The sequence below is a fragment of the Pontibacter coccineus genome, assembly GCF_030546575.1.
Classification (GTDB): Bacteria; Bacteroidota; Bacteroidia; order Cytophagales; family Hymenobacteraceae; genus Pontibacter; species Pontibacter coccineus.
Genome location: NZ_JAUOTN010000001.1, coordinates 575321 through 625554 on the forward strand (window position 1 = coordinate 575321; position 50234 = coordinate 625554).

At 52.5% G+C, this 50234-nt stretch carries 69 protein-coding genes (2 of these 69 running past the window's edge); 6 read left to right on the plus strand and 63 right to left on the minus strand.

From position 1 onward, the window contains the following. The 4 genes from Q4E40_RS02490 to Q4E40_RS02505 form a co-directional block, all read left to right on the plus strand. Positions 1-1460: the 3' portion of a PAS domain-containing hybrid sensor histidine kinase/response regulator gene (locus Q4E40_RS02490; protein WP_303409824.1), read on the plus strand. Its footprint begins 226 nt before the window's first position; 1460 of the gene's 1686 nt are visible here — the last part of the coding sequence; the start codon falls outside the window, past its left edge; the stop codon is at positions 1458-1460. A 76-nt stretch (positions 1461-1536) separates the two neighbouring features. After that, on the plus strand, positions 1537-1728 hold the full coding sequence (locus Q4E40_RS02495) for a CsbD family protein (protein ID WP_188500188.1): 192 nt from the start codon (positions 1537-1539) through the stop codon (positions 1726-1728). A gap of 179 nt (positions 1729-1907) precedes the next feature. After that, the gene (locus Q4E40_RS02500; RefSeq protein WP_303409825.1) at positions 1908-5132 is read left to right on the plus strand and encodes a SusC/RagA family TonB-linked outer membrane protein; all 3225 of its coding nucleotides are present in this window, start codon (positions 1908-1910) and stop codon (positions 5130-5132) included. An 11-nt stretch (positions 5133-5143) separates the two neighbouring features. Further along, on the plus strand, positions 5144-6541 hold the full coding sequence (locus Q4E40_RS02505; protein ID WP_303409826.1) for a SusD/RagB family nutrient-binding outer membrane lipoprotein: 1398 nt from the start codon (positions 5144-5146) through the stop codon (positions 6539-6541). A 62-nt stretch (positions 6542-6603) separates the two neighbouring features. On the opposite strand, the gene Q4E40_RS02510 is transcribed toward Q4E40_RS02505, so the two are convergent. From Q4E40_RS02510 to Q4E40_RS02565, 12 genes are all read right to left on the minus strand, one after another. After that, entirely contained in the window at positions 6604-7041 is a 438-nt protein-coding gene (locus Q4E40_RS02510) for a hypothetical protein (protein ID WP_303409827.1), read from the minus strand. A 523-nt stretch (positions 7042-7564) separates the two neighbouring features. Then, positions 7565-7774: a hypothetical protein gene (locus Q4E40_RS02515; protein WP_303409828.1), complete on the minus strand. Its 210-nt coding sequence runs from the start codon at positions 7772-7774 to the stop codon at positions 7565-7567. Then, positions 7774-7995 carry a hypothetical protein gene (locus Q4E40_RS02520; RefSeq protein ID WP_303409829.1) on the minus strand — a complete coding sequence of 74 codons (222 nt, stop codon included), beginning with the start codon at positions 7993-7995 and terminating at the stop codon, positions 7774-7776. The genes Q4E40_RS02515 and Q4E40_RS02520 overlap by 1 nt, the downstream gene beginning before the upstream one ends. Positions 7996-8485: 490 nt before the next feature. Then, positions 8486-8941: a hypothetical protein gene (locus tag Q4E40_RS02525; protein WP_303409830.1), complete on the minus strand. Its 456-nt coding sequence runs from the start codon at positions 8939-8941 to the stop codon at positions 8486-8488. 5 nt (positions 8942-8946) lie between these two features. Continuing rightward, positions 8947-9363, minus strand: a complete 417-nt coding sequence (locus tag Q4E40_RS02530; protein ID WP_303409831.1) for an N-acetylmuramoyl-L-alanine amidase — start codon at positions 9361-9363, stop codon at positions 8947-8949. A 10-nt stretch (positions 9364-9373) separates the two neighbouring features. Further along, a complete protein-coding gene (locus Q4E40_RS02535) occupies positions 9374-9589 on the minus strand; it encodes a hypothetical protein (protein ID WP_303409832.1) in 216 nt (71 codons plus the stop codon). Then, entirely contained in the window at positions 9586-9792 is a 207-nt protein-coding gene (locus Q4E40_RS02540; RefSeq protein ID WP_303409833.1) for a hypothetical protein, read from the minus strand. Before Q4E40_RS02540 ends, Q4E40_RS02535 begins: the two co-directional genes overlap by 4 nt. Positions 9793-9838: 46 nt before the next feature. After that, on the minus strand, positions 9839-9994 hold the full coding sequence (locus Q4E40_RS02545; RefSeq protein WP_303409834.1) for a hypothetical protein: 156 nt from the start codon (positions 9992-9994) through the stop codon (positions 9839-9841). A 77-nt stretch (positions 9995-10071) separates the two neighbouring features. Continuing rightward, on the minus strand, positions 10072-11079 hold the full coding sequence (locus Q4E40_RS02550) for an SGNH/GDSL hydrolase family protein (RefSeq protein ID WP_303409835.1): 1008 nt from the start codon (positions 11077-11079) through the stop codon (positions 10072-10074). 5 nt (positions 11080-11084) lie between these two features. Beyond that, a complete protein-coding gene (locus Q4E40_RS02555) occupies positions 11085-13604 on the minus strand; it encodes a hypothetical protein (RefSeq protein WP_303409836.1) in 2520 nt (839 codons plus the stop codon). Further along, positions 13604-14221, minus strand: coding sequence for a hypothetical protein (locus Q4E40_RS02560; RefSeq protein WP_303409837.1), 618 nt, complete (start codon positions 14219-14221; stop codon positions 13604-13606). The genes Q4E40_RS02555 and Q4E40_RS02560 overlap by 1 nt, the downstream gene beginning before the upstream one ends. 75 nt (positions 14222-14296) lie before the next feature. Then, positions 14297-16444, minus strand: coding sequence for a phage tail protein (locus Q4E40_RS02565; protein WP_303409838.1), 2148 nt, complete (start codon positions 16442-16444; stop codon positions 14297-14299). A gap of 59 nt (positions 16445-16503) precedes the next feature. Between Q4E40_RS02565 and Q4E40_RS02570 the strand changes: the two genes are divergently transcribed. Beyond that, a complete protein-coding gene (locus Q4E40_RS02570) occupies positions 16504-16911 on the plus strand; it encodes a hypothetical protein (RefSeq protein ID WP_303409839.1) in 408 nt (135 codons plus the stop codon). Positions 16912-16931: 20 nt separating this feature from the next. On the opposite strand, the gene Q4E40_RS02575 is transcribed toward Q4E40_RS02570, so the two are convergent. The 14 genes from Q4E40_RS02575 to Q4E40_RS02640 form a co-directional block, all read right to left on the minus strand. After that, entirely contained in the window at positions 16932-21026 is a 4095-nt protein-coding gene (locus Q4E40_RS02575) for a hypothetical protein (protein WP_303409840.1), read from the minus strand. Positions 21027-21029: 3 nt separating this feature from the next. After that, positions 21030-21170: a hypothetical protein gene (locus Q4E40_RS02580; protein WP_303409841.1), complete on the minus strand. Its 141-nt coding sequence runs from the start codon at positions 21168-21170 to the stop codon at positions 21030-21032. A 38-nt stretch (positions 21171-21208) separates the two neighbouring features. Continuing rightward, positions 21209-21733: a hypothetical protein gene (locus Q4E40_RS02585; RefSeq protein WP_303409842.1), complete on the minus strand. Its 525-nt coding sequence runs from the start codon at positions 21731-21733 to the stop codon at positions 21209-21211. 64 nt (positions 21734-21797) lie between these two features. Continuing rightward, positions 21798-22319: a hypothetical protein gene (locus Q4E40_RS02590; protein WP_303409843.1), complete on the minus strand. Its 522-nt coding sequence runs from the start codon at positions 22317-22319 to the stop codon at positions 21798-21800. Between the two features lie 28 nt (positions 22320-22347). After that, positions 22348-22644 carry a hypothetical protein gene (locus Q4E40_RS02595; RefSeq protein ID WP_303409844.1) on the minus strand — a complete coding sequence of 99 codons (297 nt, stop codon included), beginning with the start codon at positions 22642-22644 and terminating at the stop codon, positions 22348-22350. Between the two features lie 101 nt (positions 22645-22745). After that, positions 22746-23177: a hypothetical protein gene (locus Q4E40_RS02600; protein ID WP_303409845.1), complete on the minus strand. Its 432-nt coding sequence runs from the start codon at positions 23175-23177 to the stop codon at positions 22746-22748. Further along, complete coding sequence (locus Q4E40_RS02605) at positions 23168-23491, minus strand: hypothetical protein (protein ID WP_303409847.1); 324 nt, start codon at positions 23489-23491, stop codon at positions 23168-23170. The genes Q4E40_RS02600 and Q4E40_RS02605 overlap by 10 nt, the downstream gene beginning before the upstream one ends. Beyond that, positions 23488-23952, minus strand: coding sequence for an HNH endonuclease (locus Q4E40_RS02610; protein ID WP_303409849.1), 465 nt, complete (start codon positions 23950-23952; stop codon positions 23488-23490). Before Q4E40_RS02610 ends, Q4E40_RS02605 begins: the two co-directional genes overlap by 4 nt. 4 nt (positions 23953-23956) lie before the next feature. Further along, positions 23957-24286, minus strand: coding sequence for a DUF6706 family protein (locus tag Q4E40_RS02615; protein WP_303409850.1), 330 nt, complete (start codon positions 24284-24286; stop codon positions 23957-23959). Positions 24287-24291: 5 nt separating this feature from the next. Beyond that, the gene (locus tag Q4E40_RS02620; RefSeq protein WP_303409852.1) at positions 24292-25380 is read right to left on the minus strand and encodes a major capsid protein; all 1089 of its coding nucleotides are present in this window, start codon (positions 25378-25380) and stop codon (positions 24292-24294) included. 8 nt (positions 25381-25388) lie between these two features. Then, the gene (locus Q4E40_RS02625) at positions 25389-25745 is read right to left on the minus strand and encodes a hypothetical protein (protein ID WP_303409853.1); all 357 of its coding nucleotides are present in this window, start codon (positions 25743-25745) and stop codon (positions 25389-25391) included. Positions 25746-25764: 19 nt separating this feature from the next. Next, a complete protein-coding gene (locus Q4E40_RS02630) occupies positions 25765-26355 on the minus strand; it encodes a hypothetical protein (protein ID WP_303409854.1) in 591 nt (196 codons plus the stop codon). 177 nt (positions 26356-26532) lie between these two features. Continuing rightward, positions 26533-26868, minus strand: a complete 336-nt coding sequence (locus Q4E40_RS02635) for a GIY-YIG nuclease family protein (RefSeq protein ID WP_303409856.1) — start codon at positions 26866-26868, stop codon at positions 26533-26535. Positions 26869-26878: 10 nt separating this feature from the next. After that, entirely contained in the window at positions 26879-27091 is a 213-nt protein-coding gene (locus Q4E40_RS02640) for a helix-turn-helix domain-containing protein (protein WP_303409857.1), read from the minus strand. A 117-nt stretch (positions 27092-27208) separates the two neighbouring features. Here Q4E40_RS02640 and Q4E40_RS02645 point away from each other — a divergent pair, with 117 nt between their 5' ends. Further along, a complete protein-coding gene (locus Q4E40_RS02645) occupies positions 27209-28663 on the plus strand; it encodes a DUF4942 domain-containing protein (RefSeq protein ID WP_303409858.1) in 1455 nt (484 codons plus the stop codon). Positions 28664-28677: 14 nt separating this feature from the next. Here the strand turns inward: Q4E40_RS02645 and Q4E40_RS02650 are convergent, their stop codons facing one another. The 37 genes from Q4E40_RS02650 to Q4E40_RS02830 all read right to left on the minus strand — a co-directional run. Then, positions 28678-29736 carry a structural protein gene (locus Q4E40_RS02650; RefSeq protein ID WP_303409860.1) on the minus strand — a complete coding sequence of 353 codons (1059 nt, stop codon included), beginning with the start codon at positions 29734-29736 and terminating at the stop codon, positions 28678-28680. Continuing rightward, positions 29729-29926 carry a hypothetical protein gene (locus Q4E40_RS02655; RefSeq protein ID WP_303409861.1) on the minus strand — a complete coding sequence of 66 codons (198 nt, stop codon included), beginning with the start codon at positions 29924-29926 and terminating at the stop codon, positions 29729-29731. Before Q4E40_RS02655 ends, Q4E40_RS02650 begins: the two co-directional genes overlap by 8 nt. Before the next feature lie 15 nt (positions 29927-29941). After that, positions 29942-31384, minus strand: a complete 1443-nt coding sequence (locus Q4E40_RS02660) for a phage portal protein (protein ID WP_303409863.1) — start codon at positions 31382-31384, stop codon at positions 29942-29944. After that, on the minus strand, positions 31385-32920 hold the full coding sequence (locus tag Q4E40_RS02665) for a hypothetical protein (RefSeq protein WP_303409865.1): 1536 nt from the start codon (positions 32918-32920) through the stop codon (positions 31385-31387). Next, positions 32889-33287 (minus strand): hypothetical protein, encoded by a 399-nt coding sequence (locus Q4E40_RS02670; protein ID WP_303409866.1) that lies wholly within the window; start codon positions 33285-33287, stop codon positions 32889-32891. The genes Q4E40_RS02665 and Q4E40_RS02670 overlap by 32 nt, the downstream gene beginning before the upstream one ends. 9 nt (positions 33288-33296) lie before the next feature. Then, positions 33297-33752 (minus strand): PDDEXK family nuclease, encoded by a 456-nt coding sequence (locus Q4E40_RS02675; protein WP_303409867.1) that lies wholly within the window; start codon positions 33750-33752, stop codon positions 33297-33299. Between the two features lies 1 nt (position 33753). Beyond that, positions 33754-34311, minus strand: coding sequence for a ParB/RepB/Spo0J family partition protein (locus Q4E40_RS02680; RefSeq protein ID WP_303409868.1), 558 nt, complete (start codon positions 34309-34311; stop codon positions 33754-33756). Next, a complete protein-coding gene (locus tag Q4E40_RS02685; protein WP_303409870.1) occupies positions 34308-34514 on the minus strand; it encodes a hypothetical protein in 207 nt (68 codons plus the stop codon). The genes Q4E40_RS02680 and Q4E40_RS02685 overlap by 4 nt, the downstream gene beginning before the upstream one ends. After that, entirely contained in the window at positions 34504-34935 is a 432-nt protein-coding gene (locus Q4E40_RS02690; protein ID WP_303409871.1) for a hypothetical protein, read from the minus strand. The genes Q4E40_RS02685 and Q4E40_RS02690 overlap by 11 nt, the downstream gene beginning before the upstream one ends. A gap of 256 nt (positions 34936-35191) precedes the next feature. Further along, positions 35192-35635 carry a hypothetical protein gene (locus Q4E40_RS02695; protein ID WP_303409873.1) on the minus strand — a complete coding sequence of 148 codons (444 nt, stop codon included), beginning with the start codon at positions 35633-35635 and terminating at the stop codon, positions 35192-35194. 399 nt (positions 35636-36034) lie between these two features. After that, positions 36035-36244, minus strand: coding sequence for a hypothetical protein (locus tag Q4E40_RS02700; protein ID WP_303409874.1), 210 nt, complete (start codon positions 36242-36244; stop codon positions 36035-36037). A gap of 411 nt (positions 36245-36655) precedes the next feature. After that, positions 36656-36880: a hypothetical protein gene (locus Q4E40_RS02705; protein WP_303409876.1), complete on the minus strand. Its 225-nt coding sequence runs from the start codon at positions 36878-36880 to the stop codon at positions 36656-36658. Between the two features lie 115 nt (positions 36881-36995). Next, entirely contained in the window at positions 36996-37499 is a 504-nt protein-coding gene (locus Q4E40_RS02710; protein WP_303409878.1) for a hypothetical protein, read from the minus strand. A gap of 2 nt (positions 37500-37501) precedes the next feature. Next, positions 37502-37720: a hypothetical protein gene (locus tag Q4E40_RS02715; protein WP_303409879.1), complete on the minus strand. Its 219-nt coding sequence runs from the start codon at positions 37718-37720 to the stop codon at positions 37502-37504. Between the two features lie 43 nt (positions 37721-37763). Continuing rightward, positions 37764-37949 carry a hypothetical protein gene (locus Q4E40_RS02720; RefSeq protein ID WP_303409880.1) on the minus strand — a complete coding sequence of 62 codons (186 nt, stop codon included), beginning with the start codon at positions 37947-37949 and terminating at the stop codon, positions 37764-37766. Positions 37950-37959: 10 nt separating this feature from the next. Then, on the minus strand, positions 37960-39327 hold the full coding sequence (locus Q4E40_RS02725) for a hypothetical protein (RefSeq protein ID WP_303409881.1): 1368 nt from the start codon (positions 39325-39327) through the stop codon (positions 37960-37962). Positions 39328-39599: 272 nt separating this feature from the next. Continuing rightward, positions 39600-39851, minus strand: coding sequence for a hypothetical protein (locus Q4E40_RS02730; protein WP_303409882.1), 252 nt, complete (start codon positions 39849-39851; stop codon positions 39600-39602). 91 nt (positions 39852-39942) lie between these two features. Then, a complete protein-coding gene (locus tag Q4E40_RS02735) occupies positions 39943-40239 on the minus strand; it encodes a hypothetical protein (RefSeq protein ID WP_303409883.1) in 297 nt (98 codons plus the stop codon). A 214-nt stretch (positions 40240-40453) separates the two neighbouring features. After that, positions 40454-40663 (minus strand): hypothetical protein, encoded by a 210-nt coding sequence (locus Q4E40_RS02740; RefSeq protein WP_303409885.1) that lies wholly within the window; start codon positions 40661-40663, stop codon positions 40454-40456. Between the two features lie 73 nt (positions 40664-40736). Continuing rightward, the gene (locus tag Q4E40_RS02745; protein WP_303409886.1) at positions 40737-40961 is read right to left on the minus strand and encodes a hypothetical protein; all 225 of its coding nucleotides are present in this window, start codon (positions 40959-40961) and stop codon (positions 40737-40739) included. Positions 40962-41111: 150 nt separating this feature from the next. After that, positions 41112-41375, minus strand: a complete 264-nt coding sequence (locus tag Q4E40_RS02750) for a hypothetical protein (RefSeq protein ID WP_303409887.1) — start codon at positions 41373-41375, stop codon at positions 41112-41114. A gap of 4 nt (positions 41376-41379) precedes the next feature. Continuing rightward, positions 41380-41799 (minus strand): hypothetical protein, encoded by a 420-nt coding sequence (locus Q4E40_RS02755; RefSeq protein WP_303409888.1) that lies wholly within the window; start codon positions 41797-41799, stop codon positions 41380-41382. A gap of 99 nt (positions 41800-41898) precedes the next feature. Then, positions 41899-42273, minus strand: a complete 375-nt coding sequence (locus Q4E40_RS02760; protein ID WP_303409889.1) for a DUF3127 domain-containing protein — start codon at positions 42271-42273, stop codon at positions 41899-41901. Between the two features lie 3 nt (positions 42274-42276). Further along, positions 42277-42522: a hypothetical protein gene (locus Q4E40_RS02765; protein ID WP_303409890.1), complete on the minus strand. Its 246-nt coding sequence runs from the start codon at positions 42520-42522 to the stop codon at positions 42277-42279. An 81-nt stretch (positions 42523-42603) separates the two neighbouring features. Next, positions 42604-43137: a hypothetical protein gene (locus Q4E40_RS02770; RefSeq protein WP_303409891.1), complete on the minus strand. Its 534-nt coding sequence runs from the start codon at positions 43135-43137 to the stop codon at positions 42604-42606. Between the two features lie 98 nt (positions 43138-43235). Then, the gene (locus tag Q4E40_RS02775) at positions 43236-43466 is read right to left on the minus strand and encodes a hypothetical protein (RefSeq protein WP_303409892.1); all 231 of its coding nucleotides are present in this window, start codon (positions 43464-43466) and stop codon (positions 43236-43238) included. Between the two features lie 10 nt (positions 43467-43476). After that, on the minus strand, positions 43477-43716 hold the full coding sequence (locus tag Q4E40_RS02780) for a hypothetical protein (RefSeq protein ID WP_303409894.1): 240 nt from the start codon (positions 43714-43716) through the stop codon (positions 43477-43479). 71 nt (positions 43717-43787) lie between these two features. Continuing rightward, positions 43788-44045, minus strand: coding sequence for a hypothetical protein (locus Q4E40_RS02785; protein WP_303409896.1), 258 nt, complete (start codon positions 44043-44045; stop codon positions 43788-43790). Continuing rightward, positions 44042-44494 (minus strand): helix-turn-helix domain-containing protein, encoded by a 453-nt coding sequence (locus Q4E40_RS02790; RefSeq protein ID WP_303409897.1) that lies wholly within the window; start codon positions 44492-44494, stop codon positions 44042-44044. Before Q4E40_RS02790 ends, Q4E40_RS02785 begins: the two co-directional genes overlap by 4 nt. A gap of 27 nt (positions 44495-44521) precedes the next feature. Next, complete coding sequence (locus Q4E40_RS02795) at positions 44522-45118, minus strand: hypothetical protein (RefSeq protein WP_303409899.1); 597 nt, start codon at positions 45116-45118, stop codon at positions 44522-44524. Beyond that, the gene (locus Q4E40_RS02800) at positions 45093-46367 is read right to left on the minus strand and encodes a hypothetical protein (RefSeq protein ID WP_303409900.1); all 1275 of its coding nucleotides are present in this window, start codon (positions 46365-46367) and stop codon (positions 45093-45095) included. Before Q4E40_RS02800 ends, Q4E40_RS02795 begins: the two co-directional genes overlap by 26 nt. A gap of 18 nt (positions 46368-46385) precedes the next feature. Then, a complete protein-coding gene (locus Q4E40_RS02805; protein WP_303409902.1) occupies positions 46386-47075 on the minus strand; it encodes a hypothetical protein in 690 nt (229 codons plus the stop codon). Positions 47076-47429: 354 nt separating this feature from the next. Continuing rightward, positions 47430-47711: a hypothetical protein gene (locus Q4E40_RS02810; protein WP_303409903.1), complete on the minus strand. Its 282-nt coding sequence runs from the start codon at positions 47709-47711 to the stop codon at positions 47430-47432. Between the two features lie 30 nt (positions 47712-47741). Further along, positions 47742-48512, minus strand: a complete 771-nt coding sequence (locus Q4E40_RS02815; RefSeq protein ID WP_303409904.1) for an ERF family protein — start codon at positions 48510-48512, stop codon at positions 47742-47744. A gap of 104 nt (positions 48513-48616) precedes the next feature. Continuing rightward, positions 48617-49159, minus strand: coding sequence for a hypothetical protein (locus tag Q4E40_RS02820; RefSeq protein WP_303409905.1), 543 nt, complete (start codon positions 49157-49159; stop codon positions 48617-48619). Positions 49160-49283: 124 nt separating this feature from the next. Beyond that, the gene (locus tag Q4E40_RS02825) at positions 49284-49811 is read right to left on the minus strand and encodes a hypothetical protein (RefSeq protein ID WP_303409906.1); all 528 of its coding nucleotides are present in this window, start codon (positions 49809-49811) and stop codon (positions 49284-49286) included. A gap of 119 nt (positions 49812-49930) precedes the next feature. After that, positions 49931-50234 carry the 3' portion of a hypothetical protein gene (locus Q4E40_RS02830; RefSeq protein WP_303409907.1) on the minus strand. It continues 59 nt past the right edge of the window, so only the last 304 of its 363 coding nucleotides appear in the window; the start codon falls outside the window, past its right edge; the stop codon is at positions 49931-49933.

The window sequence follows — 50234 nt, forward strand, 5'->3', positions numbered from 1 at the left end:
CTGACTTTACGATCAGATCAGTCAACGAATCATTGGAGGAGGCGCTCGGCTATAAGGAGCATGAGCTGCAGGGCAAACACCTGTCTGTGCTACTCCCCAAAACCCATGTACCCACGCTGGTCTCGCTGATGGAGCAATGCCGCTCTCATAGCAAGTGCCTGAACAAGGAACTGCTCTTCAGGACGAAACAAAACCAGGAAATCCCCGTTTCCTGCTCGTTCTCACATCTCCGCAACAGCCACAAAGAAGTGGACGGTGTGCTGATCGTTGCCAAAGACATCACCGAGCTGAAGCAAAACGAAAAAGCGCTGCGCAAGGCCAAACGCAAAGCCGAAGAGGCGAACGAAGCCAAAAGCAATTTCCTATCCAGCATGAGCCACGAGATCCGGACGCCGCTCAACGGCATCATGGGATTCACGGACCTGCTGCAAGGCACCGGGCTGAACGACACCCAGAAACAATACATCAACCTGATCAAATCGTCGGGTACCACGCTCACCAAACTGCTCAACGACATACTGGACCTGCACCGGGTGGAGCAGAACAAGATATACCTGGAGGCGATTCCGTTTGAGTTGCGTGAAAGCCTGGAAGCCAGTTTGAGCCCCTACCGGCACCTGGCCGAAGGCAAAGGACTTACGTTTTCCTGCTCGTTTGATGCCTCTGTGCCGCAATGGGCAATCGGTGACCCCACCCGCATCAGCCAGGTGGTAGTCAATCTGGTGAGCAATGCCATCAAGTTTACAGAAGAGGGCAGTATTGAGGTGCTGTTCAAAGCCGATCAGTTGGCTGATGGCGAGTTGCTGCTTTACTGCTCCGTCAGCGACACAGGTATAGGTATACCTGCCGAGAAGCAGCAGATGGTGTTTGAATCCTTTACGCAATCCGATCAGTCCACTTCACGCAAATACGGCGGCTCAGGACTTGGGCTGGCCATCAGCAAGAAGCTGGCCAGGCTACTGCAGGGCGACCTGCAGGTCATCAGTCCACTGCCCGGGCAGCAGAAAGGCTCTCTGTTCTGGTTCACCATTCGGCTGAAGCGCATGCAGACCCAGCAAGCACCGCAGCAGGAGGCAGTGGATGACAGCCATTACGCAGTGCCCGAAGGCAAGCACCTGCTGGTGGTGGATGACAACGAGATCAACGTGATGCTGCTCGAAACGGTGCTCGAGAACTTTGGTGCGCAGGTAACTTCAGCCTTTAGCGGACAGGAAGCCCTTGACTTGGTGCGTGCGCAGCAGTTTGACCTGATTTTCATGGATGTGCAGATGCCCGGCATCAGCGGTTTGGAGGCAGCGCGCACCCTGCGGCAGGAGAACTACGGCATCCCGATCATTGCGTTTTCAGCCAGCGCCTACAGCAGCGACATCGAGAATAGTCTGGCTTCCGGCATGAACGATTACCTCTGCAAGCCATTTGAGCAAAGCGACCTCATCGGTCTGCTCAAAAAGTGGATCTAGCCGCTTTTTGAACGACTGCCTCGTTTCAGCCGTATATCAAGGTATAAGATTTGTTTAATTTTAAGCTAAGAATACGATGAACGAAGCAGAATATAGAACCAGAGGAAACTGGAATGAATTGAAAGGTAAGATCAAGAAATCTTACGCTGACCTGACCGAAGATGACCTGACTTATCAGGAGGGTCAGCAGGACGAATGGCTGGGCAAGCTCCAGCAAAAAACCGGCAAGGCCAAAGGTGATCTGAAGAAGTGGATCGACTCGCTATAGGCTAATTCAGCGTTTAACAGCTAAAAACACCCCGCATCGGCTACGGCCTGATGCGGGGTGTTTTTTTATGCTTGCACAAAAACGCACTATGTTATAACGAATATCTCTTTCTTATTAATTAAATATACACTATATTCAACGAATCTAACCTTACCATTTTTAAAACAAATTATCGAATTATGGGAAAAAAACTACTTTCCATCATTTTGCCGCTTATGGTGCTCTGGTCCGCCAGCGCCTTTGCCCAGGACAGGGCGGTGAGCGGTAGAGTGACAGAAGCCTCGACGGGCAACAGCCTGCCCGGGGTAAGTGTCGCCGTTAAAGGCACCACAATTGGCATCGCTACCGATGCACAGGGCAATTACCAACTTCGCGTGCCCGAGGCCAACGCCACGCTGGTCTTCCGCTTTCTGGGCTATACCACCCAGGAGGTAGCAGTTGGTAACCAAAGTACCATTAATGTGAGCTTACAGACCGACGCCCGCCAGCTCGATGAAGTGGTGGTGACGGCACTGGGAATCGAGCGTAGCGAGCGCTCCCTGGGCTATGCCACACAGCAGGTGCAGGGCGATAACCTGACTTTCACCAAAGAGCAGAACGTGCTCGGCTCGCTTGCCGGTAAAGTAGCCGGTGTGCAGATAACAGGATCTTCAGGCGCCAGCATGGGCGGTACTCAGAAAATCAAGATAAGAGGCGTAAATTCCCTGAGTGGCAGCGACCAGCCCCTGATCGTGGTGGACGGCACACCTATCTCCAACTCCAACTTCTCTGGCGTAGACCAGGCGGACTATGGTAACCTGGCCCAGGACATCAACCCGGAAGATGTCGAGTCGATCAACGTGCTGAAAGGACCGGCGGCCTCTGCTCTTTATGGTATTCGCGGCCAGTACGGCGTGATCATGATCACGACCAAGAAAGGCCAGAAAGGACCGAAAAAGGTAGGCGTACAGATTAACTCCGCTTTCTCTGTTGAAAAGGCCGTGAACTTCATGCCATTGCAGAACATGTACGGTGGCGGTTCCAGCCAGACCTGGCGCACCCTGCCCAACGGCGACAAATACGTGGACGTGTCCGTGGACGAAAGCTGGGGCCCGAAAATGGACGGCACACCCGTTCGCCAGATTTTCAGTTTCTACCCACAGGACCCGGAGTACGGCCAGCTAACGCCTTTCGTACCGCATCCAAACAATATCCAGGACTACTACGAGACAGGTTATAACCTGAACAATGGCGTTACTATCACAGGTGGCAACGAGAACAGCACCTTCCGCCTGAGCGCCAACGATACCCGCGTGGAGGGTGTGGAGCCGAACACTTTCCTCAACCGTAACAACGTGGGCCTGAGCGGCAGCCTGGACCTGTCCAAAAAGCTGACGGCATCCACCAACATCACCTATGCCCGCAACGATGCGCAGCGTCCTTCACAGGGCTCGGAATACGGAGCCCGCTACATGGTGCAGTGGTTCCAGCGCAACGTGGACATGAAGCGTATGAAGAATTACAAATACGACGATGGCACTTTCCTGAACTGGAACCTGCGCAGACCGAGCACTACGACGGGTGAGATCACCAATTTCAACTCACTGTACTGGAACAACCCTTACTTCGAGGCTTACGAGAACATCAGCAACGACAACCGCGAGCGTATCTTTGGCGATGTGAGCCTGACCTACCAGATCCTGCCTTCGCTGAAAGTGAGTGGCCATGTGCGTAATGACAGCTATACCCAGAACATCGAAACACGCCAGGCTTTCGGAGGCAGAAGAGTGCCGGCTTTCACGACCGGTAAGTACCAGGGCCGCGACACCAACTACGAGTTTCTGGCGCAGTACACAAAGCAGTTCGGAGACTTCTCGCTTAATGTGAATGCCGGCAGCAACCTTTACGACACCCGCTACACGGCCCTTTACATGGCCTCAGAAGGCGGTCTTGCCAACCCGGGCTTTTACAATATCAAAGGTTCCATTGACCGTCCTACTACCAGCCAGACACTACGCCGCAAGCAGGTCCGCAGCTTTTACGGCATGGCCTCTGTGGGGTATAAAGACACCTACTTTATCGACGCCTCCCTGCGTAACGACATCTCCTCTACCCTACCGCCGGACAACAACTCCTACTGGTATCCATCGGTATCGGGTAGCATGGTGTTCAGCGAGCTGATCGACTGGAACCCACTTTCTTTCGGTAAGATTCGCGCAAGCTACGCACAGGCTGGTTCTGACCTGAGCGCTTACCAGACCACGCCTTACTTTGGCGCGGGTACGATATACGCCGGCCCTCCGGCGGTGAACACGCTGTTTGTGCCGGACAACCTGCAAAACCCGAATATCATGCCATCTTTTGCACACTCCTATGAAGCAGGTATAGACATGCGCTTCCTGCAGGGTCGCGTAGGTATAGATTTCACCTATTATCTGCAAAAGAACAAGAACCAAATACTACCTCTGTCAGTTTCCGGCGCCAGCGGGTATAGCACTACAATTATCAATGCTGGTCTAATTCAGAACAAAGGTATAGAATTGGCGCTGACTGCTACCCCTGTGCAGTCTGAACTCTTCACCTGGAACTCCATTTTCAACCTAGGTCGCAACAGAAGTGAAGTGGTAGACCTTAACGATGAGACAGATGTGTATCCGCACTACTCTACTACCTACTCTTCTGTTACTTCCTACCTCAACTCCTACAAAGGCGAGTCCTTCGGTAGTCTGATAGGAACAGCGTACCAGCGCGACCCTGCCACCGGCCAAAAGCTAATAGGAGCCAACGGCATGCCGCTGTACACAGATGCGACGCACAACTTTGGTAGCGTGCTGCCTGACGTGACCGGAGGCTGGCAGAACATTTTCAAGATCTGGAAATTCGACCTCTCAGCCATGATCGATTATCAAATTGGCGGCCAGTTCTTCAGCCGTTCTAAAATGCTGGCCGTGCGTACCGGGCAGGACCCCCTCACGGTGGCTACCAACGACCGCGGCGCCAACGTGCGCGATCCACTGGAAGCAGGCGGTGGTGTGAAAGTAGAAGGTATCTACGCACCAGGCACGAAGGTAAATGGTGTGGATGTGAGTGGTCAGCCAGCCTCCAACTACGTGAGCGCCCAGTCATACTACAACACTGTGGTGGGCCGTCGTGTGTACGAGGAGTGGGTGTACGACGCCTCCTACATCAAACTCCGCGAACTGCGCCTGGGCTATACCCTGGATAAGTCTATGCTGGGCCGTCTGCCGTTCCAGAGCGTGGGCGTGGCGCTGATCTCCCGTAACGTGGCGCAACTGTGGCAGAAAGCTCCGGAGGGCATCGACCCATCTGAGATCTCGACCGGTTCTCAGTCCATCAGCTGGTACGAGTCTGGTACGGCCAACTCGGTGCGCTCTTACGGCATTAACCTAAACATTACTTTATAAGGAAGATGAGAATGAAGAAAATATATGCAGTGCTTTTGTCTTGCTTTATGCTGGCAAGCTGCGACAAGTTTGAGGAGGACATAAACATTAACCCTAACGAGCCGAGCGAAGCCACCGCTACGCAGCTGATCGCCAATTCGGCGCTTTCGCTGTCGAGCCTGAGCGCCACGCCTTCGGCCCAGTTTCATGCCCAGTACCTGTCCGAGACCCAGTATCCGGGTGCTTCCCTCTACCCCGATGGCGGTACCAGCTTTTACTGGATCTACCAGGGGCCGCTCATGAACTTGGAAACCGTCCTGTCGACGGCTAAGCTGAGCACGACCGAAGGCCCGATCAATAACCAGCTGGCGGTGGCCAAGATCCTGAAGGCCTACTACTTCTGGCACGTGACCGACCGCTGGGGCGATGTGCCTTACAGCGAAGCCCTGCAAGGTGTCGAAAACTTCACACCGAAGTACGATACCCAGGAGTCGATCTACACTAACCTGTTCGCTTTGCTGGAGCAGGCCAACAGCGAGATCACGGCCGGCAACATCTCCAACGACATTGTGTATAACGGGGATATCAACAAGTGGAAGCGCCTTGGTAACACCATCCGGATGCTGATGGCCCTTCGACTTTCGGAAGTGGACCCTGCCAAAGGAGCCGCTGAGTTCAACAAGGCCCTGGAGGCCGGCATCATGACTTCCAATGCCGACAACCTGATGTTCCGTCACCTGGCCGATGCCAACAACCAGAACTACTGGTATGGACAGGTATCGAACCAAAACCGCGAATGGTGGGCTTTGACTGAAACGCTTGTGAATAAACTGAAGCCGGTAAATGACCCACGACTACAGGTATACGGCACGCCGGCACGCACCTCAGGTGAGTACAGAGGCTTGCCTTTTGGCACCATGCAAGGTCTGCCAAACGTAACCAACTACTCGCTGATGGGCCCTGCTATCTGGAAACAGGATGCGCACATACAGCTTGTAACTTACGCACAGGCCCTGTTTGCCAAAGCAGAAGCCGCCAAGCGTGGCTGGATTGCCGGTGGCGACGCAGAAGCTCAGATCAATTACAACAAAGCCATCGAGCAGTCGCTGCTGCAGTGGACGGGCAGCACAGCTGGCGCTTCGGCCCTGCTGAGCCAGGAAGGCGTTGCCTACAACCCGGCCAACGCTATTGAGCAGATCGCGACACAGCGTTGGATACACCTGTTCATGCACGGCTACGAAGCCTGGGCTGAATGGCGCCGCACCGGCTACCCTACCAACCTGGTGGAGCCTGACGGCAAAGCGGTGCCTCTCCGCAACAGCTACCCGGCTACTGAATCCTTTAACAACGCCGCCAGCTACAACGAGGCAGTACAACGCCAGTTCAGCGGACAGGACAACCTGTATGGTCGTGTTTGGTGGGATAAGTAAGAAGTTTGTTTAGTTGAGTGTTTAATAAACGCCGCTCTCTGAAAGGAGGCGGCGTTTGTTGTTTAGCATCCTTTCAGCCATTCCAGCCCTTCCCGCTCTATCAGGAAGTACTGGGTATCGAAGTAAGGTGTTTGCTCTTTTACTCTGCTATCGAGTTTCTCATTGGTGTGCTGTTGGAAGAAGTCGGTGGAAGAGATGATCGCCAGTTGCTTTAGGTTACTTTGGGAGATCATTTGGATAGAGATAGTCGCCAGCCAACCCTGGTTATCCATGGTTAGCACGCCCATGCGCTGGTTGTTTACCAGGAGCTTCTCTAGCCCCAGTTCTAACAGCACACGGCCTGTCTCCTCTATCCCAGAACGGTATTCGTGGCTTTGCACCGGCCGCAGCCATCGCACAAGTAGCAAATCATCCACAGCATTGTGTATGATTTCAACAAAATCAGTTGAGAGGAGATGTACCTGCTGCTTGTTATCAGGTGGGGTAATTGCGACTGTCATTAGAATTGCACCTGGCTGCAGGTGTCTTGGGTAAATAAAATAATGTATTAAGTCTTCAAGAGAAATTAAAAGGCGTAAACAATAGGTTATAAACTGCTGGTTTTTAAACCTTAACACTTACTTCTCCCAAAAAGCAAAGGTACTTCCGGATTCTTTTATTTTGCACTATATGTTGTACTATTTTTTAAGTGTCTCAGGCAAAACAGGAACAAAACGTTTGGAGATGGGGAATAAACAAAATAAAGTCCCTAAACAAAAAAGCACTTACCTCTCTCCGAGATAAGTGCTTGATTTTCTGTGGGCCCACCTGAACCCATAGACTATTTTAAAAATCAGTCACTTACGAAAACCGTGTGCCCCGTAATGTGCCTGCAACCGCTGAATTTTGTTCTTTTGCCCTATCTTTACGGGATGGAAAGCAACTGGCACAAATCCTAAGGAGGGCGCTCCCTAAAGGGCCACGCTTTCGGCAATATCTTTTCTCCTACCCCCTTTCGTTGGGCGCTTTCACACGCTTTCGCCTTTACTCCTCGCTCGTTCCTCGCTGTGGGGTATCGGCTCTATCGTTAGCGCGTTCCTTTACCAGCTTCAACCCGTTTAGCTCGGGATACTCCCGCCAGTCTATTTTATTCAGTTTTACCAGCTTGCTGATGCAGTTGGTTGTGACCTGCTTTTCTTTGGCGTAGTCCTTAATGGTTTTCCAGCCGTTAAGCTTGATGATAGGTTCCTGCATTAGTAGTTTGTGAGTTCCGGCCTCATTGCCAAATATATCTTCATTTCATGGAGACACTCTAAAAGAGTTGGCGCAAAGAAATCCTGTTTCAGATTTAAATCCAAATCCACATAGGCGACTGAATACTTAGCATTCGGGCCATCATACTTACGTATTAGCAGCCTGTAATCGCCTTTGATGCGCCAAGGCAGTTCTTCTATCAATTTTTCGATTGTCGGCATACCCATCTTTTCTCTTTTTATAAATAAAGTAAAAGCCCCGAAGGGCCTGTTGTTATCTGTAATAAGCGGCTGTCATTTGCGTGTCGGCTTCTTCCTGGCGGGCTGCAACAACACACTCACAATAAGCGCAGAAGTCTTCAAAGCTCAGAGCGTTGTTATCTATTTAATAGGTAAATTGTAGATAGGCACACCTGGATGTGTGCACAGTCCTTATAGTTAGAGATTTGCTACCTTGACGGGCAATAGTTACAAAGCCTTCTGAAGGATTTCGGACGGGTTCCTGCTCTACCAGTATACCCTGCAATTTCTTCTGCCACTATCTACAACACTAAAATAGCAATTAACTATATAATATACAAGTAGTTAAGTGGATAAATTTACTATCGGAACGCAACAGGGATAGAGGCATTGTTTGAGTTCCTTTTAATACTATCGGTAAAGCCGATGGTATTAAAAGAACGAGTGCCGAAAGCCCGGCTGTTGCCCTAATTTACCTTCTAAACCGAGCAATGAAGGGATAGAACACATACAAGAGCACCAACACGATCACCGCCACACAGACGTACTTGATCCAGTCGAACTTACTGGAATCCGCTTTAGTTTGCGAGTTGCCATCTCCTATGATGTCGGCCTTTACTTTGGGCTTGTCCTTGCTTTTGTCCTTTGTCAAGGATTCATCATTTGTGACCGTAGCGCCATCGTAAGCCACAATCGCATCCTTTATCCTTGACCTGTCCTTGACAACGGTCTTTACTTTTTTGGGGGCCACAGGGGGCACGTAGATTCCCCCCTCTACTGAGGTTCGGACAAAGACCCACCCGTTAGCACTTGCAGGGTCTGGCAGGGAGTCGGGGGCGTTCACTTCGAGGGGTTTGTTCACTATTTGTGAACTACGGCAGGAGGTGAACAGCGCAAAGGCTAGTAGAATGTAGATGGCGTATTTCATGTCTGTTAGTTTTGAAGTGATTCCCACCATTTGCCCGCATCAAAGCTCGGGCATTCTTTTTTTACTGACGGAAAGTCGCGGTGCCCCAAGACTTTGGCGTTGGGGTACTTTTGTTTCCATGCTTTGATGACCTGCCACAAGGCGACCTTCTGCTGAGGCGTTCGGTTGTCGAGTCCCTTTCCTTTCGCGTCTATCCCTCCGATGTAGGACACATGCAAAGAATTGCTGTTGTGGCCTGCTACGCCGTTGCACACGGCACTATCTTCTGCCAGCCTTACAATGTTCCCGTTCGCCTCTATGATGACGTGGTAGCCACTAGAACGCCACTTGAGCGTGTCCCGCCAATAGCGTTGTATACTCTCTACTTTGGCTGTCTGCACCGTGGCAGTACAATGGATTACGAGGTTGTCTATCTTGCGCATACGTCCTGTGTTATTGGTTAGGTTCTTCACACTTCTTCTTCACCTCGCCATCCTTGGCAAAGGCTCCCACTATCGTAATGGCTACCGTGTTCACTATTCCGGTGAAGGCCATCAGTTCGGTGGCGTCTATCTGCCCCAAAAAGTAGCGCACCACCCCGCCCAGACAAAGCAAGGCGGTGATGATGCCGGTGATGGTGGTCTTGTGTCGTTTGATGAGCTTTATCATTTCTTTCTGAGTCTGATTCGTTTCTGTATAGCCTCCACTATCCATTTCCCACTAGCCACGCCCACGCCCGTCAGCACCCCGTAGATGATCTTCTCTGCCAGATCATAGGGGGACAGAGTCAGGTAGAGCCAACTTGATAAATAGAGGGCCGTTTCAACGAGGGCGGGTTTGGCCTCGATCAGTTTTAGGATTCGTTGGGGCATTAGGAAGGGTAACTTACTTTGATGGATAGTTTCATATCAGGATAGGTTAGGTTTGAAGGGTTCCGATGTATTGCAGCTTGTCGCACAGCTTCAGCCTGCACGGTAGCCAGATGTGCGCGTCCGGCTCGTCCAGTGAAGTCATCACCTCCTCGATGCAGTCATAGCCGTCTTTTTTTTTGGGGATGCCCCCCGTCCGGTTCAAAGATGGCAATAGCCGCTCCGACTAATAGGAAGAATACTAGCACGGCGGCGATGATTCTGGTTTGGTTGTTCATGGTTTTAGGTTTGCGTGGTTAAAACATCCTTGACCCTGCTTGCAAAGGTTTCGTTCCCTTGCTCGTTGGGGTGTACTTTCAAGGCATCGGGGTAGTACTGGTCAATAGGTATCCAGTTGGAAGCCTCCACGAGCTGGCACCAGCTTCTGGCCGCTGCGATGTCGCGCATCTGCTGCCGCAATGGCTCTACTTGCGTTTCGAATCCCTCACGCCAGATCATCGTCTGCACCTTCACCTCAATGGCCGGGTCTAGGGCATGTACGCTTTCGAGCCAGTTGGCCAAGTTTGCCCCCCAGGTCGCCGGGTCTGCGTTGTAGTCGTTGGTTCCGAGCGCCCACCACAGCACTTTCCTGTTGGCTCCTGAAAGGTAATTGACCAGGCGCTGCGCGTCGTTGGGGTTCTGCACGATAGCTGCCCCTGCGCCCGCCGCCCCCATCGAGGCGAACTCCCAACCGGGCAACTGCTCCCTTAAAAGCACCTGCCAGGCATAGCGTCCGTTATTGGCCGTTCCCGCTCCGACACCGATACTGTCCGAACAGGTCACCATGCGGCTTGCCTTTCTGGCGGGTACGGAGGCGGTGGCAAACGTGCCGCCTGAGTAGGTTGCTCCGGTGATGTCGGCGCCCCGCACCGCGCCGGACACGGGCCAGGTGCCCCCCTGCCGGAGCAAGACCGTCTTGGTGCCTGCGGGCAGGGCACAGGAGGCAGTCGAAAAGGTCGCCCCCCCGGTAGGTGTCAGCACCGCGTGATGCCCCCCGTTCACGTACACGTTGAGCAGCAGGGGCGGTGAGGTGCTGCCTTGCGTGTGCCAGGTAACCGCCAGGGTCGTATGGTTGGTCTGGTGTGACACCTCGGCCAGTGCCGAGCGCCCCCGGTAGCCGGTGCGGGCATAGTCGTAGACCGTGTGCGCGAAACCGGAGGAGGTGGTGCTATAGTCAAAGGCGGTGGTTTCCGCAGGTGTGGCCGGGGCAGATGCCCCCCTGCGGGCCATCTGTGCGATGATGTGCTGCACCCCCATTAGACAGCCCCGATAACCTGTGGATAACTCAGCTTGCGCCCGCCGCTGTTGGCATTCACGTCAATGCAGAAGTAGAGGGCCGCGTCCGATGTGTTGGTGTACGTGAGGATGTTGGTCCACGCCAACCCGTCCGCGCTGCGCTGGAGCCTCACCGTTGTCCCGGCACGGTACACGCGCAGCCATCCACCCACCGGGCTGGTGCTGGTCAGCTTGGAGGACAGTACCCCGGCCTGCATGGCGTAGGAATCTGAGGTGCCAGGGGATAGGAACGCGCCCCATTTCATAATATTCCAGGCCGGGAAGTTGCTGTTGTCGTGCAGGCCGAAGACCACCTCCCCGTCTTCGCCCTGCTTCCTGCAAACGGCAATGCCGCCGTCCACACCCGCCGGGAGGTAGAGGCTACTCACGCCTTTCGCCCCGTAGCCTGAGCCGGTGGTGGCGACGGTGGTGAACACGTCCGGCTCGATCTCCCGGATGGCCCCGGCTGGCGACTGGTTCGGGAAGTCAAGCAGGCTGTACCCCTCCAGCTGGTAGGCCGGTGGCTCATTGCCTCCTATCTCCGCGCTGCCGAAGTTGGAAATGCTCCAGTTCAGCACGCCGTTGATATTGACAAAGCCCAGGATGTCCAGGTCGTTTGCGCCGGTGGAGTAGGCAAAGCCCGTCTCCTTGTTGCCCGCCAGTGTCAGCGCCGTGCCCGCCGCCGCGTGGGCCAGGTGCAGCAGGCCCATGTCGCCGTGCGCGGAGTTGGTGACAGTCAGCAACCGGGTGCCCGCGATGGAGAGGGTAGCGATGTTGCCCTGCGTATAATCCCAGGTGACGGTGGCTGCGTCAGTGAGCGCCTGCGGGGTGTTGCCCCCTGTGCCCGCCGCAGCGATGGCATCCGTCACGGCTTTCTGGGTCATGGCCCCGTCTGTGTTCTGGCCGGTGGAAGGGTACAAAGTGACAGGCGTTCCCCCTCCGCCTGCTGAGAAGGGCTCCCCGTTGAGGTAGAGCTTGCCGTCCTGCCGTTGCTCGAAGGAAAAGCCGCCCTGCGGGGTGGTCATCTGCCAGCCCACGGAGAAGATGCCGCTTTCCCACTTCTGGAACAGCTCGGAGCGGTACACCTGCCCGCCTATTTCGATCTCATAGGTGCGCAGCGGGAACAGGAGCGGGCCATAGTAGTCCTCCTTGACCAGGGCGCGGCTCCCGTCTGCTCTTTGAGTGGTCACTTCTGAGTAGGGGATGCCTGAATAGGTGCGGTGCAGGGCTGTCAACACCTCCGAGGCGTTCTCGATGCGGTGCGCGTGCCCGAAGTCGTGCTCCCCCGCCGCCAGAATGTGCTCCCTGTCAAATACGAGCGGCAGGTAGTCCCCCAGCAGGGAAAGCACCCAGGCCTTTAACCCTGCCAATGTCCATTTCCGCTTGGTGCCGTCTACCCGTTGGGTGGCCAGGATGTCCGTATCTGCCTCGGGTGCCTCCATCGTGTAGTCAGCATAGGTGCTGAAGTCGATGTTTGCTTCCCCTCCGCCGGTCCCGCCGCCGTTCTGCTCGATGTAGGTCACCCTCCCTTCGAGCATTTTCACGCGGTTGGCCAGAAAGTCAAACGCCCCTTTTACCCTTATAATCGTTGTGCCCCACCAGCTTACATCATTCACTGTGTTGTCCACGTGAGAGGCGGTCACCTGCACGTTCTTGTTGGCGTCCGGTACTAATTGGTTGACCGTTTCCACCTTCGTGTTCAGAACTGCTTGCAGGCCCTGCACGGTGCTGATAAGCTGTGTTCCGGTGTGGGTGCTTCTGTCCCGGAGTTGTGCGTCTGTGGCGTTCTTGGTGGCTCCCACAGCGATGCTGTCCAGCTTCACCTTGTCCTCTTTGGACATGTTGCCGTCCAGAACAGAAGTGGCTAAAGGGTCCACCGAGTCAAAGATATAGGTCCACGCCGCCGAAGACGTGTCATAGCGGTACACCTTTCCCTCAGACGTAACACGGGCGGTCCAGTTGTTTTGCGGATTTGGGTAAGTGGAAGCCAGGTCGGCAAAGTTCACGACAGCGCCCTTCCAGATAAGCCCCGCCGCAAAGCCGATGATCTTGTTGTCGGTTTCGCTCTTGGTGTACTTGTCATCCCACCTGGCGGCCTGCACGTCCGTATGGAAGCGGTGCGTCGGGCTCTGCTCAATCATCGTAGCCGGGTGCGTGTCCGGGTGCACGTAGCTAGAGAGCGTGTCGAGCTTGGCCTTGTCTTCAGAAGAGAAGTTCTGCTCACTCAGTCCCATGCCCTCCACCTTGTCCACCTTGGAGGTGAACAGTTCGTTGATGGCGTTTACGAGCAGGGATTTATCCTGTGTTAGCAGGTTGGCTAAATCCCCTATAATGGCGGACCCTCCCTCTGCAAAGTAGGGCGTGTTGTTCCACGACAGCCCCCGGCCTATCTTGAGCTTGTAGGTGTCGGTCTCATAACCGAACTCCCCTACCTTCAGTATTTTGTTGTTGGCTGCAGCCTCGGACGCAGTGCCCTGCCGAACTAAAACGGGTATGTACATTAGAGTGGTTCTCCTTGGATTAAGCCCACAAGCGGGGTGTACTGTTCATCTCCCTGGGAGAGGTTGCCCCCATGGATTTGTGTGATAGACTGGACCGTATAAGTGGAGCCGGGGGGCTTGGTGATGATCAGCGTGCCGTTCTGGTCACGGATATAGACCGGGTCTCCATTGGTTGCCTCGTTGGGAATCAGTTCATCCGAGGCCACCAGCACCAGTTCAAAGGTGCACACCACCTCCTGTTCTGTCTTTAGGCGCTTGGTGACTAACCTGAAGTTATTGGACTCCTTGTAGTAGACCGAGTAGGTCTTGCCGTGGTCGGCGATCTGCCATTGTTGCCAGCCGGGAGCCGCTAAAGCAGCAAAGAAAGCATTCCGGTTGGCCCAGTAGGCCTGCTCGTCAGGAGCGATGAATACACATTTTAAGCGCACCTCCTTGGCCTCGAACCGGGGGAGCCCCAGGTCGATCTCCACCCCGTTCTCCTCGGCCCACGAATGGGAAAGCGAGTCTTTGCGCTTGGGGAAGGAAAGGAACGCGGCCTGCCCCTCCATCACGGCAAACCCGTAGGCGAGGAACGTGTCCACGCCGTTTAAAAACCATCTTGAGGAAGCTCCTGCCATAGTGTTAAATTTACCCATAACCCGGCCCCTGTGCTAAAAAAGGAGCCGGTTTAGCTTGCCCCCTCGCAACGGGGTTTACTGATCCTGCGGGTCTCCCGGTCCTCCTGTCTCGCAGGCGGTTGCGGCGTTCTCGCGGTACGTATTGGTCACCTGCACCGGCAGCGAATCCTGCCCCGCGTCCGCCCCGGAAAGGTGGATGGTCACGCTGTAGGGGTCCCCGCCGAAGAACTCGCGGTTGCCCGCAAGACCGATGCTCTTGACCGTATCCCCCGCCGCAAAGGTGACGGTGGCCGTGCGGCCCGAGGCCTGGTTGGAGAGCGTGTAGGTGCCCGATTTGTTGGACTCGATCACCGCCGCAATGCTGTATTCATAGGTCGGGATACCCGAGCAATCCAAGAAGAAGCCACTTACCTGCACGCTCTTTAGCCGCACGTAATGCTCCGGGGTGTCAGTGGGCGGCTCGGAAACCGGGGCGGTGTATTTGTCCTCTGCCTGGAAATAAAGCCCGTTCAAATGGACGCTGATGGGCTTGGGCGAAGGGGAAAAGAAAGAGGCCACGCCCGAGGCCCACACCATCATGGAAGCGTACCCGCCCAGCACCACGGGGTTGAACCACACGTTACGGCCGGGGCGGTGTCCGATGGGCAGGGTGAACATGTGTCCCGGGTTGGTGTTGTTGCAGTAGATCACGCCCCGCAGATGCACCAGCCCGTGGGAGTCCTTCATGTACTCAGCTCTTTGGGTTTCCTCGGTCGCTCCTGCCGTTTCACTGCCGGGGCCTAACAAGAGCGGATACCACCTGGGCACGAACGGGGGGGCAGTCTGCACAGGGCGCTCCTGCTGGGAGATGTACTTGTTGAGCTTGTCGGCTTGGGCGTACTGCCGCAGGATTTGCGGGATGGTGAAGGCCTCCGAGAGCTCCAATGTGTAGCGGTAACCGTTCGCTACATCCCGTGTCAGGGCGATCACGCGCATGGGCAAATCCACGCCCATGGCTTCGTCCTTCACCTGCACGAAGGAACCCAGGGAAATGTAGACCCCCTCCCGCTGGAAGTGCAGCGGGTCACACTCCACGCTGTACAAAACACGCGGCACGCTGTTCTGGTCCAGGTACTCCTGCGCCCTTGTTTGCAGCTCGTTTTCCGCCGCCGTGACGTAGGTTTCGGGCATGAAAATATCCACCAGCACATACTCATCCCCCGGGTAGGGCTTGAGGTACTCGTTGGGGATCTCCAGCGATTTCTCCTCCTCGTTCTTCTTGAAGGAGAAGGCCTTGGCGGCGTTGTTGTAGCCTATGATCTCAAAGGTGTAGCCCGCCAACTGTCCCGAGTTGAACGTCACCTTGGCGCTCTCCCCCGGCAACAGATAGTCGTTCAGGTTGAAGTCCATGGCGCTGTCGTAGAAGGTGAACATGTCGCCCACGGCCGTCACCGTGCTTTCCCTTCTTGGGAAGATGTCCTCCCATATTTCGGCGTGCTCGATCACCCCGTACTCCGACACGTTCTTTTCCAGGTAAGGTCCGGTAGCCAGGGGTAACAGCAGGCGGGTGGAGAAGTTGCGGTAATCGTCTTTGAGGTTGTTGGTCGAGCCGTAGGCGTACAGTCGGGTCAGGACGTTGGCCCCGTCCTTGTTCTTGCGGTCCAATCGATAGAGCCCCTTCCCCTTGCCGTACTCAAACGTTAAACCGGAGATGGGCCCGCGCTTGCTCAGGTGGATGGTCTTGTCCACCACCCAGAACTCGGTGTTGAACTCCATGGCGATCTTGGAAAGGACCTGCAGGCAGTTCTCCTTCGAGAAGGTCAGGTTCTTGAAGATCGTGGAGTCCACCATGCCCTTGGTCCAGCCCGACTGCACCCGGTTGGCGTTCTTGAGCAAGAGATCGAGGAAGGCGTCCGCGTTGCCCATCAGCGCAAAGTCCGTTTCCTTCAGCGAGTTGTCATCCCCCATCATCAGGTAGGCGATCTTGCCCAGGTCATAGGCCACGGTCTCGAACACGCACGTATAGCGGTACTCCCTGGAGTTGAGCTTCTCGATTTGGGGCAGGCGGTTGAGGTAGTGGGTTTCTCCGAAAACGGTCACCGTGTCGCCTAACCTGAGTTCGGTGTAGCCCACGGCGTCAAAGGTGAACTGGACGATGTTCTCCCCCATTAACCGTTTCGTGAGGGTGCCCTCGGGCCTGATCGTGAGAATGTCCTGGGTGCCGCGTTGTATGGTGTAGTGCATATTTTCTGAAAGGCTGTACTTTATATAGATTATTGCGTATACTTGGTGAAAAAACACCGATGAAAACCGTAAAGACCACCCTGATCGTCGTGGCTACACTGGTAGTCCTGTACTTGGTATATGACTTTGTGACGGGCACCGCTACCGCTTATCAGCAGGCCACGGCACAAGACAAGGCCCTGCAGCAGGAGGCGGACTTTAAGGCCAGCCTCTCCGCTTTGGGGGAGAACCACAAAGGCAAGGAGGTTATGATTGTCGCATGGTCTGAGGCAGTTCAGAACTACATAGAGGTTCCTGCTTATCAGGTTTATAAAAGCCACAAAACGGGATCCTTCCGGCACGGGGACAAAGTAACCCTGTTAGCCGTAGACCTTTACAACCCAGACGGCATCAACGCCAAAGTGCGAGACGCTGACGGCATGGAGTACCATGTGGACTATCAGCACATTAAAGAGTTAAACCCCTAGGCTAATCCCAGGGCTTAATGCTATCCTCCATTGGCTCTAAGTATCTCGTTCGTGCTGCTCATCTTGTTGTCAATAGAGCGTAAGGACCGCACTTGTTCCCCTTGTGCCTGTACAACTTGGGACAGCTTGTTTACAGAATCCGCCGATGATAGGACGATTTCCCCAAGCTTCTGATCCATCCGCAAATGTACCTGTAGAGATTCGGTCGCTAAACGCGTCTGCTCTTTCAGGCTGAAAGACTGCTGCAGCAAGAAAGAGTTGTCGGTATCCAGGCCCATTTCCTGCCGTTTCATTCCTACCAACTCCGCTAAATGCAGCCTGACAGCGCCGAACTGCCCAGCAAGTAAATCCGCCTGCTGCTCCGTCATGCCGCGAATAGCGCCTGCTAGGCCCGTCTGCCCGGAACTGTCCGCCTCAGGCGCAAAGGATACACCCGTTACTTTTGCCAACTCTTGAAACTTCTCCTCAGCACTCTTGATAATCCGGTCATACTCTGCCCGTAGGGTGGCAATCTCCAGATCCGATAGACTACCCCCGGTTTCGGCATACTCCGCGAAATCGGCGTAGAACTCCTGCAGTTCCTTTTCAAGAGCGTTTCGTTTGAAAGAATTGAGGATGGAACGCTTCATGATCTCCTCAAAATTTTCGGCAAAGTCCGCCGCAGCCGCGTTGCCACGGGCGAACAGTTCCACCAAATCATCGGCCAGGCTCTCAATGGAGGTGCCTGTTACCTCGGCCCGGATGGCATTCAGCGTGTCCTTAAACTGTTCCTGTAGAGCTAATAGGTTCTCCACCATGGCGGCAGTCACCTCGTCCAGTTTCCCCTCGTCTAACAGCTTTCTAAGATCGGCCATGGCCTGCAGGGAAGTGTCGTCATTTTCAAGCGCCTTAATAAGCGGGTCCAGTGTTTGGAGCGGCCCGTTTTTGGCAATCCATTCCCGCACACGCTCCAGCTCAGCAAAGTAGACCCCCTGCCCTTTGTTGAGTTTGGCGATGACCTCGTCTACCCGTTTGTCGCCTGTCAGCAGTAGCACCTCCCCTGTCAATCCTTCCTTGGGGTTGGCCACAGGCCCTGCATCTGCCAGTTGGCCGTATTGCTTTTCCATCTCCAGGCGTATCTGCGTCAGGCTCTTGCGGTACTCCACCAGCCTTTCGGTGCCGTACAGTTCTTTGATCAGGGCTAATTGACGCTCCACGGCGCGGGTTACGCCCTCAATGGCCTTGATCTGCATTTGCTGCTGGTAGCTTTGCTGTGCGTCCTCCCGTGCCCGGCGTTCCTGCTGTGGACGGTTACCAATGTCCACGATGGTCTGCATGATGGAAGTTACTGCTCCGAAGATGCCAAGACCCGCCGTAATGCCGCCTAACAGGTCCTTGTCTGCATTGGCCTTCTTCATAGCGTCCATGCTGTCCTTGATCTGCACCACGTTGCCAATCACATTGGCCGTAGTGCCCAGGATACGGGAAAACTGTTCGTCTACAGTGGAGACAGCGCCCGCCAAATTGCGCATCTCGGCTGAGAGATTAGCCAGGCGTTGCGGGAAGCGGTCCTTCAAACTGTTGCCTGCCTCTTTGAGGTTCTTACGGATCTTGTCAGCGAATTCGGCGGAGATTTTACCACTGGCTACCAGGGCGTTGAGCATCGCCTCAGCGTCCGCTATCACCTCTTTGGCGGCGCTGTCGCTCAGATCCGTGATGCCGTTAAACAGGCGTTTAAAAGCCTCCATTTTGGCCGCATAGCCGTCGTTAACAGAATCGATCTCCTGCTGTTTTCGCTCTCCGAGCACGGCCTTGCGGCGGTTTAGTTCCGCTTCGTTGTCTGGCCCCGCCAGGCTGGACTCCAACAACGCAAGGTCTTTCAGATACTTCTCTTCTACCTTCAGCCGCTCGTCCGCCGCGTTTTTCGTGGCATCCAACAGCCGGGCAAATCCTTTGATGTTTTCATCCAATGCACTGTTGCGGATGCGCTTTTTCTCTTCTTCCTCGTCCTTCAGCAGCTTGATATAGCGCTCCTGGTTCATGTCCGTTAGTTGGTCAGCCGGGATTGCTCTTACCTCGTTGAGTTGCTCCTGGATGACATCCAAATAGGTTTTCGAAAGGTCAATGTCATGCTGGAAACGCTCCGTTGCGGCCTTTTCGCCATACTCCTTTTTAAACGCTTCGTGTTGTATATACAGTTGCTTTTGTTGTTCCAGTGATATATTCAGCTTTTCCGTTTCCTGGGAATAACGCAGGTCGTTGATCGCTTTCTCCTGCATGGGCTCCAATAGTGCCACGTCAATGGCAACCGCCCCCTTGCTTTTGTTGAACTCGTTTATCTCGGATTTCAGGCGCTTGAACTTATCCAGAATAGCCTGTTCCTCTGCCTTTTCGCGGGTCATGCCCTTACGCCCGTACTCTTCCTCTAGCCCCTGCAATTGCCTTAAGAGGGCTTCCCGCTGCCGGATCATCCGCTCCGCGTCGGCACTGGCTTTTTTGTCCCGGTTCTTGTCAGACTTGCCGAGTATCTTATCGATCTCCTTTTGGATCTCTTCCGCTTCCTTGAGCAGGTTGGCCCGGTTTTTCTTATCCTCTGAGGTGGTGGGGATGATCTCCATGGCCTTGGTGCGCAAAGACTCCGCCTTGGCTTGCAGCTCAGCTACGGACAGGATATTTCTGGATATGCGTTCGTTGTTGGCCAGCGTCACCGTCTGTTTTTGGTACACACTCAGCACGTTGTTCACGGCCTGCAGTTCCTCTCTCAGGGCAACGTCCTGCCGCATGATCCGGTCCGCTTTCTCGTTGTAGAGTGCGTCATACTTCAGGCCCTTAAACTTGGCGTCCAGTTCCAGGCGCTTCTTCTCTAATTTATCCCTTTCCTTTTTAAGCTCCGCAACACCGTTGTTGAGCTGGTCAGATGACATCTTGGTGGCCTCCCCGAATGACTTGACGATCGTGCCGGTGATCTCCGTTATTTTGTCGGTGTTGAGTGCGCCGGGGTCCAGTGCCGTGCGGAAGAAGCCCGCAATCTCCGTTTTCAGGTTTGCCCACACAGTTGCAGCGCCTCCCGATTTTTCAGACAGGGTATCCACCGCTTTACCGCTTCGCGCCATCTCCCGTTCGATGATGTTACCCACGGCCTGCGCAAAGTCGCCTGTTTTCTGGAACTCCTGTTGTATCTCCTGCGAAGAAAGATTGAGGTTGTCCAGGATAGGCAATGACTTACGACCGATGCCTGTGATCAGGGACTCCACCATGTAGTCGATGTCCTGTCCGGTGTCCTTGGCTTTCTGTTGAGCGAATGCCAGACCCTTCCCGAGCGTGTCCATGGGTATTTTGAAGTCGGAGGCCTTGACAGCTGTTTTCATCAGCGTCAGGTCATCTACGGTGCCCCTGGTCGCGGCTCTCAGGTTATCCAATAGGCCCGGCTGTCCGAGTCTTGAAAAGGCCAATTCAATACCCTCTGCTTTGGCTGCTATATTGAACAGTTCTTTGCCCCATGCGATCAGCTGCGTTACGCCAAAGGCCACCCCAAAGACAGATGCAATGCCCAGTAAGCCGCCTTTGAACTTCTCCAGCAAGCCGGTGTTCGCCTGTATCTGGTTTCCCATGGCATCGAAACCAGAACGCCCGGCGTTTTTCAGGCGGTTTATCTCCTTGTTGGTTTCCTCCAGCTTCTTGTTGTACTTGATAATGTTCTGCTCAGAGGTGGCTTTGCTGATCGCGTCCTGGTAGAGTTTGGCGGCTTTCTCCAATTTCCCCAGAACACTCAACTGCTCTTTTAGCGGGCGCCCCATGGCGTCGAACCCTTTGGACCCGATGCTGCCGATCTGCTTAATTGTTTGTTCGATCTTGCGGATCTCGCCGTTGTACTTGGCGATAACGGCAGGGTCGGTAGACTTCGCCACAATGGCCCGGTAACTGTCCATTTGAATCTGAAGCTGCAGGACAGACTTCTGCAGCGCCTGATTCTGTCTGACTTGCTCCTTTTGCCCTTGTATGCCCGCCTCAGCAGCCTTTTGCTGTTCCTGTGCCAGCTTCATTGTTTTGGCTACCATCCTATCCAGCGCCTTTTCGAAGTCGTTGGATTCGATGACCGCCTCAAAACTCAGGGGTGCCCCGTTTACTGTTGCCATGTGTTAGTAGCCAAATAGTTGTCTTAGTTTCTTTTCCTCGTCCTCCTCGCGTACCGTCTCCTCTTTCTTTCCCCCCTCCTTCTCGTAGGTGGGGAGAGTAGCCAGTAGCAGGGTCAGGTCCACCCAGGAGAGTTCCCAGCGCACGTAGTCGAGCGACCAGCCGAAGTACTTGCAGACGCCCCCTAGGACGCCCCAGGGGCTATTGTCTCCCCTGTATCCGATGGGCTCACCTTGCTCTGGCTCACCACGTCGAGGCCCCGGATCAAGATGATAGAATGCAGAAAATTTGAGATGTTCACCCGCTTGAGGATCAGCAGGCACGCGGCCAGTAATTCCTCGTCGGTGAACTGCCAGCGGATCTCCTCCAAAAAGGACTTGCTGGGTTCCTGCCGGGTGTTGGTCAGGCCCACGGCCACTACGTACACCACTTTGTCCAGGTGGTTCACGAGAAGGCCGTAGATCTGCCCCTGCTGGTTCTCCGTGCCCAGGATGACCGAGGCCTCGGGGATGTCGAGGACGGCTTTGCTGATGCGGTAGGCGTTGCCCACTTTCAGCCGCGTCAGCTCGTAGGTGCGTTCGCTTTTGCACCATCCCCGCTTTTGGAGAAAGGCGTGTATCTTATTGACGGGCCGGAGGGGGACGGTGATGACATCGGGTGTGTCCGTCACCGCGTCCACGACTTCCCGTAGGTTTTCTTGCTCTGTCATAGGTTATAAAAAAGGCTCTCTCCAATAACCGAAGAGAGCCTTTCTAGTGTAAGGGTGAGAGAGGTTAGGCGGCTGTGCCGTAGTTGATCACCAGGGCTTTTGTGCCTGCTTTCGTCGGCTCCAGCACGGTGCCGGTCATCTCCAGCTTGCCCAGCTGGTTTTTGTCGAAGTTCATCGTCGCCTTAGCGGAGAGCGATACGCGGGCCATGTCGATGGTCATGCCGGATTTGGTGGTTACTTTTACCGAGCGCTCGATGCTTGGGCGTGAGGTCGGGGCCGTCCACACCTGGTTCGGTGCTACGCCGGTGATCGTGCCGCCGAAGGCCGCCACCATCGCTTCCGGGGAAACGTTGTAAGTGTGGAAGGCGATCGTCCACTTGCCCGGCTCACTCACCAGCTGCATGATCGGGGCGTCTGACTCCTCGATGCCGATGTCCTCCGTGGAAGGTTCGGTTGTTTCGAGCACTGCCGTTCCCAGAACGGTATAGCCGAACTCCTCAGAAAGGGAAGTAGACATGCCGCCGTCTGCCTCGATTGGGCCGGACTGGATAGAGGTAAGGCCGAAGGATACTTTTTTGTCTGCCATGGTTTTGTTTAAAACTTAGTTTGAAATTTTAGTTGAGATTGATTGCCCGGAACTCCACCCGGATATTGACATAGTGCGAGCCCGCCCCGTCGGGGAATACAGTGTCCTGCTGCACGTTGAACTGGTAGCCCGGCCCCCACACCTCCTCGATAAGATCCGAAGCTATCGTGGTCAGCTCTTTCAATCGTTTGGCGTTGGGCTGCGTCGTGTCCGTGCCCAGTTTTAAGTTAGGGACATGGAGGTTGACGTTGAGCACCGTGCGCTGCAGCTGCTCCCGGTTCATGGGCAGGGCGTTGAGCACCACGTCCTCCCGCTGGCTGTTCAAGGGCCGCGCGTAGCGACACAAGAGGCCGTTGGGCTTCGAGGCGTGGGTCATCAGTGTCCCCTGCAGGTAAGCGTACAAAAGGTCTAGGGCGTCGGTACTGGTCATAGGTTACTGGCTAGTGCCTTAAGGGCTTTTCGCAAATCGTCCTCCGCTGTGATGGAAGAGGACGTGATCACATCTTTGCCCGTGCTTTCCACATACCCGGCATACTCCATGCCCGCAACACAAATCAGGATATAGCCAGAAGGATACTTTTGGGCCACGTCGGCGGCAAAGTTCTCCCCGGCCTGCTGTCCCTCCCCGGAGCCCGGGAAGTCGCGTTGCACCGTTTCCCCGTTATGGAGAATCAGGTAGCCGATAGAGGCGCGCAGGTTGCCCGTCTGGTCCTGGTAGTCCCCGTTGTTGCGGGCGTTCCTGACAAAGGCCTCCCCCGTCAGGATCAAGCGGTTCAGGATACCCTGATCAATGCCTTGCATCTGCTGTTCCAATGCCGCCCGCAGGGAGTCGCGGGTGAACTTTGAGATTATACCCACAGCCTGCAGTTTAACTGGCCCGGATGGAAGTTCTTCACCTGCTCCTCTGCCAGCAACTCTCCCCCGGCGAAGATTTTCACCTCTGTCCCGTAGGGAATGGAAGCGGTGCCTTTTGGGAGATAGACCGTGAACCGGAAGGAAACCTGCGCCCCGTCCGCCGTCTTCACCAGCTCGCCTTTGCTGTTGGCCTCCGCCCTGCATTTGATCACTTCAAGAGAGCCGGGTTCCCCCGGTTCCCAGTACCCTTCGCCGTCCTGGTAGGCAGGCGTTCCCTCGGCAATGTATTGCAAGGTGTGGGGATGTTGCTTAATCATACAATATTCAGGTTTGCATATTCTCCATGTAACTCTCTCGCCACATCGTTGTAGGCAAGGGCTGCTGCTTCAGCAGTTGGATATAAGCCAAGATGCCTTCTTTGACCTCCGGTAAATATTTGAGCCCTATATTTATCATTGTGTTTACTAACACCACGATACTTTATAGCACCAAATGTTCTAGAGTTGAAAGCGTTCTGCGCCTTTGTGCAAACCCTCAGATTGTCTCTTTGGCAATTGAGTCCGTTGCGGTCAATGTGATCGACATACTCACCTTTCTGGGTTCCCATGATTTGCTTGTGCATATAGATTTTGGTTTTTAAGGGCCCGGTTCTTATGCTTCTTACTGCATAATGAGTATTGGTCCCCTTCAAAGTATGCCATCTATATTTGTTTAGCTCTTCAAAGTCAGCATCATTAACTAATGCCTTAAACCCACGTGTTAGTTGTATCTCTTTCATTGCTTTACCATGGGGAGACACCGCGCACGGTGGGCTTGGGGTTGAGGATCTGCAGGATGTCGGTCAGCTGGTGCCGGGTGGCCAGGTAAAGAAGCCTTGCCTGGACTTTGCGGAGAAAGTCCGGGTGGCTGAGTCCGTAACCGCCTTCCTGCACGTCCACCTGGGTATAGGCCACGTAGAGCAGTTCCACCGCCGCCAGGTCCACCGCCTTGGATTGCTCCTTGGTGTAGGTTTCCGTTCCTGTGAGGCTTTGGTCTGCCAGGGCTTTGCCGATGGCGTGGTCAGAGAAGGGGATGGAGTCGAGCACCCCTAGCAAGGCTTCCTGGTTGGTCATCTAGCTTAGAATCCGGCTACAGTGGAAAGCAGGTACGTGCCCTCGATGGCCTCGAAGCCCGGGAAGGCGTTCAACTCCACTTTGGTGTATTCCGCGAACGGATCGTTTTCCTGCCACTTGCTTATCAGGGCCTTGTTGTAAGAGGCGTAAGAAACGCCCGCTACTTTCTGCAGGTCCTCAATCGCGTAAGCGTGGTGGATGCGACCCAGCGGGCCAGCAGGGATGAAGGAAACGTTGTTGTCGTTGAAGGGACGCTGCGCTGAGATCACACCGTCTTTCTCGATGCCCACCACTTCGTTCACGATCTCGATCACCGGCAGCAGGTTGTCCTCCAGGTAGTTGTTCACCTTGTCGAGTGTTACCACCGTCAGTTGACCCTTGGCAATAGAGAAGTAAGCTGTTAAGCTATCGATCACTTCTTTTGCCTTGGAGAACTTCAACCAGGCGTTGCGGCTCATCAGGATCTTGGAGAAAGAGCGGCCTTCAGAGAAAGCGGCTTCCACCACGTTGTTGATGTCCGTGATTGGTGTAGCGGTGGCTGATGTTGCCCAGCTTACGGCGGCGTTCTTCTTGTTGGCTGAAGGCATCCCCAGATCAAGGGCTACCGAGTTCACAAAACCGTCCGGGTTGTTGTCCACCGTGATGGTGATCTGGCCCGTAGAAACAGCCTCCAAGCACAGGTAATCCAAACGCTTGTGAGCGCTCTCTCCGGCTTTCTTGGTGTCGTTGAAGAGCAGGTCCATCAGCTGATTCTTCTTCGCCTGGTCGTCCACGTTCAGCTGCTGGAGCATGTAGAAATCGCGGTAGTCCTGCTCGCTCATTTTGAACTTCTCGCTGATCGCTGGGATCTCGCCAGAAAGTTTTGCCAAAGCGGCACGGCTTCTCAAAGGAGCCGAAGAGTTACGGGAGATGATCGAAGCAGCCGCTTCGATTCTTGAAGCACCCAGTACAGATGTATAGGTCAGGGAAGTCTGGCTGGTGCCGAAGTTAAAGTACTTCTGGTACCACGTAGGGGCAAAGCGGTCTTTGCTCTGGTCTACGACAGCCTGCAGTTTGTCGGCATACGCGCCGAAAATGGATTTATGTCTTGACATGGCCTACGTTAGAATGATTGTGAGAAAGTGATTTTCGGCAGCTTGGCGATGATGGCCGCTGTCTTGCTCGGGGCGTGAGAGATACGGCGGGCGTAAACAGTGCCTGCCAGTACCACGCTTACCTGCGCGTTGGCCTCCACTACTACATCCTCGTACAGCAGGCCCGTTGGCACGTCTGTATCGGCATCCACGACAGTTGCCTTCCGGGTGGCTTCATCTACGATGATAGCCGTGCCAGCCGCCAGGACAGAACCAGCCGTCAGGCCGGTGGCGTCAAGCGATGCGCCGCCCTGCAGTACCTCTGCTACCTTCTGGTAGACAGGCACCCCGGCGGATACGCTTGTTTTAATAGGTGCTAATCCCATGTTTTTTGAGTTGAGTTTTTTATGATTTGCTTTGTTCTGCCCACTGCGCGATGTCCGCGTCAATGGCACTGCTGTTCACCGTTCCCAAGGGAATGTTGCCCGCGCCAGCGTTGGCGTTGATCAGCTCCTGCTTGAGGGCGGTGTAATCGGTTTTGATGGACTCCGCAAACGTATCCAGCTCGTCGGCGCTCTCAGGCAGGGCAATGCGGCTGTAGAAGGTCTCGGGCACATCCTTGAGCTTCTCTTTGAGTTGCTGTTGGATGGTGCTTTTTGTCTTCTCTGCCTTGAGGCTGTTCACCTCCTGCATCAATGCCTTTGCCCACTCAGGCGTGTCGTCTGTCTTGGGTTGGGGGGTCGGCTGGGGCTGTGGCTCCGGGGCCTTCTGATTGGCCAGCAGGGTGCGCACACGGTCGTCTTCCCTGGCAATGTCTGCGAAGGGCATGAAGTCGTTGGCGTTGCTGAGTACCTGATCAATGGCCGCGTCATCCGCGTCATCAGCTGGTTTCTGGGATAGTCTTGCCGCTAGTTCGTCAAGCCTTTGTTTGGATAAGTTGACGCCTGAGAAATTGCTTCTGAGTCGTTCCTTGATCCGCTCTGGTGCTACTGCCATAAAAAGTTATATGGTGCGTTGGTTGGAAGACTAAATTTACCGCTTTCAATAGGTTTAATCTAATCTTTAACCGCCTGTAGGATACCCGTTTAGAAGGGGGAAAGCAGTTGTGTTTATCCTGTGTTAGGATAAGGTAAAAAAGAAGCCCGAACGGGTGGGTTCGGGCGGGGTGGGTGCTTAGTAGCCTCTTGTTTTGTGCTTTCCTCTTTTGTTAATATCTCCTGTGTTGAGCAGGTCACATTCCCTGTAGACCTCCGCATAAAAGGCTTCCCAGTATTTCCGATCTTCTGCAGGCACTTCGCCTATGACGTTCATTATTGGTAAGTCGCCTTGCTCTAAAAGTTCAATTATCCAATACTCCTTTATTGAGATACGGGGCATTTTGTAAAGATGCTTTGTCCGGGCTTCGCTTACATGGCTAGACAATCTTGTCTTTGGAGCCTTAGAATAGCCCACATAACGGGGCTCTTTCGTTCGGGGGTCTACTAGTTCATAAATGAAAGTCGTTTTCATAGGGATGCGCTTATTGAGAGCTGTTGTCTTTCTTGAGCAGTAGCGGTTCAGCTATGGTTCTTTTCAGTGCCTCCGCTATTTTGGAGAGCGTGTCAAATCCGATATTCCGCTTTCCCCTCTCAATTTCGCTAATAACGCTCTTGGTGGTGCTCACTTTTTTAGCCAGTTCTTCCTGTGTGAGTCCCTCTTCTTTGCGGGCTTGTTTTATTTGTTGTCCTAGCATTCTCAAATCCATTTAGCAAAGGTAGATAATTCGCTTATCTGCGAATAAATATACTAAATTATTTTGATATTGTTCGCTTATTTGCGAACTTTAAAGAAATAATTAAAGCCTTTAGCCATGTTTCACGAAGAGTTCTACCCCACCCCCGCGCACGTAATCGAGAAGATGATAGACCCGATCCGCAACAAGCTTGTCGGCAAGTCTATACTAGAGCCCTCAGCAGGCAAAGGAGATATACTGGATTATCTGGTCAGCTCCAACCGCGTATCCAAAAAGCGGCTGTATGCCATTGAGCAAAGCCAGGAGCTGCAGTTCGTGTTGCAGAAGAAAGAATACAAGGTGATCGACTCCGATTTCCTGCAGTACAAGGGGGATTATCATTTTGACTTCATCATCGGCAACCCGCCTTTCTCTAATGGTGATGCACATTTATTGAAGGCGTGGGAGATACTCGAAAGCGGGCACATCGTTTTCCTGCTGAATGCCGAAACCATCCTGAACCCTTTTACGAAGACACGTCAACTGCTGAAAAAGCTAATAGAAGACCACGGATCTTTTGAGGTACTCGGCAATGTGTTTCAGGCAGCCGAACGCAAGACGGGCGTGAATGTGGCGCTGGTAAGACTGGAGAAGAAGACCGTCAGCCGCTTTGAATTTGACCTTAACAACAAGGGGACGGAGAAGGCGTTCAGCTTTGACGAAGAATCGATCAAGAACCCGATTGCCCGACAGGACGCGGTGGGCAATCTGCTGATTCAGTACGACAACCTGAAAGAATCTTACACCGAATACCTAAAGGCAAGGGAGAAGCTGAAATTCTACTCGCAAGGGCTGTTTGAAGGCACAAACACGATTGAGCGCACCATCGACGGGATACAGGGCGAAAACAGCGCCGATCGATACAACGCCTTCTGCGACGATAGCAAGATGGTCGTATGGCGTATGATTATCCAAAAGCTAGGCATTGAACGCTACATGACCAAATCAGTACAGGAGAATTTCAGCAAGTTCACACAATCGCAGGGGGCGCTGAACCTGAACAAGGAGAATATTCAGCAGCTCGTGAATATGCTGTTGGAGAACGGCAACAACATACTAGAACAGGCTGTGATCGATGTATTTGATCTGTTCACCAGCTACTTTAAGGAAAACCGCCTGCATGTGGAGGGCTGGAAGACCAATGACCGTTGGAAGGTAAACAAGAAAGTAATACTTCCTAACTTTGTTTCGTCTGCCTGGTCTGCCTACTACAGCACAAGTCACTATCGATATAGCCAGTATGGGGACATCGATAAGGTGATGTGCTACCTGTCCGGCAAACGCTATGAAGACCTGGGAGAGGGCGCTTTAGACAGGTCTATCCACAATGTAAAAGTAGGGGACTCGGGGTTGTATGAATCGGAGTTCTTTTACTTCCGTTGCTACAAGAAAGGAACACTGCATATCACATTTAAAAGTGATTTCCTGTGGCAGGAGTTCAACATGCGGGCCACGGCGGGAAAGCAGTGGCTCCCTGAATCAGAGCGCAAAGCCTGGCAGGAATCAAAGCAACAGTACAAGATGATCGCCTAACAGAAAAGCCCGTCCTAGTTGGATGGGCTTTTTGCTTTCGTATACTTAGGATTATCTTTCACCCAATACGGTGTGGACTGATACCCCTCAATGGTTTGTTTCTGGCTTTCATAGTAGCTCCTGAACCCTTCGTGTGGCTCTCTTACCACATCCTCGAATTTAAAGCCTTTCTCCTCTCCCCTCAGCAGTGCCTTTTCGTACTCGTTGTACTGTTCGGCGGTGGGCAGGATCGGTACGGCAAAACAAAGACAATTCGGATGCCATGAAGTAAACTTAAATTCTTTCGGATACACTCCTTTTAGACTATCGCATATGTCCGGACGAGGGTGCGAGTTAGATAGTTTTACCTCAAATCCTAAGATAAAATCTGTCTTCTTCCATCGTTCGTGATCCGCTGCCCTATACGCCATGTTGGTTTCTGTCCGGGCTACCCGCAAAGCGTTCTTGTAGCTTGATCGGTACACCCCCTGCCCCGGCTTGTACTCCTGGGCGGCTTTACTTAACTGAAGATTGCCTTCCGCGTCGCGTACCCTACGAAACAGCTTGTCCGGTTCTTTGAGGTACTGCTTCATTTCGGTCGCCATCTTGGCCGCTGGCTTACCCTCCGATATTCCCAAGTACAGCCCCTGCTCTAACTCTCCCCGGAACTGCTTGACGTTGTTCCACACCCGGTCCGATAAGGTGAGCCCGTTGGTCTTGCGCTTGAGGAACGCATCCATCGCGCCCTTGTTGGGGTTGAAGATGGCCTGTTTGAGCGGGGTGGGGATCGCCTTCCCCCTATAGCGTTGGTCGATCAGCGCCCCGAACTTCTGCAAGGATAACTCCCACTGGCTTTGGATGCCGTTCACCACCATGCCCTCGATGCCCGCCTGCAGCTTGAGCAGTTCCCGTTCCAGGATGGTTTCGAGCGCAGGGTAGTCGGTGATGCGGAACGTGTCGCGGCGTGCCTGGAGCCCTGTGGCGGCTTTGAACACGTTGACGATCGTTTCCCCGTAGGCAAGGGCGATACGCTTCTGGAGGGCCTGCAATTGCCTTAGATGCTCCTTCTCGAATTGTGTGTTGATGTCAGCCACTTAGCTTGTCGTTTCGGGAGGCTTTACCGGCTACCCATTGGTTGTACTCTTCTTGTAGCTCTTTCACTACGTCCTCTGTCAATCCTCCCAAACGCTGGAGCAGGAACGCCTTTCTGATGACGCCCTGCTTCCACTCGTTGGGCTGTTCGTCGTACCAGCCGAAGATGAGCAATTGCAACTGTTTGTCCATCCCCGTCAGTACGTGTTAGGAGAGGCGCAGTTCGTTGGCTTCTTCCTGCTTTTGGATCAGCTTCAGTTCGTCCTCCACGTTCTCCACCAGTGGGTTGTGCTCCACGGCGGTCTGCTGGCTCATAACGGCTTTCTCTCCGGTGGCCCTCAGGAGGTTGTCGATCTGCTTGCCTTGCAGTTCGGTTTTCTCGACTTCATTGTCCGGCATGAACAAGGCAAACTCCGGCACGATATTGAGACCCTGCACTTTCTCCATGTCCACGTTAATCTTGGCAGCGGCGGCTTTCAGGAGGTTGATGCGGCGCTGGATACACTCCCCGTAGTAGTCGTCCTGCTTGTCCTTTGCTTTGCCGTGGGCGTCCAGGAACATCAGTTTAATGGCGATCCCGGACAACTGGCCCAGGCCTTTCATTTCCTTAAAGGTGATGTTGGGGGTCTGGGTGATGGTGTAGATGATGTCAAACAGGTTCTCAATCTCCAGCTTGATGGATTCCGGGGCGTTGTCCCAGGTGATGTACTTGAGGTCTCCCCCTTCCTCTACTTCAAACACCTTTCCCCGTTCGCCTTTGGTGGCCATGCCCGCTACCTTGCCTTTGGATACGAGGATTGGGGAACCGTTGTAGTCGTTGGTATCGGCATGGTTGGATAGCAGCGTTTCCAGACGCTCAATAGCCCATTGCACGTCCTGCCATTCGGTGCGGGTCTGCGAGTAGTAGACGATGGGGAGCTTGCCTAATACATTCGACTTGGAGTCTTCTGGGACCAGTGCCCAGGAGGATTCGCCTTTGCTGTAGCGGTTGATCTGTTCGGCGGTGTAGAGGTCCAGCATTTCTACTTCCTTTTCCCCTTCCTTGAGGAAGTACCCCCGGCCGAAGGCGATCATGTCGCCGTACTTGTCATAGACCGGGTAGAACGTGTTCCCCTCCGAAGGCTTGAGGATGTTGAGCCTTAGCTTCAATTTACTGTTCTTGTTGCCCAGCTCCCCCCAATAGCCTTCTTCCGCTTCCACGAACGACCACAGTTCGACCACTTCCTTTTCGGCCATCATGGTCTTGGCGATGGGGCGGTTCTTGAAGTTAAGTTTGGCGTCCTGCCAGATCTTCTCCACCATCAGCTGCAGCTTCTCCTCCTGTGGATTATTGGGCTTGCAATGCAGGGTCACGGGCTGTCCGGTCAGGAAGGTGGCGGCGCGGCCGACTATCAGCTTTTGAAGGGCCACGGGGATACGGGCCACTTCCTCTAAAGAAGTCTGCATTTCATCACTGCCATCGTCATTCTTCCTGCCTGTCGGCTTGCTAATTTGCTTTTTGGGACGTTTCCCAGTGTCTAATACAGCGTGTGTCTCGGGCTGGTACTGTTCGAGGGCTTCCTTCTGGTTGAGTTCGCGCTGGTTCTTCTGAATGGCCTTTACCAGGTCTGCCGGTGATCCTAATAGGGTCTTGAGTTCTTCTAGTTCCATTTATTGAAAGGATGAAAGTATGTTAAGGTTGTTGGTTTTAGGCTTGAAAGGCATAAAGGTGTTGGCCAGGGAGTCAAACTTATCCGTGGACCGCTTTAGTCTTTTGATGATGTCTTCTTTCTTTTCGATGATAATCTTACCATTGCTTTGAAACTTCCACTTGATTTCAGTGGCTTCTTCCATAAACTCTGTGTCAGGAGGCAAGGCGGCCCCGGTGTTGTTCTTTGGGTCCAGCCATTCGCGCACAGCCCAAAACAGATAGGCCCGCATGTTGGCAAACAGGTACTGCCCTGTTGAATCGGTTAAGTCGTGCCCCCTGTAGTCTTTGGCGGACTCTGAGTATTTACAGCTTAGAGCCTTACGCCCCATGCCTTGTTCTTCCAACCGAGACCAGACCCCCGCCCCCTCTCCTATGGTGTCAATAAAAGCCAGTGCATCGGCTGCTGACAGGTCGGCTTTCACTTTTCCGGCTATCTCCATATGGTTGGCCTTGCCCCCTGAGTTGTGCTGCCAGAACTTATCCACGTAATCGGAGTAGCGGTAGCAGAATACAGAGCTGTCGCGCCCCATGCCGGCCACGTCTACGCCTAACCTTAAGCCGGTTTTGTTTTTCGGCTTGCTTTGCTGTTCCCTCCATCGCTTGTTGGCCGCCTCAATCCAGACAGCCGGAATCAGGGTATCTTCTGATACTTTCGGGAACAAGCCCAACACCTTCACCCGAAATAGGTCATTGGGACGATACCAGCGCCCCTCAAATTCAAAGTCGTTCTCTTCTGTTGTGACTTCTTCGGGCGAGATAGGCATGGCCCATTCCTTCACTTTATCCACCACCCACTCGTAGTCCACCTGCCCAGGGATCACCTCCCGTTTTTCTTTCACGTTCACAGCGTTCAGGCTGTTGAGCTGGAAACGGTGCCATCTGTCGGACTTCTGGCTTCTGGCCGCATAGCCTACAGGCGTGTTGGGATTGAACACAATCAGGATGCGGCTATTGCCCTGCAGGTTGCCCTCGATCGCGTTAAAGACTGTTTCAGGCAGGCCGGAGGCTTCTGTCACGACAAACATCGTGTTGGCCGCGTGAAAGCCCGACCATGCCTCGTGGTTGTGCTCGTCTGCCTTAAAGCCCGTCAGAAACCATTCGTCTGAGCCTGTTCTGATGTCATGCCCGGTGATCCTGCCGGGAAGATCCACGCCCCTCTTTTTGGCACGATAGAACAGCCTCGACACCTCCGGCACCATGATGTTCTTTACCTGCCTGTCTGTCGGGGCGGTCATGGCCACCTTGGTGTTGGCGACCATCTCGCCCTGTGTGTTCCATCTAGGGGTCAGGTAAAGGAAACACAAACAGGCCACGGCGGAAATAAAGTCTTTCCCCCTCGCTGTCCCGGAGGCAACGGAGGTCATCTTGTTCACCTGCACCGAGCGAAGGATAGCCTGCTGCTCTTCGTCCAGGGTCACCCCTAAGACCTCTTTGGCAAACAGGCACCAGTCCGAGCGGTACTCGTTAATCCGCTTTTTCGCTTGTTCCACTTTCATCTGTAGAAGATTCTGCTAGTAGATCATAAAAGGTTTTACCCCCTGTCCCATCGTCTACTTCTTTGCGCTCGACATATCCTCGCTTCTTACCCTTAGTCTTTAGGTAGAACTCAACAGCTTTTTGCCTTACCCGCTCGTCTTTAGACCGGAGCAATGTGTGGAGCCCATCTTCTGCAACGTCTAGGTTTTCGGCTTCAATATCTTCCAGTATTTCCGGTCGTTTCTCTGCCCGCTGCTTTACAGCTTGCCGACTATACTCCACATCAAATTTCTTTTTAATGGCTTTGGCCGTACGCGCAAATATGCCAGCATTCTCACGTAGGATTGCCCAAAACTCCTTATCCGTTATTTTCCGTACTTTTGCCATATCGTCAACTTATGACAAGTGAATACACCGGCTGCCATCTATCAGTATGAGTTCTATCGGCAGTGAAAACCCTTGTATTGTAGCCTGTAGTTCTGGTTTTAGCTCAGGCGCAGCGATGACCAAGCGAGGCATATTCCCAAGCAAAGCCTTGAAGGTTGCCCCGTAAAACAACACCTGCCCAATAGCCCCTATTAAATCGTTCCGGTTGTTCTTGCCCGTCTTGCATTCAATAAGTGTTCCTGTGCCGTCTTCGTGCCACAGCATTATATCGGCAATCACATGCCCTGAAGCAAGCTTTAACATGTACTGACGCTCAATTCGCTTTATTACCCCCCATTTGCAGTACTTGGCTATGTCGTGAATGTTATCCAATACATGCGACTCCAGGTCTTTCTCTTTGCCTAGGAAAGTATACTGAGGCATTAAATCCTCTTTGGTTAACTCACCTTTTTTTATGATGCTCATCTTACTTAATGGTTACTGCTATCCGCCCCCGGAACAGTTCTTCTATCTCGGTGCGGGCTTCTTTTAGCTGTAGTTCTGTTTCAAACTCAATCTTCATAGTTGGAGGCCCGAACATGGGCTTTTGCTCCGCTTCTTCCTCCTGTGTGTCTTCTCCCCATCCAAAGGGAACAGCCAAACCCCATGCTTTTAGGGGGAGATCATCCCAGTCATTGCCCAACGCATCCCAATCATTCTGACCGTAGCTGCCGTTGTCCTTGATGGCCCATCGCTTCAGTTTGGCCGCTGGTGTATCCGGAGGAAGTAGCTTGCAGGGAATAACGGTGTATCCCAACTCTTTGCAGCCTCTTAGTCGTTGGTTTCCCCCGATAGCCACGTACTTTCCCTTGAAGGGGAACACGATCACCTCACGGGCCTCTATGTAGTCCGGGTCTTCCCGGATGCTGTCCAGTAGATAAGCGTACTCTTCGTCCTTGATGAAGCGGGGGTTCTCGGGTACTCCTGGGATTTGGCCCTCGTTGTATTCGAGTAGCTCAATGTTGATCAGGTCGCGTTGTATCATTTCTCTAAGCCTAGTCTGATGCTCTCGTTTCGCTCTGTTGTCAGTTCGTACTCGTAGTGCTCGGAATCCTGTGTGCCACAGCTAACCGTGTACAGCATACTGGAGCCTCCGAACTTAACCGCTGTCACCATGCGCTGGGATTGGTCCGGGTCTGTGGCCAGGTAAACCAAGTCCCCTAATCCGTGTGTTGATTCAAATCTCATGTCTTCTCAGTGCGGAGTATAAAAGACCGTGTTCGGCCAATAGGTTCTGTTTGAACGGGCTCTGGTTAAAGGCCCCGTAAGGGTTGTGGGCTACTGTTATCTTGTTGTTGTCAGCGTACAGCAAGCCCCAGTTGTCGGGTAGTTCTCTTGCGGTGATCAGTCCAGCAGGGGTCAGGTAAAAGCGAAACTTCCCCATGCCTTTGTGTGGCTGCTTCCGAAAGCGCTTCTTGTGGTCTGCCATGTAGTCCGGCCTGGATACTTTGCATTCGATCAGAACCGAGTGTCCCCAGCTCCCGAACCCGATCACGTCGGGCTGCTCTCCCGTTGGGGTGTTGGAGTGCAGCTCCTTGAAAGCGATTCCGCAGGAGGCTTTGTTGAGCAACCATCTATAACCGATTTCCACTAATTCCTGGTGTGTCATTTGCCGCAGTTCTCGCAGTTGCCTTGGTTGTTGCAGATAATGCACATTACACAATGTCCTTTCTTTTGTCCTTCATAAAGCCCCTTCTGCCCTTGCGGTTGTTGAAGTAGTACCGAAACCGGATGCGTTCCGCTTCTACTGTTAAAGCGTCCCTTAAAGGAGCTATGTTGTAGGGAGGGTATCCCACTATCCAACACTGCAACCCAAGGCTTACCAAGAAAATCCGCAGCAAACATTTAACTTCATTCATCTTGTGTTATAGATAGGGTTCGAGCATCGTTTTGTGGGCGTTGAGCACCGTGTTGCGAAAGTCCTGGTACACCTTGTAGTGCACCACCACCTCCCTCAGCAGCACCTTGGCCGTGCCGTAGGAGCAGTTCAGCTCCTTGGCGATGGCCTGGGGCAAACCGTGCTGCACGCACTTCTGGGTGTAGCCGTACAGCTTCTCGGGCTGGTAGCACAAGAGCATCACGGCCCCGAACTCCCTGCGGCACCTGGAGACCTGCATCTTGGGCCCCTGCCCTTTCAGCATCTCCATCGGTACGCCCCGCACCTGGCAGAACGTGTTCAGTAAATTCCTCACCTCGCCAGTGTCGGTGAAGACCTTGGCCGGCAATAGTTCCCGCAGCCGGGTGGTGATGGCGCGGGCCACCTGCGGGTGCTCCTTCTCCAGGATGTAAAGTTTGAGTTCCGGGGTCATTTCTTGCTAAAGTTATATTATCCGCGATTATTGCCGTTTTTCTGGTCTCCACCCCCTGAGCAAACGAGACTTTCTCCGTTTTCTGGCTTGGTTTTGTCCTGTTTCCTGCCGCCTGTTCCGCCCCTGGCTGCCTCCTCGCAGGAGCATATCCCGCCGAGGCTGTCGTGTTCGTTGCCATTGCACATAATTCAAAAGGGTTTTGCGCTGTGTTCCGTTAAAGGGATAATTCTATATAGTGATGCTTCTATAATTTCACTTAGAGGGGGTGCCGCTATCCAATTACGTCTTATGTTACGGCTAGTACGTGCTGTGTTAGGGCGATCCCTTCGGGCCGTGCTTTCGCTCATATCTTTGCTCCTTTCAGTCACAAAGGATAAACGCTCTATCACTATCGCGGGGCTATCGACTGTTCTCAATTGTCTCTCTCCTTAGCTGGTGCAGCAATCCGTTCAAGGCGTTGTCATGGCTGCTGAAATGCCAAGGCTCAGATGGGATGCCTGAAACTGACACGTAGTGCGTCCAATAGCGTTTCTTGAACAGCCAGCCTTTCTCCTTTTGCACTTCTGCCACGAAACCCCGGGGGTAGTGCCTTATCCTGAACTTTGGCATCGTCTTGTGTTAGTTAAGGGTAATGTTTGCCTTCTCTCAGGCTGTCAAAAAATAAGTGTGAGTAGGCCGGGTACGATTCCGGCAGTCCAGGACGTGCGCTTGAGCCCGATGATCACACGTCAGCTTAGTATTCCGAGCCAATAACATAGCGTCTACTTCCGCCACTACTCAATAAAGCTCCCGTCTTATGGTTGCGGGAGGTCGCCACCCGTCTGGTAGCTGCCTTCATCCTAAAGATGAATTGATTGTGGGGCGGGGACATGCCAACTCGTTCGGGCTGTGTCCCCTTTTCTACCCCACATATTGTTAAATTCTGATGTATCTATGTTTGGGCGAATCCCAAGGGACCGCGCTTTCGGCTCTATCTTTTTCTTGCAGAAAAAGGATGCCGCCTTTATCGCTTTCGCGGGGCTATATCCCTGTATAAGGGAAGTCATCTGGGTTGTCCCCATAGCCCTCCATCAATGCGATTGTCGAGGGCTTCCAGTCTTTTCGCCCGTTCGCCTGCCGTATGTGGTGCTCCACGTATTCCATCAACTCTTCCCCTGTGAAGCTGATGTAAGTAAGTTGTCCCACCCTGTCTATTTCTTCTCCGAAATAGCCGTTGTGCGCTTTGCAAAATTCTTTTTCTGTCATGGTCTATGCGTTAACGATAGAGGGCTTGCTTGAACTCCTTTCGGCAGAAAAAGCCGAAAGAGTGAGGCCCGAAAGCGTGTTAAAACGCCCTAATAATTTGTTCCCGATGGAGCGATTAAAGCCACTCTATTTTAATCTTCATCGTTTCAGGAGCCGGATAGGTGCCCCCGAAATAAGGGTAAAGGCGCTTGTAAAAGAGCGGGAAGCCTGCCAGCGTCTGAACGGTCTTCTGCTCAATGGTGAACCCGTAGCCGGATGCGGTGAACTTCCACCCCTCTTTCGTTCTGCACAGCTCCAGGTACACATCCTCGAAGGGCACGACCTCTATCAAGGGCTCGTAATACCGCTTGCCGCCCTTATAGACGTAGGTCAGTATTTCTATACGATCACCTTTGGCCCGCCATCCGAACCGTGCTGACTCTTTGTGATGATCTAAGCCGTGTGAAAGGCCGAACAACTTGTTGATGTCGTCTGCATCCTGAGAGGGGGTTAAACAGTTGTCGTCAAACGTAACCCGTGCCTTGTGTTGCGGGAACTCCCGCCAGCCTCTAACCAGCCGCCACAGCATCCCCACCCAATTAGTGGAGTAGTGACGGCCCTTTTTGATAGTGTAGATCATCGCTATTCGTTTTCTTTATAGCCGATGCTCCAAAAGATAGTCAGCACATACACAGTGCCCATCGACAAGCTGCGGATGGATTCTTGATGCGCTTCAGGTGCCAGGCCAAACCAGCCCAATGCCATAACAAACACATTCAGAAAGCAGACATACCCAACAATCTTACACAGTCGTTTCGTAGGGATAAGCGCGGCACAAAACCCTTTTAGTAAATCTATCATACGTCTTGTGTTATCTTCTTTTGTTTAAGCCTGTATACACCACCTATTCCCCTTTCAGGACAGCATACCAATACACCAAGCCTGCGACCACCCCGAACAGCCCACAACTGATTCCGGCTGTATAGGTCGGCCCAATGGCAAGGGCTCCGATAATGCCTCCCAGGATGAAGTGCCACACCATGCAGATGGGGAAAGGGAGGGGGAAAAGAAAGCCTTTTATCTTGTTCATACGTCCTGTGTTATGATGCGAGTTGATTACGGTATTGTGCGTGTGCAAAGAATCGGTGCTTAATGCCGCCCGACTTGCGGTGTATCTCGGCCTCTCCCGTTCTCGGAACGCCGATATAGCCGTTGTCATAGTGCCATTCGTCTGTGGTGCCGATGGACCGGAGGAACTTCACCTCAACCCCTGGGAAGTCTTTGTTCCGAATGAACTGGTACTCTTCCTTGTGGTGAATATCCCCTAAAAGGAAGGTTCTAAAGGTGGTGTCTGCCCATTTGTGTTTTTCTTCCTCTGCCATGCGCAAAGGAAGCTGTGCCGTTTTGCCCTTTTCTTTGTCGCCGTGTGCAAACCCGAACAGGTTCTCTCCGTACTGCACATACTTGCGCTGTTTGCGGGTCGTATCCAACTCCACATTCGGGTTGTTCTCATAAACCGCATCCAACACCTGCCCTAAGTAAAAATCTTTGTCTTCTGAGTGGTTGGCTTTGATAACGAGCACCTTGACCCTGGCCACCTGCGCCGCCTTGTCTATGCACCTTCTCAGCAGCTTAACGCCTACCTTGAACGAGTCATGGCTGTTGACGCTGGTAGCTTGTGGCGTGCCTCTCTTGGTGGCATTGCTTGGCCCGTTGGTGTTGAAAAAGTCGTGCCCGATAGGAATAATAAGCAGCTCGGGAGATTTCGAAGCACAATCACTCAGCAACTCGTCAAAGAGCGTTTCAAACTCCTGTATATTGTCCTCGATAGTCGAGCCGTAACCCGTTTCAGCAACCAAACATACCTTGTCGATGTGTGCGTCATACAGGTTGATGATGGCCGCGCACTGTTCCTGTTTCTGGTAGGTGAACCGAGGGACCGGCTGCACATAGCTTTTGAACTCTTCGATCAGCCCCTTAATAGCTACTTCAGAGGCCACTACTTTCTTGCGTCTTAACCAGGCTTTGATCTGGTAAAGGGGCGTTACCTGTATCTCTAAATTCTTGTCTTTGGCCCCTACTTCCCACTTGTTGGAAACGTATCTTTCCACCTCCCACACCTCCAAATCAATATCGCAGGCTGCAATCAAATCATCCAGTGACTTGACCCGTTTGCCCTCGATGGTGGCCGTGTCCTGCTTGACATCCTGTATGATGCCGGATTCCTCTATGAGCGAGTCAGCCGCGTCTTCTACGTAAACCGTGTCGGATGTTTGCAGGGTCGCAACGAACTGCTTCACCAGCGGGTGGCGGCGCATGATCTGCGCCTTGAAAGGGAACTTGCCCGACTGCTCCAGTAGTTTGCCCACCTGCTCCAGCTTGATGACATTCGGCAGATTCAGGCCGATCAGGTATTGCTCCATGTCCGGCCAGTAATCGACAAACTTGATGTTGTGCGTTTTGCCCACTCGAATCACTCAATTAGTATACCCAAATATACAAATATTTTAAGACAATGCAAATGAAAACCAAGCTTTTACGCAACTTTTTTTTGTGTTTTACGTAGTTTGTGGTCTTTTGCTATACATACGTACGTGCTGTGTTAGGAAAGGCGAAAGGAACACCCGGTTGGATGCTCCTTTGCTCTCTTGGCATAGAGTTGAAGGGTAATATCTAGGGCGTTCCCTGCGGGTCGGGCTGTCCGCTTTACTGCGTGTTCGCTCCCATCCCTAACGCGGGGCTATAGATTCGGATGGTGCGTCTTGATGTGCAGGCGCATAGTGGAGACCAAAGTGTCTATATCTTGCTCTCTTTCTTTGACCGCAGCCTCCAATACTGTGATGTACTCGTCGCTTAAAGCTTTGTTCTTTTTGAGAGTCGCGATATACTCTTCCTGCACTTCGATTAGTTCCTGCTTTGACTTATAAGATCGGAACAGGAACCCAAGGATCAAAACAAGCGGAACAGCGATCAACATTGATTTAAAATTCATTTTTTTTGCGTTAGTGATTGAACGGCCTGTTTGAGCCTGAAAGGCGAGTAGTGAAAGCACGGGCCTGCAAGGCAACGCCCAACTACTGCTGTTAGGCTGCTTTCTTGTTTCCTATTCTAACTTTATAGCGGGTCAACACCTCGTTCCACTGCAGCTCTGAACTCAGCTCGTACCCTTCCTCTTGCATGGCTCCGCAAAGGAAAAGGTCAAGCTGTTCACTGGCAGAAGATCCGGTGTAGGTCTTGAACTCCTCCCCGTTTCGGGTCAGAACCAAATTCTGGCAAATAGTCTCCGAGTCAAAGCGGAAAACATCACTCCCGTCTTCATGGCAGACGAAAAAAGGAAACACCTGGGGGTTGGACGGGTAATTGGGTACGGCTGGGTTCATCTTAAATTATGGCTAAAAGTTAGAAGATGGGGAAGCGTAAACGTAAAACTGGGGCGGCTGTATCTTGCTCTCACCTGTATCTTTTGCTCGTTTCCTCACAAAAGGATGCCGGTTCGATCAAGGCCGCGGGGCTATTCAGGTAAAAAAGGCCGCTCGGGTTGTGCCGATTAACAACAGGTCGTTTGCAACCGCCTGCTGATACTGTATGAGCCTTTTAGTAACTTTCTTTGCATAACCCCGCGCAATCGTAATCACACGGCTTGTCTGATTTGTAGCATATCTGCACTGCCGCTACTCTCACCTCCTGCGTTTCCATTAGCTCCGATTGAATCTCTTCCAGCGTTTCGAGTGCGTTGCATAGCTCTATTAGCCCGCCCCGCACAAACTCAATACTCTTTTCGTAACGTACTATGCTTTTCTCCATGTTCTCGACAGACTGTCTGTAGCGGCCTATTCTAACATCTAACAGTTGAAGTGCTTTTTCTTTGCTCATAAGGTTAGTTTTTAGGGGGTGTGATAACGCAATAATGGGTAAACACAGTGGCCTCTACAGCATCATCTCCAAACCACTCACTATCTCCCAACATAATCCACTGCTTGCCATTTGCGCTTTCGTTATGTTTCCAGCCTACTGCGTACTTGCCATCCCCTTTCGGATACAGGAACAGGTACGAATCACTGTAGTTAAACTCTGTTTCAGGGGTTATTCTTATCCAGTTCATAAGCAAAAGTCCGTTAAATCTGCGCTTCTGATTAGTGAGGCTTGCAACTCGTATTCTGAACGTGCCGTGTCTTTAATCAGCTTCTTTTTAACTTTGCGTGGAAGTCTGATTATCTTCCCCGTTGTTGGGTTTCTGTCTTTGCTCATAAGGTTATTCTGGAAAGTAGTCTATTTTAACCCGCGTCCCTATCTCTAAGTCAATCGGGTCGCCTTTAATCGTAATGAAGTCGCCCGTTTCAATATTCTTGAAATACGATTTGCCCTCTTTGTATTGAAAGTATTCCCAATCCATATCAGGCTCTCCTAGGCAATAGAAAGCGATTCCCTCCTTATGGAGTTGGCCTTGCTGCTCTTGGTCGTGCGCCCATGAATCATTGTCCTGCTCACGTTCAAAGTCTGCTCTGTCGTAACACATAGTTTTAAGATTTAAAGGTTAGTTCTTCGCCTGTCAGCACATAATACAGATTCTGCAATTGGTGCATGTATTGAATGGCGCTCAAGTTAATTCTTTGCTCAGGCACACTCGAAAACTCAGGACACTGGCAATAGTCAGGATACCACTCCCCTCTCACTTTATCCAACTCAATGTAGTAGTCGCCACCGTTCACGACAAGCCACAAGGTGCGGTTGTCTTTCTTGAAACCCATCCTTGTGAGTTCTTCTTCTGTTATCGGAACGCCTTGCAGGTAGTCCAGCGGGTACTCGTGCTCAAAGGAGTTCGGGTGCAACGGCTTCACATTCACAACCCCTTTGTAAATATCGGCAACGCGAACCCGCTCCTCTGGGTCGTCTTCCATTTGCAGGATGTTGCCTAGTCTTAATTCTGTATCTTTTAACATGGTCTTTTTTGCGTTAGTGATTGAACGGTGTGTTTGAGCCTGAAAGGCGAGTAGTGAAAGCACGGGGCGAAGCCAACGCCCAACCCCTTACTTTGCTACTTAAAAAGGCAAATCGTTGTCTGCTGTATCCGGCATAAAGTCCACAGCCCCCGTACTAGGCCCGTAGCCGCCGCCTGCCGGACTTTCGCCCCCTTGTGCTACACTTTCTATGCGCCACGCCTGAAGGCTCGTAAAATAGCTTGTCTGCCCGTTCTTGGAATACTCTCTCCCTCTCACGTTGAAAGAGACTAAGACTTGCTGTCCTGTTTCGAAGCGGTCAAGCTGTGAGCACTTGTCCTGGGTCATCTCGAACTTGGGCAGCTCCTCGTATTGGCCGTCCTGTACTTTCAGCACGAACTCGCGCTTTTTAAATTTCTCTGTTACTTGCTGCTCTTGTCCGATGAAATGCAGCGTTCCGGTTAGTTGTAGTGACATGGGTTATCTTTTTTCTGGTTTTTGATTTTCGTAATAGGTCAGTAAATATTCCCAGGCTTCCTGCTCTCGGAGGGTGGCCCCGTTGAGGGCGATCACGGCCAGCTTCATATCCAGCGGAAGCGGGTTGGCGATCATCTCTTTCAGTAGTCCCATCTTCCCCTCAAAATCCGGGGCTCCTAAGACAATCCCTAACGTCTGGTAAGCTTCTCCAAACTCAGGAGGGTACTCTTTGGGTGGTTTCTTTTTCATCTCTTAAAGGTTGGGCGAATCCTGCGGACCGGGCTTTCGGCTTTACTTCGTGTTCGCCTCTATCCCTTTCGCGGGGCTATTCTACCAGCTAAAGTTATTGGCATCGAGGTACACCTGACAGTGCCTCCTAAGTGCTGATTTTCTGCCAAACGGGTTATTCACTTGCGGACTTGAGATGTTCAGGTTCTTGTGTGTTGCCCGTATCAGCCCACGCCATGTGAAGTCTGATGATGGCAGTCCTCTGTGAAGATCAAGCTGCGTAAATTTCGTCCATGTCTGGGATCTGATTTTGTAGCTGTGCCCGTCTTCAAGCTGGAACTCTGTCAAAGGGCCACTTGATAGCCAAAGGTACATAGGGTATTCAGGTGTAACCTTTGATAAATCCTCTTTACCTGTTTCATCTCTCGGCACCATGTCCCTGTGCCAATTGGGTATGCAGGGGTATTGCCCCGGCATGAGCATGTGCACCTTCACGTCCCAGATGTAGTCATACACGTTTTCGGGGAAAGTGGCGATCAAGCCTTTCAAGTCTGGCATCAGTTCTTCTAGTTCATCGACTGTCGCCTGATGCACGCCGCAATGCTGGTCACTCCAAATAATGTCTTGTGGTTTCATCTTTTTTCGCATTAGTGATAGAGGCATTTGTTTGAAATCCTTCCCGCTTTTTCTGCGGGAAGATTGAGTGCCGAAAGCACGGGCCTTTAGGCAATGCCCTAGTTTATTTTCCTTAACTCTTGGTTGATCTTGTTTAACTCTCTTCTGTATTGGATGCTCAGGTCTACTTTCCTTTCAGCATCCAGTGTCACCTTTTCCAGGTTGTAGAGCTTTTGGTTGATGTCTTCTAGCATCTGTGTCCAGTACTGCTCTTCGGGGTTGTCTTTGAAGATGGGCAGGGGTGCGATCTGCACGTGCGCCCAGTTGATGTCGTCTTGTTCGGGTTTCATAAAATCAGGATTAAGCGTTTTCTTCTTTTATCAGGTCTGCCCATTCTTTGGTGTAGACTGATTTCCTTAGTTTCTCCAAGCCGTCGTACTCAGGTGCGCGGTGCACTCTTATGGCTGCAAATGATGCCTCTTCCCAGACATCCTTGTAAGACAGATAAGCCCTGTATCTGGCCTTGCCTGCGGATGGGGCAACCACAACCCCATATTCTCCTGGGCCGTGGTTGTCGTAGGTGATTTTATACCCTTTCATATCCTTCTTTCTTTCCTTTAAATTACTAATAATCAATTATATACACAAATATTTATAGTTAAATATTGCTATTATTTAGGCACTTTTTTAGCCGTGATCCGGTACACCTCTTTTGAGCTTTTGAGCGTGATTTCGATGTAGCCTTTGCCCGTGTTGTACTCCACATGCTCGGCTTTAGAGTTGATGGTGATGCAGCTTAAAGCGTCATCGGCGTCCGTGGTGTCGAGTTGCTCGGCTACTTTGGTCGTTTGCTTGGCAGGCGGCTTGGCCGGTTTGCCTTGCGACTTGTTCCAGTCCGCCACTTTGATAACCTCTGTTTTGTTCTTCATCGGGTCATCTTCAGAAAGTCCTCGTCCAATCTCGCAGCGGCTGACTTGAGGGGGTAGACCCTGGGCTTCACTTCCCGCTTTTCCCCTTTCAGCAAGACCCTGACCTCTTTGCCCTCGATCTCGAAACCGTTGATGGTCACCGTCCAGCCTACTCCGTTCAGCATGAAGCGCTGGTGCTTCATGCGCTGCAGCTTGCTTTCGAGCGATTCGGCCTCCTTTGGTTTTTTGGGGGCGTTCTGTTTGAGGAAGCGCCACACCGTCGCACGGGCGCAGTCGTAGCGGTCAGCCAGTTTCCTGATGGACATTGTTTCAGAGAGCCGGATCATCTCCTGGCGGGCGCTTTCGTCCAAATGGGTCAGGGCGCTCGCCCGGTCGGGGGTCACGGGAGCTTTGCGGGCAAGGGGGGCTTTCTTGGCCGGAACCCCGCCGGCGAATGGAATGTAGGTCATGGTGTTAGAGGCTTAGGGTGTTACTAATTATTCTCTTCTTTTCTCGGGGTTAGATTGAAGCCATTCCTGTCTTATCCTTCTGTATTCAGCTTCTCTGTCCTCTTTCTCCTTGCCGATCTTTGAAATATCGATGCCTATCTTATCAGCGTTGTCGGTTAAAAAGGAAAGCGTCTCGAACTTGTCCACGGTAGGCGCTTTGTGCTGCGTGTTGCGCTTTTCAAAGTAAGCAGCCCGTTCCTCGCTCCGGTCGTATTCATCTACTATTGCAAGGATCGTTGAGCCGTCCAGCCTGTCGAGCACCTTCGTTTTCAGCTTACCCAGTTTGGCCAGCTTGAAGGCGTAGGCGATCTCTTCCACCTTCAGCAGCTTGTGCCCCTCGATAATCAAAGCGGCCACCTCGAAATAGTCGTCTTCGTTTTCGAGCGCCCGTTTGGTCTTAAAGAAGTTGGCCAGGTTCTTTACCAGTTCCGCTACCAACCGGAGGGCGTGGGCCTGGTTCTCGCGGTTGATTTTGCTTAGCTGCTCGCCGTTTTCAATGGCAACAGGCAGGGTGACAGAGGTGACGAACTGCACAATGGAGCCCGGCACGATGGCCCCGTTAGGCGCTAAGGCGGTTTCTCTCAAGCCAGGCTTGTGCTGAATCAACGCTAAGTTCTGCCCGCTTCTCCCCTCTTGACTTGATGATGCTGATAATGCTGGATGTGTTGCCATTGATGTAGCTTAGTGTGAAGTTGTTTTTGTAAAAATCGTCTTGCTTCTCCAGTTCCGGCCAGCTTCGCAGGATCATCTCGAACCCCTTCAGCGCCAGCTCCCAGGTGTTGCCCTCCTTGAAGCCCTTCAGGTAGGTGAGCGTCTGCGCCACTTGTTCCTGTCCTTTCCCGTTGATGTTGGGCACAAATCCCCTTTGCTGGTGAAAGACCTGTTTGTAAAGGTCAATAGCTTCAGAAACCAAGGGAGTGTCTGCAACTTTCTCACCTGAATCGCGTAAATACTTTCGGATCTCAACCAGGTTTTTGTGTATCGACGGGGGCATTAGTTGTAGTCGATGGTAGTCTTTGAGCTTTGGCCAGCTTTCAAGGATGTACACAAACTCCTTATAGCCGCTTAATTCACAGTCATCAAATACAGCAGCCAAATCCTGCTGTATTTTTTTTAGCCCGTTCCAGGTGCCCGGATGGCGCTTGGTCTTGGGCGGCTCCTCCCCGTTGTTCTGCTCTTGGTAAAACGTCCACCACGCTTGCTTGTAGAGCTGGTGGTAGGTGCGCTTCTCCCCTTCTTTGTCTTCTTTTTGCGCGGAATCTTTTTCTTCTTTTTCTTCCTTTTTTTTACCCTTAGATGAATCAGGTTTCTCCTGGACTTGGGGCGCGTCCTCTTTAGAGGGCGCTACCTTTTTCTTTTTCTGTTTAGAGTTTAAAGGTTTAGTAGTTTTAGAGTTTACTAGTTTAGTAGTATGGTCTACCTCACTGTCCCCCTTGCTGTCTCCCTCAGTGTCTACTCCACTGTCTACCTCACTGTCCTCTTTTTGAGACGGTGGGGTAGACGCTGCCTTTGCCCGTTTGCCTCCTGTGTCCTCCCCACTGTCCTCTTTTTGAGACGCTTCTATCATCGTGTAGAGGCATTTGGAAATCCCGTTGGCCCCTTCCTTGTATGTTACCAGCCCCGCCTCTTTTAGTATCTCCCTTGCCGTGTAGTAGGACTTCTTGGAGAGCTTGGAGCGGTCCAGCAAATCTTCCCGGTAAGTGCCGAATGTTTTCCAGCCGGATTTGTTGGCGTAGTAAAGCAAGGCAAAGTAGAGGGACTGCACATGCGCCGTAAAGTCCGTCCGGTCCCTTGCCAGTTCCCAAAAGGAGTTGATTAGCTTGATGTAGTTCATGGCTTTGCTTTTAAAATGTTATCGAACCAGCTTGACGTAATAGCCGCCCTTTGCTTTCTCAAATCCCCTGCGCTGCAGTTCCCTGCCGATGTTGGTCTTGTCGTAGTCGGCGATGGTGCCCTTGCTTCGCGCGATCAGGTACTTCACGATTTCTGAGGGGGTCATCCGGCTCTTTTCGTTTCGCTCGATGTCAGGCAGGATGTGGGTGTCGATCTTGTCAAGTGGGAACGAGATGCGCTCGTCTGCCATCTCCTCGAACTTTAAAAAGTCCTCGTCCGAGATGCCCCCGGCGATCTTAAACTGGGTATCAAAGACGCGCTTCACCTCCCTGAGCGCCTGCTGCCGGTCCTCCCGGTCCATCTCCACCGCCTTGAGCATCCTTCGCTTCACCTCGGGCTTCATCTCGTCCCAGTTCTTATGGCCGAACATATCCCTTAGATGCCTTTCCTTGATCTTGAGGTCCTTCACGTACAGGCGCACGAACTCAAAGAAGGGGCCTGCCGCCGTCAGGTGGGCGTTGTACTTCTGGAACCGGTCCCGGTCAGCCTCGGCCATGTAGTTGTTGAGCACGTAGAGGTACGCCGTGTGCGCGTGCTCCAGGCACTCGTCCGGCGAGGGGTTGTAGGCTTCGACCGCTCTTTTCCGGTTGGCCTCCAGTGCGGCTATCAGGGCGTTGTTCTTGGGTTTGATCTGTGTCAGTGTATTCATGTCCGTATACTTCTCTGTAAACTTGTTGCTTGATGTCTTCTCTCTTGAGCTTGGCTATAAAGTCGAGCAGCTCCTGGTAGATGGCGTAGCTTCTGTGCATTTCTCTAAGTCGTTTAATCTCTGCAGTTTTGCTTCTGCTAACTGGTAGGCGTAGCGGTCCGGCCAAACATTCGCCTCCAACTGTTTCTCTAACCGCTTTCGGTATCTGGCCGGGTCTACGATCCTTTCTCCTGCGTTCAGCTTCATGCCCCTATCCCGATATGGGGGTCGTCATCGTCCTCTTTCTTTTCCTTCTTGTAGGAGGTCTTGTACCAGGCGTAAACCAAGAGGTAGAATATGATTGTAGCTTCCATCTTAGACCTCCTTTTGGGCGATTCCTTGCGGACCGGGGCTTTCGGCTGTATCTTTCTCCTGCGTCGAAAGGATGCCGCCTCTATCCCCTATCGCGCTTCGCAGGTTCAGCTCCTGCACATCTCTTTCGGTGGCTTCCCGGTAGGTGTGGTGCACGGGGCCTAAATCAAAGTAGATGGGGTCTTCATACTGCCCCGACTCTTCCACCATCAGGATTTGAGAACCGAAGAAATTCCGCCTGAAGTAGAATTTGCCGGTGAGCTTCACGTTTCGTCTTGTGTTCATGTTCTGTTTCCTTTTATCCTTTCCAATATGTTAGGCAACTGCTTTAGAGGGTTTGGCTACTCTGTCATCCTGCCAGATCACCTGCCCGCCGTTTTTGTTGATCAGCTTCAGCAGGTAATCAACTGCGATCCTGGCTCCTTCCTCTGATAGCTTAGGTAGTTTGAGGCTGGTGTTCACCTTCGTTTTCTGGTCCACTTCCGGGTACAGAAGCAGGGCCTGGATGTTCTCCCGTTGCACTTGTGTCAGGCTTCCCGGTGCATTGGGGTCTATGACAGCGTGGGCGGGGTTCTGTGGGGCTTTCTCGGGCGCGGGCTTGGCTTGGGCTGTCTTCACTGGTTGCGCTTGCTGTGGGGCTTCCTGTGGCTTTCTTTCGGGGTTGTCAATATCATCCTCGTCTGTGGCGATGTGGAAGAACTTCAAGAGGAAGTAACGCTCTCCGTAAGTGAGGGCAGACCCTACGCCTTTGTCCCATGCGTTCTGCCCGTTGGCCCCGAAAAGGTTCTCGTCTTTCTCCCCCGTTTCGCAGTCTATCCAGGTGAACTTCATCATCACTTTAGAGTTGATCTCGCTGGTGGTGCCGTTCTTGGTGTTGTAGTCCTGTCGCACGTTCTCGATTGATAGAACCTCTTGCTTGAGGATTACCCCGAACTCGTTCATCAGGGGCTTTAGATGTTCCAGTACTTTGTCGCCTGTCACGTACTTGTACCCGTAGGCGGACTTGTCTTTGCCTAAGCCCATGATCCGCTTTTGGATCTCTAGCAGCTTGGTGTATAACTTGGTTTCTGTTTTAACTTCTTTCATGGTGTTTTTTGCGTTAGTGATTGGAGGGATTTAGTCCTTTAGGACCGTAGCGAAGCGAAGTCCCGCAAAGCACGGGGCGAAGCCAACGCCCTGATAATTAAATGTTAGATCATCTCTTCTGTGTTGTCGGGTAGCTTGGTGAACATCCCGAATCTGTAGCTTGTCAGTGACTGCAATTCATCTTCTGTGATGTTGTTCTTGTCAGCAACTTGCACCCTATTACCCCATGCAAGGCAATCAGATTCTTCGATAAACATCCCGACCTCTGAATTATGCAGATAGATGATGCGATAGGTGTTCTTGTTTTTAGAAGGCCATACAAAGCGATCCCCTACTTTATAAGTTGTTTTAGCGGGGCAAAGATGCGGGAACCACTCTTGCAAAGCTTCAGCAGGCGCTATTGTGTAGCCATTTGAACACAGGTCATGCAGCCGCTTCAACTGCTCTGTTGTGATGAGGTGCTGGTCTTCCTGTAAAGGAGCAAACTGGAAAGGGGTGCAATCTTCTTCTGGAACAGACCTCCCTTCTCCGAAATACACACCGCCTTGATGGTGCTTGACCGGCATAATCAAACCGATGCTGTTCTTGTACCACGGGTCAACGAAGTACTTGCTGTCTGCTTTTTTTATTTGGATGTACTGTGTCATGATCTTATCTTGAATGGGTTGCTAGTTGATTAAATAGTAGTGGGGCGTCCGGGCGGGTCAGTGAGGCTCGCTCTTTTTCCTTGAAAAAGGAGCTCAGACAAACCTCACTCCCCCTGACGCGGGGCTATCCGTTTAGTGGATTCACTAGCTTTTTGAGGCTGTAATCTGACAAGATGCCTTTCGTGATTCTCTCCACAGCTTGTTCGTTAATGTCATTCTTTATGCCTGCAATGACCTTGGCGGATAACTGTGACAGGAAATCATTGATTTGCTTCTGGCTTTGCTTGTCAAGGATTTGTTCATACCGCACCTTGCCTCCGTAGCCAGTCGGCTTGCCGTTGTCATCTACTCGCTCTGTCAAGAAGTTGTCAAGCTTCTCTTTAAGCAGCGACTTGACAGACACATTCTCCTTTTTCGGGTCGCCCCACTGGTCGTAAATGGTGAAGGATTTCTCCATAAACTCTTCATAAGTCTTTTGAATCTGAGCATCTAAGCTGGAAGAGATGTCTTTGCTTATCTTGTCAGCGAGTTGCTTTTCTACATGTTTGTACACCTTGTCAGCAAGCCTGCTTTTGATTTCTCCCGAAACAGCTTCATTTAAGCCTGTTTCTTCGTCAATCCAGTCGATTTCTACTTCTACAGTGAATTTCATTTTTTTAGTTTTTAGGTTTTTGCGTTAGTGATTTTAGTACTTTTTCTATTTTATCGATATTCTCATAGATGGCCGTACCCGTGAACAGCACGGCCATCATCAGCATGAAGAGGAACATGTCAGTTGAGGTTGATTTTGCCCACCGCCTGCAGGTGGCGCTCCTTGCGTCGGGCAGCTCTTGCCAGCAGCTTTTCCTCGCGCTTGTCCTGCCAGATTTCAAGGGAGAACTTTTCGGCAAAATGCCAGCCCCCGCCAATTAACAGGCATCCGGTGAAGAAGCGGAACACGCTCTCCAGGGAGGACATGGCCGGTAGCAGGGCGGTAAATTCAGCGTGCAGGTTCACCCAGATCAGCAGCACGCCGATGATGTTGTAGAGCCCCAACCCGATCGACAGGCGGGCAATCAACAGGCGGTTGGTGTAG

Bases quoted from the DNA above. Each gene is read 5' to 3' on its own strand.
- Q4E40_RS02495 (WP_188500188.1), top strand. From the start codon at position 1,537: ATGAACGAAGCAGAATATAGAACCAGAGGAAACTGGAATGAATTGAAA.
- Q4E40_RS02500 (WP_303409825.1), top strand. From the start codon at position 1,908: ATGGGAAAAAAACTACTTTCCATCATTTTGCCGCTTATGGTGCTCTGG.
- Q4E40_RS02505 (WP_303409826.1), top strand. From the start codon at position 5,144: ATGAAGAAAATATATGCAGTGCTTTTGTCTTGCTTTATGCTGGCAAGC.
- Q4E40_RS02510 (WP_303409827.1), bottom strand. From the start codon at position 7,041: ATGACAGTCGCAATTACCCCACCTGATAACAAGCAGCAGGTACATCTC.
- Q4E40_RS02515 (WP_303409828.1), bottom strand. From the start codon at position 7,774: ATGCAGGAACCTATCATCAAGCTTAACGGCTGGAAAACCATTAAGGAC.
- Q4E40_RS02520 (WP_303409829.1), bottom strand. From the start codon at position 7,995: ATGCCGACAATCGAAAAATTGATAGAAGAACTGCCTTGGCGCATCAAA.
- Q4E40_RS02525 (WP_303409830.1), bottom strand. From the start codon at position 8,941: ATGAAATACGCCATCTACATTCTACTAGCCTTTGCGCTGTTCACCTCC.
- Q4E40_RS02530 (WP_303409831.1), bottom strand. From the start codon at position 9,363: ATGCGCAAGATAGACAACCTCGTAATCCATTGTACTGCCACGGTGCAG.
- Q4E40_RS02535 (WP_303409832.1), bottom strand. From the start codon at position 9,589: ATGATAAAGCTCATCAAACGACACAAGACCACCATCACCGGCATCATC.
- Q4E40_RS02540 (WP_303409833.1), bottom strand. From the start codon at position 9,792: ATGCCCCAACGAATCCTAAAACTGATCGAGGCCAAACCCGCCCTCGTT.
- Q4E40_RS02555 (WP_303409836.1), bottom strand. From the start codon at position 13,604: ATGTACATACCCGTTTTAGTTCGGCAGGGCACTGCGTCCGAGGCTGCA.
- Q4E40_RS02560 (WP_303409837.1), bottom strand. From the start codon at position 14,221: ATGGCAGGAGCTTCCTCAAGATGGTTTTTAAACGGCGTGGACACGTTC.
- Q4E40_RS02565 (WP_303409838.1), bottom strand. From the start codon at position 16,444: ATGCACTACACCATACAACGCGGCACCCAGGACATTCTCACGATCAGG.
- Q4E40_RS02570 (WP_303409839.1), top strand. From the start codon at position 16,504: ATGAAAACCGTAAAGACCACCCTGATCGTCGTGGCTACACTGGTAGTC.
- Q4E40_RS02575 (WP_303409840.1), bottom strand. From the start codon at position 21,026: ATGGCAACAGTAAACGGGGCACCCCTGAGTTTTGAGGCGGTCATCGAA.
- Q4E40_RS02585 (WP_303409842.1), bottom strand. From the start codon at position 21,733: ATGACAGAGCAAGAAAACCTACGGGAAGTCGTGGACGCGGTGACGGAC.
- Q4E40_RS02590 (WP_303409843.1), bottom strand. From the start codon at position 22,319: ATGGCAGACAAAAAAGTATCCTTCGGCCTTACCTCTATCCAGTCCGGC.
- Q4E40_RS02605 (WP_303409847.1), bottom strand. From the start codon at position 23,491: ATGATTAAGCAACATCCCCACACCTTGCAATACATTGCCGAGGGAACG.
- Q4E40_RS02610 (WP_303409849.1), bottom strand. From the start codon at position 23,952: ATGAAAGAGATACAACTAACACGTGGGTTTAAGGCATTAGTTAATGAT.
- Q4E40_RS02615 (WP_303409850.1), bottom strand. From the start codon at position 24,286: ATGACCAACCAGGAAGCCTTGCTAGGGGTGCTCGACTCCATCCCCTTC.
- Q4E40_RS02620 (WP_303409852.1), bottom strand. From the start codon at position 25,380: ATGTCAAGACATAAATCCATTTTCGGCGCGTATGCCGACAAACTGCAG.
- Q4E40_RS02625 (WP_303409853.1), bottom strand. From the start codon at position 25,745: ATGGGATTAGCACCTATTAAAACAAGCGTATCCGCCGGGGTGCCTGTC.
- Q4E40_RS02630 (WP_303409854.1), bottom strand. From the start codon at position 26,355: ATGGCAGTAGCACCAGAGCGGATCAAGGAACGACTCAGAAGCAATTTC.
- Q4E40_RS02635 (WP_303409856.1), bottom strand. From the start codon at position 26,868: ATGAAAACGACTTTCATTTATGAACTAGTAGACCCCCGAACGAAAGAG.
- Q4E40_RS02640 (WP_303409857.1), bottom strand. From the start codon at position 27,091: ATGCTAGGACAACAAATAAAACAAGCCCGCAAAGAAGAGGGACTCACA.
- Q4E40_RS02645 (WP_303409858.1), top strand. From the start codon at position 27,209: ATGTTTCACGAAGAGTTCTACCCCACCCCCGCGCACGTAATCGAGAAG.
- Q4E40_RS02655 (WP_303409861.1), bottom strand. From the start codon at position 29,926: ATGGACAAACAGTTGCAATTGCTCATCTTCGGCTGGTACGACGAACAG.
- Q4E40_RS02660 (WP_303409863.1), bottom strand. From the start codon at position 31,384: ATGGAACTAGAAGAACTCAAGACCCTATTAGGATCACCGGCAGACCTG.
- Q4E40_RS02665 (WP_303409865.1), bottom strand. From the start codon at position 32,920: ATGAAAGTGGAACAAGCGAAAAAGCGGATTAACGAGTACCGCTCGGAC.
- Q4E40_RS02670 (WP_303409866.1), bottom strand. From the start codon at position 33,287: ATGGCAAAAGTACGGAAAATAACGGATAAGGAGTTTTGGGCAATCCTA.
- Q4E40_RS02675 (WP_303409867.1), bottom strand. From the start codon at position 33,752: ATGAGCATCATAAAAAAAGGTGAGTTAACCAAAGAGGATTTAATGCCT.
- Q4E40_RS02680 (WP_303409868.1), bottom strand. From the start codon at position 34,311: ATGATACAACGCGACCTGATCAACATTGAGCTACTCGAATACAACGAG.
- Q4E40_RS02685 (WP_303409870.1), bottom strand. From the start codon at position 34,514: ATGAGATTTGAATCAACACACGGATTAGGGGACTTGGTTTACCTGGCC.
- Q4E40_RS02690 (WP_303409871.1), bottom strand. From the start codon at position 34,935: ATGACACACCAGGAATTAGTGGAAATCGGTTATAGATGGTTGCTCAAC.
- Q4E40_RS02695 (WP_303409873.1), bottom strand. From the start codon at position 35,635: ATGACCCCGGAACTCAAACTTTACATCCTGGAGAAGGAGCACCCGCAG.
- Q4E40_RS02700 (WP_303409874.1), bottom strand. From the start codon at position 36,244: ATGCCAAAGTTCAGGATAAGGCACTACCCCCGGGGTTTCGTGGCAGAA.
- Q4E40_RS02705 (WP_303409876.1), bottom strand. From the start codon at position 36,880: ATGACAGAAAAAGAATTTTGCAAAGCGCACAACGGCTATTTCGGAGAA.
- Q4E40_RS02710 (WP_303409878.1), bottom strand. From the start codon at position 37,499: ATGATCTACACTATCAAAAAGGGCCGTCACTACTCCACTAATTGGGTG.
- Q4E40_RS02715 (WP_303409879.1), bottom strand. From the start codon at position 37,720: ATGATAGATTTACTAAAAGGGTTTTGTGCCGCGCTTATCCCTACGAAA.
- Q4E40_RS02720 (WP_303409880.1), bottom strand. From the start codon at position 37,949: ATGAACAAGATAAAAGGCTTTCTTTTCCCCCTCCCTTTCCCCATCTGC.
- Q4E40_RS02730 (WP_303409882.1), bottom strand. From the start codon at position 39,851: ATGAATTTTAAATCAATGTTGATCGCTGTTCCGCTTGTTTTGATCCTT.
- Q4E40_RS02735 (WP_303409883.1), bottom strand. From the start codon at position 40,239: ATGAACCCAGCCGTACCCAATTACCCGTCCAACCCCCAGGTGTTTCCT.
- Q4E40_RS02740 (WP_303409885.1), bottom strand. From the start codon at position 40,663: ATGGAGAAAAGCATAGTACGTTACGAAAAGAGTATTGAGTTTGTGCGG.
- Q4E40_RS02745 (WP_303409886.1), bottom strand. From the start codon at position 40,961: ATGAACTGGATAAGAATAACCCCTGAAACAGAGTTTAACTACAGTGAT.
- Q4E40_RS02750 (WP_303409887.1), bottom strand. From the start codon at position 41,375: ATGTGTTACGACAGAGCAGACTTTGAACGTGAGCAGGACAATGATTCA.
- Q4E40_RS02755 (WP_303409888.1), bottom strand. From the start codon at position 41,799: ATGTTAAAAGATACAGAATTAAGACTAGGCAACATCCTGCAAATGGAA.
- Q4E40_RS02760 (WP_303409889.1), bottom strand. From the start codon at position 42,273: ATGTCACTACAACTAACCGGAACGCTGCATTTCATCGGACAAGAGCAG.
- Q4E40_RS02765 (WP_303409890.1), bottom strand. From the start codon at position 42,522: ATGAAAAAGAAACCACCCAAAGAGTACCCTCCTGAGTTTGGAGAAGCT.
- Q4E40_RS02770 (WP_303409891.1), bottom strand. From the start codon at position 43,137: ATGAAACCACAAGACATTATTTGGAGTGACCAGCATTGCGGCGTGCAT.
- Q4E40_RS02775 (WP_303409892.1), bottom strand. From the start codon at position 43,466: ATGAAACCCGAACAAGACGACATCAACTGGGCGCACGTGCAGATCGCA.
- Q4E40_RS02780 (WP_303409894.1), bottom strand. From the start codon at position 43,716: ATGAAAGGGTATAAAATCACCTACGACAACCACGGCCCAGGAGAATAT.
- Q4E40_RS02785 (WP_303409896.1), bottom strand. From the start codon at position 44,045: ATGAAGAACAAAACAGAGGTTATCAAAGTGGCGGACTGGAACAAGTCG.
- Q4E40_RS02790 (WP_303409897.1), bottom strand. From the start codon at position 44,494: ATGACCTACATTCCATTCGCCGGCGGGGTTCCGGCCAAGAAAGCCCCC.
- Q4E40_RS02800 (WP_303409900.1), bottom strand. From the start codon at position 46,367: ATGAACTACATCAAGCTAATCAACTCCTTTTGGGAACTGGCAAGGGAC.
- Q4E40_RS02805 (WP_303409902.1), bottom strand. From the start codon at position 47,075: ATGAATACACTGACACAGATCAAACCCAAGAACAACGCCCTGATAGCC.
- Q4E40_RS02810 (WP_303409903.1), bottom strand. From the start codon at position 47,711: ATGAACACAAGACGAAACGTGAAGCTCACCGGCAAATTCTACTTCAGG.
- Q4E40_RS02815 (WP_303409904.1), bottom strand. From the start codon at position 48,512: ATGAAAGAAGTTAAAACAGAAACCAAGTTATACACCAAGCTGCTAGAG.
- Q4E40_RS02820 (WP_303409905.1), bottom strand. From the start codon at position 49,159: ATGACACAGTACATCCAAATAAAAAAAGCAGACAGCAAGTACTTCGTT.
- Q4E40_RS02825 (WP_303409906.1), bottom strand. From the start codon at position 49,811: ATGAAATTCACTGTAGAAGTAGAAATCGACTGGATTGACGAAGAAACA.